The following is a 45,667-nucleotide window of genomic DNA, read 5'->3' on the forward strand; positions in this document are numbered from 1 at the left end:
TGGCAGGTGGCGGCCCGCCGCGAGCAGGAGGGCATTCCGCTCGATCCGGCCACGGTACAGGCCTTCCAGCGCTTTGCAGAACGCCATGGTCTGCCGCTTCCCTTCGATGACTGAGCCGGCTGCGGCGCCAGGCGGCAAAGAAGCAGAAACAAAACATGACTTCCGCATGAAGGAATAAAGCGTTATCGAGAGGGCAAAGCCCTGTGCAGGACCGGCACCCGCTTGCGGTCCTGCCCCATCTCACAAGGATTGCGTCATGGATCAGCCCCCTGCCTACAATGCCGAGATGCCGCGCCAGCGCCCGCAGCTGCCGAGCTGGACGCTGACGGTTGTCGATGCCTTCGACCTCACGCCCGGCCTGCGCCGCGTGCTCTTCTCTACCGACAGGCTGGCCGATTTCGCGTACAAGCCCGGCCAGGACATCGTTTTCTTCCTGCCGCTGGAGAACGGCGAAACCGGCCGTCGCCACTACACGATCCGCAAGCTTGACCGGGCGGCGGGCACGATCGCCGTCGATTTCGTCATGCATGGCAGCACGCCGGGGCCGAACTTTGCCCGCCAGGCACGCGCAGGCGATACGGTGGAGGTGAAGGGGCCGCGCGGGCGCGTAGTCTTCAATCCGGATGCCGACTGGCATCTGCTGACGGGGGACGAGACCTGCATCCCGGGCATTCTGCACATTCTGGAGGAGATGCCGGCCGGTGCACGCGCCTTCGCCTTCATCGAGGTTCAGGATGCCGGCTGGCACCAGCCGGTGGAAACGCGGGCGGACGTGGCAATCGAATGGATTCACCGCGGCAATGGCCCGGCGGGTCCGAGCAGCGTCATGCTCGACCGTCTCAGCACCTTCGCCCTGCCGGAAGGCCGCGGGCAGGCGCTGATCATAGGCGAGACCAGCAATGTGCGCGCCCAGCGCCACCACCTGATCGGCCGCGGTTTCGCACGCGACCAGATCGCCTCGGAAGGCTACTGGCGCCCGGGCCGCAATGGCGGCCACGACCACGTGGACGATTGAGAGACAGGATCAGAACAGCGCCGCATCCAGATCGTCGTCGGAAAGCACCGTCAGCGGTGCTTCCTCCGGCGGTGCCGTGCCAAGCACGCTGGCATGCAGTTCCCGTTCGGATACCATGGTATAGACGCGGTTGATGCGCGGCCCGATCGTGGCGAGCGCCTCGTCGAGACCGTCGAAGGAAACGGCGACCGCCGGATCGAAGGCAATGTCATCGGCGCACTGGGCCAGCAGCGCGCCGAGTTCGGCATGGAAATCCAGCCGGGCAAGCGAGGCATTCATCTGGTTCACCCCGGTCTGGCCATCCGCCGCCATGGCCCTCAGATCGGCCTCCATGCTGTCGCGCACCGCGCGGATGCGTTCCAGCGCCCGCAGCAGCCGCGCATCGAGATCATCGTCCTCGCCGGTCGCTTCGTCGCATCCGGCCAGCAGAAGCCGGGCGGCGCTTTCCAGCGCATGCAGTTCGCCGAGGATCTTTTCCGCCGCCTCGTCCAGATGACCGGCAAAGATGCGCAGTTCCGCCGTCACGACATTGATCGCCTTGCCCTCCTCGCCGATCTTGCCGCAGCGCAGGTTGGTGTTGAGCGCCATGTAGTGGATATCGCCCCGTACCACCTGTACCAGGCCGATGCCGTCGAGCAGGTCGCGCACGGTCGCCACCGTCGTCTCGCTCATCCGGGCGGCGGCCCGGGCGAGATCCTCGATTTCGCTGACGGCCGCCCGCGCCTCGGCCACGCCTTCCTCCAGTTCCCGCAGCGCCGACTGGCCCTCGCCGCCACCGGTCATCGAGGTCTGGATCTCGTTGATATGGGCCAGATCGGACTTGAAGCTGGCGATCGTCGCGACGATCTTGGCGGTGTCGCGCTCGTAATCCATCCGCGTCGCCTCCAGTTGCAGGGCGACGAGACGCTTGATGACCTCCTGCAGCCGCCCGCGCTGTTCGCCGGTCAGGCCGGATGATTCGGGGGAGGCCAGGTATTCATCGAGAATCTGGAAACTCGACTGGCAGTGTTCCACGCGCTGGCGGGTGATGTCGCCCACCTGCAGGGCCGAAAGCGTCGAAGCGAGCTTGTTCTGGACGTCGCGGGCAATCGCCGAGACCTGCGCCGCCTTGTCCATCAGCAGGCGCCGCTGCTCGCCGATCTGGCCGGCGCCCAGCGACAGGCCGGACACGATCTTCGGCACGGTCTGGCGGAAGCGCTCCAGGATGGCATCCCCCTTCAGGATGACCGGCCCGAGGCCCGTTCCCAGTTCCTGAAGCTTGTCGGAGAAGCTGCTGACCTGCTGGGCGCCTTCCTGAATGCGCTGCAGGATTTCCTCGGCAAAGCCGGCGAAATCGGCAATGCCGGCGCCGGTGATCTTTGCGGTCACGGCAAAGGTGCGCAGATAGCGAAGCGTTTCCTGCATGCTCGCCACATGCGGCCTCAGAACGCGCTCGGTCATTGCGATTTCGCGGAAACGGGCCTGGCGTGCCGCTTCCGCTTCCGTCAGCACGGTGATCGCCGCCACCGTGGTGTTGAGCTCATCCACCGTCTGGCGGGCCGTCCCCTCGTCCAGCGATCCGGTGAGATTGTCGAGAGCGGCAATCATCTTGTTGAGGATGTCGAGGATGGACAAAAGCACGGCGCCGCCATCGAGGAAGCGCTGTTCGATGCGCGAGCGGGCATCCTCCATGCGCCGCAACGAGGCGGAAACTCCGTGCACCGCCGTTTCCTGTGCCACCCTCATTGCCAACGCCACGATGCCCGTCTCCATCCTGATTAAGTTCCGCCGCCACAGGCAGGTCATGCCGGAGACAGCAGGGCCGATTGCAACCGCTGGGTAGCGGAAGCGCGGCTTTGTCAGTCCCTTCTGACGGACTGGCGTTAATGGCCGAAAAACCAAGCTTCAGATTTGATTCCTCTGGTTAATTTTCCCTCTCTCCGCTGCCTGCAGAAATACATGGTGATTCTTTCCACCTCAGAACTAGTCCCGCCAAATTAGGCCTTCCTTAAGCGCCGCATCACAGAGTTGTGACGATGAGCGCATTTCTGGGGGTTTAGAGGCCACGATGCTTACCGACACGGCCGACAGTTGCCGCATACGACTTCCCGACACACTGACCATCCGCACCATCGCGCCGGTGCGGGACGATCTGCTTCACGCACTTCAAAACCAGGACAGCGTCATCATCGATATTGCCGATGATGCGGAAGGGGATCTCAGCCTCCTCCAGCTTCTGGAATCGGCCCGCATCTATGCCGGCACCGCAGGCAAGAGCATTACCCTTGCCCGCCCTGCCGGCGGACGGATCGCCGATCTCCTCGCCGCAAGCGGCTTCCGGGACGCCATGTCCGCGAACGACGCCAAGTTCTGGTTTCATCAAGGAGACTTTCAATGACCGCCAGCATCCTGACCGTGGATGATTCCGCCAGCATCCGTCTGACCACCCGCGTGGCCCTCTCCAATGCCGGCTACAAGGTGACCGAGGCCGTCGACGGCCTCGACGGCATTTCCAAGCTGAAGGGCGGCCAGTACGACCTGATCGTCACCGACCTCAACATGCCCGGCATGGACGGCCTGACGATGATCCGCGAGCTGCGCAAGCTGCCGGCGCATATGGGCGTCCCGGTGATCTTCCTCACCACCGAATCCGACGCCGGCATCAAGCAGGAAGCCAAGGCCGCCGGCGCCACCGGCTGGCTGACCAAGCCCTTCGACCCGGAAAGCCTGGTGAAGATCGTCAGAAAGGTGCTCGGCAAATGAGCTTTCCGGATCCGATTGCCGTCTTTCGTACAGAAGCTGCCGAACTGCTGGAACAGATCGAAGCCGGCCTTCTGGATCTGAACCACGACCTGGCCGACAAGGAACAGGTCGACGCCGTCTTTCGCGGGCTGCACACCTTGAAGGGCTCCGGAGCCATGTTCGGCTTCGAGGCCCTTGCTGCGTTCACCCATCATTGCGAAACCGCCTTCGACCAGGTGCGCAAGGGCATCGTGCCGGCCACGCACGATCTCGTCACCGCGGTCCTGAACGCCACCGACCACATGCGCGCCCTGATCGAGACGCCGGACGGCGATCACGGGGCGATGAGCGAGACACTGCTTGGGCGGCTTCGCACTGCGGTGGCCGCCGCCGGCCTTCCGGAGGCCCCCGCCCCGGCCGCCGCCGCCCCGGCAACGGCACAGGACGCACCGGTCGCGGCAAGCGGCCTTACGACCTACCGGATCCACTTTTCCCTTCCCGTCAATGCCATGGCCAATGGCACCAATCCGGTCGGCCTGCTGAACGAGCTGCGCGATCTCGGCGCCTGCACCATCAGGGCCGACCGTTCGCGGGTTCCGGCTCTTGACGATCTCGTTGCGACCGACCTGCATGTGTGCTGGGATATCGAGCTCGCGACCGAAGCGCCGCGCTCCGCCATCGAAGACGTCTTCATCTTTGTGATGGACGAGATGGAGCTTTCGGTCGAGCCGGTCGGCGCGCCCGAAGACGCAAGGGCCGCGCCCGCCGCTGCCGCGCCGCAAGCCCCGGCTCGCGAAGAGGCGATCATGCCTGCGCCGGTGGCAAGTGCCCCACCCGTGGCGGCGACCGCCGCCCCCCGCGCCGCGCCGGCGCCGCTGCCTGAAGCCAGGCAGGCGAAATCGGCCGAAAACGTGCGCGTTCCCGCCGAGCGCCTGGACGAGCTGATGGACCGCGTCGGCGAACTGGTCATTGCCCAGTCGCGCCTCAGCCAGCTTGCCAATGCGAGCGCCGACCTGCAGCTGCGCGCCGTCTCGGAGGACGTGGAACGCCTGTCGGGCGAACTGCGCGACACGATGATGGTGCTGCGCATGGTGCCGGTGGCGCAGCTGTTCAGCCGCTTCCGCCGCCTGGTGCACGATCTGGCCATCGAGACCGGCAAGAAGATCGAGCTGATCACCGAGGGCGAAACGACCGAGGTGGACAAGAGCGTGGTCGAACGCCTGGCCGATCCGCTGGTGCATCTGGTGCGCAATTCCTGCGACCACGGCCTGGAAACGCCGGAGGAGCGCCTGGCCCAGGGCAAGCCGGCCGCCGGCCGCATCTTCCTCTCCGCCCGTCAGCAGGCCGGCGAAGTCATCATCACCATCAAGGATGATGGTCGCGGCATCAGCCGCGACCACGTGCGCGCCAAGGCGGAAAGCTCCGGTCTGATTGCCCCGAATGCGGCGCTGTCCGATCAGGAACTGCTGCAGCTGATCTTCCAGCCGGGCTTCTCCACTGCCCAGCAGGTGACGAACCTCTCCGGCCGCGGCGTCGGCATGGATGTGGTCAAGCGCACAATCGATGCGCTGCGCGGCACGATCAATGTCGTCAGCCACACCGGCGAGGGCTCGGAAATCTCGCTCGCCATTCCGCTGACGCTTGCCATCATCGACGGGCTTCTGGTGCGCGTCGGCTCCGGTCGCTACGTCATACCGCTGTCGGCCGTCGAGGAGTGCCTGGAACTGTCCATCGAGGAAGACATGCGCTCGCGCGGCCGCAGCTTCATTTCGCTGCGCGACAGCCTGGTGCCGTTCATCCGCCTGCGCGATCTCTTCATGACCGGCACGAAGCCGGACCCGTTCCAGAAGGTGGTGGTGATCTCGACCGGCGCCGAACGGGTGGGCCTCGTCGTCGACCAGATCATCGGCGACCACCAGACCGTCATCAAGGGCATGTCCAAGCTGCATCATGACGTGGCGACCTTCTCGGGCGCGACGATCCTCGGCGATGGCGGCGTGGCGCTCATTCTCGATGTCGGCCATCTGGTCACCGCCGGCCAGCAACAGGAGGCGCAATTGCGCGCGGCAGGATGAGCGAAGCAATCAGAAAGATACCGGAAGATCTGTGGAGCGGCCGCGAGGAGCTGGAGGTGCTGACCTTCGACATCGCCGGCGAGATGTTCGCGCTGGAAGCGGTGAAGGTTCAGGAAATCCTCGACCTTCTGCCGGAGACCACGGTGCCGGGCGCCAAGCGCTTCGTCGGCAGCGTCATCAACTTCCGCGGCAAGGTTATTCCGCTGGCCGATATCCGCCTCGCCTTCGGCATGGAGGCAACGAAGACCACCATCGACAGCCGCATCATCGTGATCGAGCTGGAGATCGAGGAGGAGCCGACGCTGGTCGGCATCCGTACCGACAAGGTCAACGAGGTGACGACGCTGATGAAGGCGGCGGGCGAACCGCCGCCCAGCGTCGGCATGCGCTGGCGACCGGACTTCATCGACTGCCTCGTCCGTCGCGACGGAGAGTTCATCATCATTCCGAACCTGCATACGATTTTCTCGGCCCAGCACGAGCGGTCGCATCAACTGACGCAAGCCTGATCCGGCGAAGGGGAAATAGACAATGCGCGCCTCGATCAAACTGAAGCTGGCTTTGGCCTTCGGCTTCATCATCTCGATGCTTCTGGCCACCGCCACACTCGGCATCATGAGCCTGGGCGAGTTGAACACCCGTCTGGAAAACGTCGTGGAAGGGCCGGCGGCCCGCCTGGAACTGGCGCTCGATCTCGACGTCTACACGCTGCAGCAGATCCGCCAGCAGAAGAACATGCTGCTTGCCCCCTCGCCCGAGGCGGCCAAGCCCTACGCAGCCAAGATCGACGAGTATCGCCGCAAGTATGACGAGGCCTTCCAGCAGGTCCTCGGCCTTGCGACCGAGCAGGGCAAGGTGATCTGGAACAAGCTGCAGGTTCTGACCACGCAGTACCGCCAGCAGGACGACCAGATCCGCGCCCTGATGATGGCCGGCGATCAGCCCGGCGCCCTGCGCATATCCACCAACGAGAACCGCACGACCGTCAGCGAAATCGACACTCAGCTCGAGGAAATCGTCGCGCTCGAATCCTCCCGCCTGCAGGCCGCCAAGACCGATGCCCAGGCCGATTACGCACGGACCCGGCTGGTCATGCTGAGCGTTGCCGGCGGCGCCACGCTTGTTGCGCTTCTTGCGGCCATCTGGATCGCGCTCTCCATCAACAAGGGCCTGCGCAGTGCGGTTGGTGCCGTGCAGAACGTCGCCGAAGGTGACCTGACGAAGCTTGCCGCGGTCACCACGCGCGACGAGGTGGGCGATCTTCTCGGCTACGTCAACGCCATGATCGAGCGCCTGCGCGGCGTGGTGGGCGATGCGGTTGCGGCTGGCGAGAACGTCTCTTCCGGCAGCCAGGAACTGTCGGCGAGCGCAGAGCAGCTGTCGCAGGGCGCCACCGAACAGGCCGCCGCTGCCGAACAGGCTTCCGCCTCGATGGAGGAAATGGCCGCCAACATCAAGCAGAATGCCGACAATGCGGCCCAGACGGAAAAGATCGCCCGCCAGTCGTCGCGCGATGCCGAAAGCTCGGGCCAGGCCGTGTCCCGTGCCGTGGTGGCCATGCGCACGATTGCCGAAAAGATCTCCATCGTGCAGGAAATCGCCCGCCAGACCGACCTTCTGGCGCTGAATGCCGCCGTTGAGGCGGCACGCGCCGGCGAGCACGGCAAGGGCTTTGCGGTCGTCGCCTCCGAAGTGCGAAAGCTTGCCGAACGCAGCCAGGCAGCGGCTGCCGAAATCTCGGCGCTGTCCGGCGAGACCGTGCAGGTGGCGACCGAGGCCGGCGAGATGCTGAACCGGCTGGTGCCGGACATCCAGAAGACCGCCGAACTGGTCTCGGAAATCTCGGCCGCCTGCCGCGAGCAGGATATCGGCGCCAGCCAGATCAACGAGGCGATCCAGCAGCTCGACAAGGTGACGCAGCAGAATGCCGGCGCCTCGGAGGAAATGTCGGCGACCTCGGAAGAACTGGCCGCCCAGGCGGAAGAACTGCAGGCTTCCATCGCCTTCTTCAAGGTCGAACGCAGCGGCCAGAAGACCGGCCGCAGCGAAGCCGCGGCACCGTCCAAGACATCGCGCAACGGCAGCCGCGAATCCGCGCGTCAGCCGCAGCGCCAGAACAATTCGGTTGCAGCCCAGCAGGCCCGCGCCCGCGGCTTTGCCCTCGACATGTCGATGGGCGGCCCGGACGATGAGGATCATCATTTCCGTCAGAGCGCCTGAGGCCTCTGGCGCAAGGACACATCATCCAACGCGCAGGCCCCGAAGAGTGGCCGGGGCCCGCGCGCTGATCGTTTCACAAGGGAAACACCCATGCGCATAACCATCAAGACAAAGCTTTCTGCCACCTTCGCCCTGATTCTTGCGTTGATGCTGGCGACGGGGATCTACAGCCTTTATGCCGTCGATGACACCGGAGAGACGCTCCACAACGTGATTACCGGGCCGGTCGCCCGGCAGGCCAACGCGCTTGGCATGAAGATCGACCAGATGAAGATTGCCCGCACCCAACTTGCACTGACCGAGGCGGCAGGCGATGCAGAGATTGCCGGCCTGCTGGCTGAAAGCGACCAGAGCCGCAAGCAGCTGACGGAAGCCGCCGACTGGGCAGCCGGAGCCGCGGAAACCGAGGCCGGCAGGAAGGCCTATGGCGAGATCTCCTCCATGGCGCGGGACATTGCCCGGCTGGATGACCAGATCCGGGCGCTGGTGCGCGCCGGCGACAGGGAGGGCGCACGCCGCCTTGCCAAAGGAGAAAGCGCCGCCCTCATCCGCCAGATCGAAACCATGCTGAACGATCGCCTGGCCACCAACCGCAACCAGATGCAGGAGGCGGAAGCCCATTCCGACAGCACCCGGAAGATGACGAGCATCGTCATCGGTGTCGGTCTGGTCAGCGCGCTGCTCATTGGATCGATCGCCGCCTTCATCATCCTGCGCGGCATTCGCAACGGCCTGCGCCTCGTGCAGCAGGCCGCCGATGCGGTGGCGATCGGAGACCTCGACCAGAAGATCGAGGTGAAGACCAACGACGAGATCAAGGACGTCGTCGAGACCGTCAACGTGATGACCGCCAATCTGAGGCAGACGGCCGGCATTGCCGAAAGGATCGCGCTGGGCGACATAAAGGTGTCGGTCAAGCCGCTCTCGGAGAAGGACACGCTCGGCATCGCGATGCGCGACATGGTGGCCTATCTGCAGGAGACCGCCGGTCTCGCCCAGTCGATCGCCTCCGGCGACCTGACGCGCGATGCCCGCCGCAAGTCGGATGCGGATGCGCTGGGAAGCGCGCTGGAAACGATGATGCAGCGTCTGCGCGGCGTGGTGGGCGATGCGGTTGCGGCATCGGAAAACGTCTCCTCCGGCAGTCAGGAACTGTCGGCCGGCGCCGAGCAGCTATCGCAGGGCGCCACTGAACAGGCCGCCGCTGCCGAACAGGCGTCCGCCTCGATGGAGGAAATGGCCGCCAACATCAAGCAGAATGCCGACAATGCGGCCCAGACGGAAAAGATCGCCCGCCAGTCGTCGCGCGATGCAGAAAGCTCGGGCCAGGCCGTGTCCCGTGCCGTGGTGGCCATGCGCACGATTGCCGAAAAGATCTCCATCGTGCAGGAAATCGCCCGCCAGACCGACCTTCTGGCGCTGAATGCCGCCGTCGAGGCGGCGCGCGCCGGCGAGCACGGCAAGGGCTTTGCGGTCGTCGCCTCCGAAGTGCGCAAGCTCGCCGAACGCAGCCAGGCAGCCGCTGCCGAAATCTCGGCACTCTCCGGCAACACCGTGCAGGTGGCGACCGAGGCCGGCGAGATGCTGAACCGGCTGGTGCCGGACATCCGCAAGACAGCCGATCTGATTGCGGAAATCTCGGCCGCCTGCCGCGAGCAGGATATCGGCGCCAGCCAGATCAACGAGGCGATCCAGCAGCTCGACAAGGTCATCCAGCAGAATGCCGGCGCCTCGGAGGAAATGTCGGCAACCTCGGAAGAACTGGCCGCCCAGGCGGAGGAACTGCAGGCCTCCATCGCCTTCTTCAAGGTGGAAAGCACGAATGCGACGCCCCGCACCCGCGAGGGCCTGGAGCGCAAGGTGTCGCAACGGCAAGGCGGTCAGCCCAGGCAGTCTGTTCGTGCGCAGCAGGCGAGAGCCAAGGGCTTTGCCCTCGATATGTCGAACGGTGGCCCCGACGACGAGGACCAGGATTTTCGCCAGATGGCTTAACGCTTACTTTCGAAGTTCCTGATAAGGCTACAGAACAATATGCAGACCGATGCAGGGGCTGCACCATACCGGTCAACCGGTGCGCACAAGGGTGAATGTCATCGGTCTTGGTGCGGAAAGTTGAAGCGAGTTCTCTCTTTCCCATGGGGCATACAATGCGTTTCACCATCAAGCTAAAGCTGGCCCTGGCCTTCGGGCTGATGATACTCATGCTCATCGCTGTGGCTGTCTATGGCACGACCAGCCTGTCCACGCTCAATGACTCATCTTCGGCCATGATCGATGGGCCAGTCAAACGCCTGGAATATGCATTGAACATTTCGGGCACGATGTCAGAAGCCGTCCGCGCCCAGAAGAACGGCCTTTTGGAAAAGGATGATGCCAAGGCGTCCGAATACTTCAACAACTCTGATAAGCTCATTGCCGAACTTCTGAAGATTGCCGAAGCAGGAAGTCTGATTGCGACGGTCGAAGGAAAGCCCTACTGGGCAGCGGTGGCGGATAATGCCGCCAAATTCCAGAGCACCTCTGCCGCGCTGCCGGCGCTACGAGCAAACGGACAACTCGATCAGGCGATCGATCTCTCGAACGGATCGATCCGGCAGCTCGCCGCCAATGTCAATGATGCGATCATAAAGCTCAAGGACATCCAGAAGCAGGGGTTGGCCAAGGCTGACGCCAACAATGATGAGCTGTACACGACGACGCGGCTGACGCTGGTCTCGGTCGCAGCAGGCGTCACGATCATTGCCCTGATTGCCGCCCTCTGGATCGCGCTCGGCATAAGCTCTGGCCTGCGCAAGATCACGATGGTGGCCGATGCGGTGTCCATCGGTGATCTCGACCAGGATGTCGTGATCAAGTCCAATGACGAAATCCGCGATCTCGTCGAAAAGATCAATGTCATGACCACCAATCTGCGCGAGACGGCACGGCTGGCTGGCGATATTGCCAGCGGCGACCTGACCGTTTCCCCCAAGCCGCTGTCCGACAAGGACACGCTCGGAAAGGCGCTCGAAAACATGGTGCAGCGTCTGCGCGGTGTGGTGGGCGATGCGGTTGCGGCTGGCGACAACGTCTCCTCCGGCAGCCAGGAACTGTCGGCGAGCGCCGAGCAGTTGTCGCAGGGTTCCACCGAACAGGCTTCCGCCGCCGAACAGGCCTCTGCCGCCATGGAAGAGATGGCCGCCAACATCAAGCAGAACGCTGACAATGCGGCCCAGACGGAAAAGATCGCCCGCCAGTCGTCGCGCGATGCCGAAAGCTCGGGCCAGGCCGTGTCCCGCGCCGTCGGCGCCATGCGCACGATTGCCGAAAAGATCTCCATCGTGCAGGAAATCGCCCGCCAGACCGACCTTCTGGCGCTGAATGCCGCCGTTGAGGCGGCACGCGCCGGCGAGCACGGCAAGGGCTTTGCGGTCGTCGCCTCCGAAGTGCGAAAGCTCGCCGAACGCAGCCAGGCAGCGGCCGCCGAAATCTCGGCGCTGTCCGGCGAGACCGTGCAGGTGGCGACCGAGGCCGGCGAGATGCTGAACCGGCTGGTGCCGGATATCCAGAAGACCGCCGAACTGGTGTCGGAAATCTCGGCCGCCTGCCGCGAGCAGGATATTGGTGCCACCCAGATCAACGAGGCGATCCAGCAGCTCGACAAGGTGACGCAGCAGAATTCCAGCGCCTCCGAACAGATGTCGGCGACCTCCGAGGAACTGGCCGCCCAGGCGGAAGAACTGCAGGCCTCCATCGCCTTCTTCAAGGTTGAGCATGCCGCCGGCAACCGCCGTTCGGCCCCGCGCCCTGCCGTCACCTCGCGTCCTGCTGGCCGAGCGGCCTCGGCTGTCAGGCCGAAGCCGGCAGCCAAACCCGTCGCCGCCGCACCGTCGCACCAGGGCGTTGCAGCCCAGCAGGCCCGCGCCCGCGGCTTTGCCCTCGACATGTCGACCGGCGGCCCCGACGCCGACGACGCAGACTTCCGGGAGAGTGCTTGATCATGGCCATATCGTCAGAAGCCCAGTTCGTGACCTTCAGCCTCGGCGAGGAAATCTTCGCCGTGCCGGTCGAGGTGGTCCGGGAAATCCTGGACCACGAGGAAGCCTTCAAGATCCCGCACGGGCCTGACTATCTGCTCGGCCTGCGCGACGTGCGCGGCCAGGGGGTACCGGTGATCGATCTGCGCCTGCGGCTGGGCCTCAGCCGCACGGTCAAGACGCCGCATACCCGCATCCTGGTGCTCGACGTACCGCTCGAACAGCGCATGCTGGCGCTCGGTCTCGTGGCCGATCGCGTCTACGAGGTGGTGCCGTTCCAGCAAAGCCAGATCGAACCGGCGCCGGACATCGGCATCCGCTGGAAAAGCGATTACATCGCCGGCGTGGTGCGCCGGGATGGCGGCTTCGTGGTGATCGTCGATCTGGCGCGCCTGTTCTCCGATTCCGGCACTGCACTGGCAGGCGTCGTTGCCTCCCAGCGCGTCGCCTGACAGGAGCATCGATTTGTCCGCAGCACCGATTCAGAGGCAGCCGATCGATGACCGGCTGAGCCCGCGCAACTTCGACCGGTTGTCCAAGTACATTTATGATTACAGCGGCATCAAGATGCCGATCACCAAGATCACCATGCTGGAGGGCCGTCTGCGCCGGCGCCTGCGGGTGACGGGGATTGCGAGCTTCGACGACTATTGCGACTATCTGTTCAAGCAGGACGGCATGGCAAGCGAGCAGGTCTACCTGATCGACGCGGTGACCACCAACAAGACGGATTTCTTCCGCGAACCGAAGCATTTCGAATACATGGCCCAGAAGGCCGTGCCGGAACTGCTGGCGGATGGCGTCTCCAGCCTGAGGGTCTGGAGCGCTGCCTGCTCGACCGGCGCCGAGCCCTACACGATCGCCATGGTGCTCTCCGAATGCCTCGCCGATCGCCGCAATGCCGATTACCGGGTGATTGCGACCGATCTTTCGACCGAGGTTCTGCAGGTGGCCCGCAAGGCGATCTATCCGGCCGAGATGGTTTCGCCCGTGCCGGCCGACCTGCAGCGACGCTACGTGATGCAGGCACGCGACCCCGCCCGCGGCGAGGTGCGCATCGCGCCGTCGCTTCGCCAGAAGGTGGGGTTCGGGCGGCTGAACCTGATGGACGAGAGCTATGCCGTCTCCGAGCTGCAGCACATCATCTTCTGCCGCAACGTGCTGATCTATTTCGACAAGCCGACGCAGCTGCATGTGCTTGGCCGATTGTGCGACTGCCTGGCGCCCGGCGGCTATCTGTTCATCGGCCATTCGGAAACGGCAACGGGATTCAACCTGCCCATCCGGCAGGTTGCCAACACGGTCTTCAAACGGGTGTAGCCATGGGCACTAAGACGCGCGTTCTCATCGTCGACGATTCCGCCAGCATCCGCCAGGCGCTGACCATGCTTCTTTCGGCGGATCCGGAGATCGAGGTGATCGGCGTCGCACCGGACCCCTTCGTGGCGGCGCGCAAGATCCGCGAGGAGATTCCGGACGTCATCACGCTCGACGTGGAAATGCCGCAGATGGACGGCATCACCTTCCTGCGCAAGGTGATGTCGCAGCACCCGATCCCCGTGGTGATGTGTTCATCGCTGACGGAGGAAGGGTCCGAAACGCTGATGCAGGCGCTGGAAGCAGGCGCCGTCGACATCATCCAGAAACCGAAGATCGGCGCCGCCGATCATCTGGCCGAGAGTGCCGAGCGCGTGCGCAGCGTGGTCAAGGCCGCCGCCAAGGCCCGGCTCGGCAAGATGCGACGCTTCCGCCCGAAGGATTCGCCGCCCGCCAAGCTGACCGCCGATGCGGTTCTGCCGCCGCCCAAGGTGGGTGCCATGGCCAAGACGACGGAAATGGTCGTCTGCATCGGCGCCTCGACCGGCGGCACGGAGGCGCTGCGCGAGCTTCTCGAAACCCTGCCGGCCAATGCGCCGGGCATCGTCATCGTCCAGCACATGCCGGAAAAGTTCACCGCAGCCTTTGCCAAGCGGCTGAACGGCCTGTGCGAGGTGGAGGTGAAGGAAGCGGAGGACGGCGACCCCGTGCTGCGCGGCCACGTGCTGATCGCCCCCGGCGACCGGCACATGCTGCTGGAGCGGCGCGGCGCGCGCTATCACGTCTCGGTGCGCAGCGGGCCGCTGGTCAGCCGCCACCGCCCCTCGGTCGACGTGCTGTTCCGCTCGGCCGCCCGTTCGGCCGGCTCCAACGCCATGGGCGTGATCATGACCGGCATGGGCGATGACGGCGCGCGCGGCATGCTGGAAATGCACGAGGCCGGCGCCTTCACCGTGGCGCAGGACGAGGCCAGTTCCGTCGTCTTCGGCATGCCGAAGGAAGCGATCGCCCGCGGCGGCGTCGACCGCATCGTCTCGCTCGACCACATCGCCCTCGAGATCATGGGCGCCGACCGCCGTCGCTGACGGCCGGCGAGTTTCCACCCCTTGCGGTTGGCGCTTTGTTAACCATGTTTGGCGACACTGGCTGGGCACGATGACTGTGCCTCGACGAGCAATTCCGGCTCACGGAACCTTCTCCCCAGGATCGACGATGCCCGTCATTACCTTCGCCAACACCAAGGGCGGGGCCGGCAAGACCACGGCCGTGCTGCTGCTTGCCAGCGAACTCGCCCATATGGGTCACCGCGTCACCGTTCTCGACAGCGATCCGCAGCACTGGATGTCCCGCTGGTTCGACCTGTCGCCGCCCATGCCGGGCCTCACCGTCACGCCCTATGTGACGCAGGCCTCCCTCGACCGCCATGTGGAAGAGGCGCGCGTCGGCGCCGATTACGTGCTGATCGACCTGCCCGGCGTGCGCAGCCCCCTGCTCGCCAAGGCCATAGGCATGTCCGACCACGTGCTGATCCCGATCCAGGGTTGCGCCATGGATGCGCAGGGCGGCGCGCATGTGCTGGAACTGCTGCAGTATCTGGAAACCAAGCTCGGCCTGCGCGTGCCGCATTCGGTGGTGCTGACGCGCGTCAACTCCATGGTGACGACCCGCGCGCTGCTTGCCGTGAAGGGTCTGCTGGCGCAGCGCAATGTCGACGTGCTGAACACGCCGATCATCGAACGCTCCGCCTTCCGCGATGTCTTCGATTGCGGCGGCACGCTGCACATGCTCGATCCTGCCCGCATCAGCAATCTCGACAAGGCGCTGGACAATGTCCGGCTCTATGCCGAGGAGATCCTGCGCCGGGTACCGGCCACGCCATCGGCAGCGGGCCGCAGCGCAGCCTGAGCCTCACCCCGCCCGTCATGCACAACGCCCCGGCCGTCAGGCGCGGGGCGTTTCGTCGTCATCGAGAACGCGCCAGGCGGCACCGTCCAGATCCTCGTACTGCCCGTTGCGCAGCGACCAGAGGAAGGCGCCAAGCCCCAGCCCGCCAAGCAACAGCGCAACCGGAATGAGATAGATCAGCATGTTCATGCGAGCCGGGCCTCCCGTGTCACGGGACCGGTCGGCGCCTGCCCTTCGCGGCCGCTTGTCGCCGCCGGACGACGAAACCGGTTGAGACGCAGCGCATTGGCAATCACGATCAGCGAGGAGGTCGACATGGCGACCGAGGCCATCAGCGGCGTTGCATAGCCTGCGATGGCAAAGGGGACCGCGATCATGTTGTAGCCGATGGCAAGGCCGAAATTCTCGCGGATCAACCGGCCGGCGCGGCGCGAAATGGCCAGCGCCGTCGGCACCGCATCAAGCCCGTCATGCAGGAAGACGATGTCGGCGGCCTGCCGGCCGATATCGGCCGCCGTGGCCGGCGCCATCGAGACATGGGCTGCACTGAGCGCCGGAGCATCATTGATGCCGTCGCCGACCATCAGCGCGCGGTGGCCGGCGGCGGCAAGCCCGTTGCAGGCCTCGACCTTGCCCTGCGGCGAAAGCTCAGCCTGCCAGCCATCGAGATCAAGCTGCTCGGCCATGGCGGCAACCGTCGTCTGGCGATCGCCGGACAGCATCAGCGTGCCGAGACCTTCCGCCTTCAGCGCCGCGATCGCCTCCTCCGCGCCGGGACGCGGGGTATCCTCCAGCAGGAAGCGCGCCAATTCCTCGCCGTTCAGGGAAAGAACCACCTCGGAGGCGCCGCTATCGGCCTGTGCCGCCGTTTGCGGGCAGGCAAAGGCGCGGCTGCCAAGGCGATAGATCCCCTCCGGCATTTCGGCGAGAAGCCCCTGCCCCGGCAGTTCGCGCACCGTTTCGACCAGCGGCACCGGGCCGGCATGGGCGGCATGGATGGCGCGCGACAGCGGGTGGCGCGAATGGGCGGCGAGGGCAGCGGCCATGGCCCGTGACAGCGGTTTTCCGCGCGCTTCGATCAGGCGCGGACGACCGAGCGTCAGCGTGCCGGTCTTGTCGAAGATCACCGTGTCGATTTCGGCAAGCCGTTCCATGGCCGAGCCGTCGCGCACCATGATGCCGTGCTGGAACAGTCGCCCGGCGGCGACCACCTGCACCACCGGCACGGCAAGTCCGAGCGCGCAGGGGCAGGTGATGATGAGGACGGCGATCGCGATCAGCAGCGCCTGCTTCCAGTCGCCGCCGAAAAGACCCCAGCCAAGGAAGGTGAGGATGGCCAGCAGATGGACGGCTGGCGCATAAATGGAGGCAGCGCGATCGGCGATGCGGCGATACTGCGCCCGGCCGCCTTCGGCGGCTTCCATCAACGCGATGATTTCGGCAAGGAAGGACTGGCGTGCGGTGGCCGTCGCCGTGACGATGAGCGAGCCGGTGAGGCTGACGGTGCCGGCCTGAACCGCCACGCCCGGGCGCACCGCGACCGGCACGCTTTCGCCGGTGGCGATCGAGACATCGAGATCGCTTTCGCCGGACGACACGATGCCATCGACGGGGATGCGGTCGCCGGCGGCAATGGCGATGCGGTCGCCCGGCACCACCTCGGAAACCGGCCGATAGTCGCGGCTGCCATCCGGCTGCACCACCAGCGCGCCGCGCGGCGCAAGCCGGGCAAGGCCGGTGATGGCGGAACGGGCGCGGTCGCGCATCACGTGATCCAGCGTGCGGCCGATCAGCAGGAAAAACAGCAGTGAGGCCGTGGCGTCGAACCAGGCATGCGCGCCATGATGCAGGGTTTCCCACAGGGAGACGGCGTAGGAAAGCGTGATCGCCAGCGCGATCGGCACATCCATGTTGGTGCGCCCGCGCTTCAGCACCGACCAGGCGGAGCGGTAGAAGAAGCGTCCGCCATAGACCAGCGCCGGCGCGGCGATCATCGCCGAGATCCAGTGAAACAGGTCGCGCGTGGAGGCGTCCGCGCCCGACCAGACCGAGACGGACAGAAGCATGATGTTGGCAGCGGCAAAGCCGGTAACGGCCACGCCGCGGATGAGATCCGCGCGCAGCCGGTCGCTCGCCTCGATATCCTCGCCGAACAGGTGGGATTCGTAGCCCGTGGCCCGCCGGATGACCTCGGCGAAGCGCACCGGATCGGCACCGCGCCCGTCGCCTTCGGCGCGCCAGACGATCGAGACGCGCTTCGTCGACAGGTTGACGCGCGCCTTTTCAACGCCTTCGACGCCCCGCAGCGCCCGCTCGACGGCGGTGATGCAGGCGCCGCAATGGACACCCGGCACGCTCAGATCCGTCTGCCGCCGGCCATCACCCAGGTCGCGCGCCGACAGCAGCAGCTCCTCGCGGGAGGGAAGCGCATGCACCGCGCCATCGAGTTCCAGCGCGCCTTCCGTTCCGGGAGCGCAGCAGCTCATTGCACCTCTCCCAGCACCGCGATGCGACGCGCATGATGCAGGATGCGCCTGCCATCCCTGAAGGCGCTGACATCGGCGATCCAGTGGCCCGGCGCCACCGCATGGACCGCCTCGTAGCTCCCCTTGCCCGCATCGTTCAGCATCACCTCGAAATCCTGGTGATCGCCCACCGGCCGCTTGAAGCTGGCCGTGACCTTGTCGGCGAAGACCGGCTGCCCGGCCTCGTCAACGATCACGTAGCGGATCAGGCCATCGGTTGCAGTCAGCGTGCCGGAAATGCCGCTGGCATTCAGTGCCTTGGCCTCGGCGACCTTGCCGTTGAACTGCTGGCTGGCGACATAGGTGTTTTCCACCACAAGCCCGCTCCAGCTGTGCACCGCCTGATAGGCCATGTAGAAGTTGACGGAAATGATCGTGCCGAAGAACAGGCAGATCACACCCAGCATGTGCCAGCCGGTGAAGACGAATTCCTTGGCCTGACGGGTGTTCATCACTTGTCTCCCGGCGAGTTGAAGGTGGCGTTGTAGACATCGCGCTCATGGCTGGCACGGTCCTCGGCAATGAAGCGGAAGCCTTCGCGGGCATCGGCGACGGCATGCTTCGGCAGGGTGACGAAGACCTTCAGCGTGGTGGCCTTGTCCGGCTCGACCGGCACGGCGAAGACGCGGTCGGAATAGTCGCTGGACAGTTGCGGGATCTTCATTTCCGCCGCCGTCAGCCCCTGCATCGACAGAAGCACGGTGCGCCGCTCCGGAACCATGTTGAGCAGGCGGATCGTATAGCCATTGCGGATCGAGCCGTCCGATTCCAGCACATATTGCGGATTGCGGTCATGCAGGACATTGACCTCCAGGCGATCGCGACTGAGCAGCGCCACCAGAAGACCGATGCCGACGGCGCTCCAGACGCCCATATAGACGAGCGTGCGCGGCCGGAAGATGATCCGCCAGTTGAAGTGGCGCACCTGATCGGCGAAGGTCCCGTCCGGCTTGCGGACCCGGCCCGGATCGATGGCCGTGCGGCCATTGTCGGTGGCAAGCGCCATGTTGGATTCGTATTCGTTGAGCGTTGCATAGGCAATCAGCCCGCGTTCTCGGCCGAGCTTGTCCATCACCCCGTCACAGGCATCGATGCACAGCGCGCAGGTGATGCAGGCCAGCTGCTGCCCGTCGCGAATGTCGATGCCCATGGGACAGACGGCAACGCAGGCATTGCAGTCCACGCAGTCGCCGATCACCTGGTTGGCCGCGGCCGCCTTCTTGGCATGCTTGCCGCGCGGCTCGCCGCGCCAGTCGTTATAGGTCACGACGAGCGACTGCTCGTCCAGCATCGCCCCCTGGATGCGCGGCCAGGGACACATGTAGATGCAGACCTGCTCGCGCATCAGCCCGCCCAGCACATAGGTGGTGGCCGTCAGAATGGCGACCGTGGAATAGGCCACGTAATTCGCCTGGCCCGTGACGAAGTCGAAGGCAAGCGAGGGGGCATCGGCAAAGTAGAAGATCCAGGCACCGCCGGTCGCCACCGCGATCACCAGCCAGATTGCGTGCTTGGCCGTGCGCTTCCAGAGCTTTGATACGCTCCAGGGGGCCGAATCAAGCTTCATGCGGGCATTGCGGTCGCCCTCGATGAAGCGCTCCACCACCAGGAAAAGGTCCACCCAGACCGTCTGGGGACAGGTATAGCCGCACCAGGCGCGCCCCACGGCGGAGGTGATCAGGAACAATCCGAAGCCGGCCATGACCAGGAGCCCCGCCACGAAGAAGAATTCCTGCGGCCAGATCTCGATGAAGAAGAAATAGAAGCGCCGGCCTGCCAGATCGATCAGCACCGCCTGGTCCGGCGCGTAGGGACCGCGGTCCCAGCGGATCCAGGGCGTCAGGTAGTAGATGCCGAGCGTGACCAGCATCACCAGCCACTTGAAGCGCCGGAAGCGCCCTTCCGCCCGCTTCGGAAAGATCTTCTGCCGCGCGGCGTAAAGCGGTTCCGGCGCCGGCTGGCCGGAGCCGGTCGGTCCAGCCTCCTGGCGTCGAGTGGCCGGCTTGCCCGCCGGATGATCAGGTTGTGCGGTTTGAAAAGACATGGGCCCCATCCTTTGTCCGCAAGACCCTGCCGGCAAAGCGGCCCTCGTTCCTTGACCGAAATCAATATGCGGGGTGCGACCTTTGCGCCCAATGTGGCGAAGATCAGCAATTTTGCGTATACTCGGCAAAACAGGAGTTGGCCGATGGGCAAGCACAGACTGGAAATCGAACTGACGGATGACCTTCTGTCTCGCATCGACAGCGTCTCGGCCCGCACCAGCCATTCCCGGATGGATGTGGTGGTCGAAACACTGCGGGAGCACCTGCCGCAGGATCATGGCGTGGCAGATGTCGCTCCGGAGACCCTGCAGGCCTTGCGCGTTCTCGATGAGGCTTATCAGGAGGGATTGCGCCTCAAGATTAACCGATCGGATCGCGATATTCTGGAGAGCATCCGGACCTTTCGTGGCGACGAGTGATCGATGCCGCGCAGGGTCTACCTGGATGCAAACATCCTGATCTACCTCTTGGAAGGCAACAACGCGCGCCAGGATGAGGTGCGCACGATGCTGGCGGCGCACCTAGCGGATCGGGATGAGCTTCATTCCAGTGAATTTGTCGTGGGAGAGTGTCTTCGCGGCGCATGGCGCCAGGGGCCTGCTCTGGTGACGGCCTATCGCCGGATGTTTTCCAACCGCGCGTTCATCACGCTTGCCCCTGTCACGCTTCCTCTGATCGAACGCGCCGCCGAGCTTGGCGCTTCCCTCAACATGAAGCTTGTCGATTCTCTTCATGTCGCCACCGCCGAGGCCTGCGGCTGCCAACTCTTCATCACAAACGACCGGGGCATTCGCGCCCCGGCCGGTCTTGCCTTGCAGTCTCTGTCGGAAGCGTGACTTATTCGCCGCCGCCGAGAGAATGGATGTAGACGGCCAGTTCCTTGACGGTGGTATCGCCAAGACGCGCCTGCCAGCCGGGCATCACGCCATGCTTCGGCTGCCGGATCTGCTGGGCGATCTCCACCTCTCCATTGACCTTCAGCCAGATGGCATCGGCGAGATTGGGCGCGCCGAACTCCCGGTTGCCCTTGGCGTCCTCGCCATGGCAGGAGGCACAGTTGTCGGCAAACAGCTGCTTGCCCGGCTCGACCATGGCCGCATCGCGCGGCGTGCCGGTGAGGCTGACCACATAGGCGGCCACCTGCCGGATTTCCTCGGGCTTCAGGATGTCTGCAAAGGCCGGCATTTCGGAGATCCGGGTGTCGGCATCATCGGCATAGCGAATGCCATGCGCAATCGTCTGGTGAATGGCCTCGGCGCTGCCGCCCCACAGCCAGTCGTCGTCGTTGAGGTTGGGATAGCCGGCACCGCCGGCGGCGCCCGAACCATGGCACTGCACACAATTGACCTTGAACGCCGCAGCACCGGCCGCCGTGGCGAACTGGGTCATCTGCGGGTCGGCCAGGATCTCGTCCAGCGAAGCGGCGGCGATCTTCTCGCTGATCCCGCTTTGCGCGGCCTTGGCGCTGGCGATTTCCTGCGCCAGTTCGCCACGGCTGGAATAGCCGAGAACGCCCTTGGTCGCATCCGTCAGCAGCGGCCAGGCCGGATAGACGACGGTATAGGCGATGGCCCAGACGATGGTTGCGTAGAAGGTCCAGAGCCACCAGCGCGGCAGCGGATTGTTCAGTTCGCGGATGCCGTCCCACTCATGGCCGGTGGTTTCGACGCCGCTGATGTCATCAATATGTTTGTCCGCCATGATCAATCCTCCTTCAGAGGGATTTTTGCGGCCTCGCTGGCCGAGGCCTTCGCGCCGGGACGCAGGGTGGAGATCACCACGCCGACGAAGAAGAGAGCCATCACCAGGAGGCCCCAGCTATCGGCGAAGTGGCGCATTGCGGTATAGACTTCCATGGCCGCTCCTCCTCAGCGATAGCCGGTGGCATCGTCATAGGTCGAGAAATCGACCAGCGTGCCGAGCATCTGCAGATAGGCCACCAACGCGTCCATCTCGGTGAGCCTGGTCGGATCGCCGTCGAAATCGCCGACCTTGGCCTTCGGATAGCGCGCGAGCAGGCCGGACGTGTCGGCATTCGGATCCGCCTGGGCGACGAGATCGGCGCGGGCGCTGTCCAGCATGTCCGGCGAATAGGGCACGCCCACCAGCTGGTTTGCCTTGAGATCCATGGTGACGTCCGTCACCTTCAGCGGCGTTTCCTTCAGGAAGGCATAGCTCGGCATGATCGATTCCGGCACCACGTCGCGCGGACGCACGAGATGCTGCACGTGCCACTCGTTCGAGTAGCGGTCGCCGACACGGGCCAGATCCGGTCCGGTGCGCTTCGAGCCCCACTGGAAGGGGTGGTCATACATGCTTTCCGCCGCCAGGCTGTAATGGCCGTAGCGCTCCACTTCGTCGCGGAACGGACGGATCATCTGGCTGTGGCAGACATAGCAGCCTTCGCGGATGTAGATGTTGCGGCCGGCCAGTTCCAGCGGCGAATAAGGACGCATCCCCTCCACCTTCTCGATGGTGTTTTCGAGATAGAAGAGCGGGGCGATCTCGACGATGCCGCCGATCGAAACCACGAGCAGCGAGCCGACCAGAAGCAGCGTCGCGTTGCGCTCGATGAACTGGTGTTTCTCAATAAGGGACATGGGTTCCGCTCCTTATTCGGCAGGCTGGAGACCGGCAGGAACGGCGCCCGGAAGCGTTTCCTGTCTCTCGTGGCCGAGGATGGTCATGGTGATGTTGAAGGCCATGATGAGCGCACCCGCCAGGTACATGGCACCGCCCACGGCGCGCAGCACGTAATAGGGGAACATGGCGGCGACGGCTTCGGCGAAGGAATAGACCAGGAAGCCCTGATCGTCATATTCGCGCCACATCAGGCCCTGCTGGACACCGGCGACCCACATGACGGCGGCGTAGACGACGATGCCGAGGGTTGCCAGCCAGAAGTGCCAGTTGACCATGGCGAGGCTGTAGAGGCGGTTGCGGTTCCACAGCTTCGGAACGAGGAAGTAGACCGCGCCGAACGAGATCATGCCGACCCAGCCGAGCGCGCCCGAATGCACGTGGCCGATCGTCCAGTCCGTATAGTGGCTGAGCGAGTTGACCGCCTTGACCGACATCATCGGGCCCTCGAAGGTCGACATGCCGTAGAAGGCAATCGCAATCACCATCATGCGGATGATCGGGTCGGTGCGGATCTTGTCCCAGGCGCCCGACAGCGTCATCAGGCCGTTGATCATGCCGCCCCAGGAGGGCATCCAGAGCATGATGGAGAACACCATGCCGAGCGTCTGCGCCCAGTCCGGCAGGGCCGTATAGTGCAGGTGGTGCGGGCCGGCCCAGATATACATGAAGATCAGCGCCCAGAAGTGGATGATCGACAGGCGGTAGGAATAGACCGGGCGGCCGGCTTGCTTGGGCACGAAATAATACATCATGCCGAGGAAACCGGCGGTCAGGAAGAAGCCGACGGCGTTATGGCCATACCACCACTGCGTCAATGCGTCCTGCACGCCGGAAAAGGCCGAATAGCTCTTCACGCCGAGGAAGGAGACCGGAATCGCCAGGTTGTTGACCACATGCAGCATGGCGATCGTGACGATGAAGGCCAGGTAGAACCAGTTGGCCACATAGATATGCGGCTCCTTGCGCATCAGGATCGTGCCGAGGAAGGCGATCAGGTAGGCGACCCAGACGACGGTGAGCCACAGGTCGACATACCATTCGGGTTCGGCGTATTCGCGTCCCTGGGTAATGCCGAGCAGATAGCCGGTGGCGGCCATGACGATGAACAGCTGATAGCCCCAGAACACGAACCAGCCGAGCCCTTCTCCCCCGAACAGGCGCACGCGACAGGTGCGCTGCACCACATAGAACGAGGTGCAGATCAGCGCGTTGCCACCGAAGGCAAAGATGACGGCAGAGGTGTGCAGGGGACGCATGCGCCCGAAATTAAACCACGGCCCGAAATTCAGGTCCGGAAAGGCCAGTTGCAGGGCCACGACCACGCCGACGAGAAAGCCCACCACGCCCCAGAAGGTGGTGGCGATGGTGCCATACTTGACGACCTCGTCGAAATAGCCGGAACGATCCGCCCGGATGGCGGCCTGACCGGCAGGCGCAAACCTGACACGGCGCAGCATGACGATGATGCTGGCGGCGAGCGTGAAGAAGAGCACCCACATATGGGCGGCAAACAGATCATCATGGGCGAAACCGGCACCGAGAAGCGCCAGGAACGCCCCCGCGGTCAGCGCCACGATTGGTACGGTATTGTTCATCTTGAACATCCCCCAAAGGCGAACAACGAAAGGGGGGCGATCGCTCGACCGATCAGACACCCCGCCTGATGGGCACAACTCTCATTTTCGTGAACGGGGGGCCTTGATCTGAATCAACAGCCCGCTCCGCACGGCTCCGGGGCGAATGGACAGCGCGCGGCGATTGGATTAGGACGTATTTAAGCAATTGATCAAATGATCATCCGGCGGTTGTGCGCAGCGGGACACAGCCGGGGCATTGGGGCGAGGTAGCGCGGTTTCTTCGATGGCGATTTTCAATCACAGGGCGGTCTGGCAGGCATGCGTGCTGGCGCTGATCGGCATCGTTCTCATCTCCGTCGGCATCGAATTTGATGCGGCCGAAGCGATCGGCGACTGGATCCGGAGGCACGAGGCGCATGAGGTCGACGAGGTCATGTTCGCGCTCGACATCGTCGGCATTCTCAGCATCATCTATGGGGCGCTGCGGATCTTCGATCTCAAGCAGGAGCGCAAGCGGCGCGAACAGGCCGAGCGCCGGGCCGACTGGATGGCCGTGCATGACAGTCTGACAGGCCTGCACAACCGCCACAGCCTGGAAGAAAAGCTGAACCAGATGGGCAAACGGCATGGCGGCCGCTTCGCCATGCTGATCATCGACCTCGACGGCTTCAAGCGGATCAACGATCTGGTCGGCCATCAGGCGGGCGATGCGGTGCTGCAGGCGGTGGCGGACCGGCTGCGCGAGCACGTGGCGGCCGATTCGGTCTTCCGCCTCGGCGGCGACGAATTCGTCGTCTTCGTCGACCGCATTGCCGCGGCGCCGCAGCTGGCGCGCACCCTGCTTCAGGCCCTCAACCGTCCGGTGATCTTCCGCGATACCTCGCTCGATGTGGGGGCAAGCATCGGCATGGCAAGCTGCCCGGACAATGCGGCGGATGCACGCGAATGCCTGAGATGCGCCGATGCGGCGATGTATGTCGCCAAATCCACCGGCCGGGGCTCGCTCCGCGCCTTCGACAACAGCATGCGCGAGCAGATGCTGCTGCGCGACCGGGATGAGCGGGACCTGCGCGCGGCGATCCGTGCAGGGCGGATCAAGCCCTATTACCAGCCGATCATCGATCTCTCCGACAACCGGATCTGCGGTTTCGAGGCCCTGGCCCGCTGGGAGCGGGAGGATGGGGTGCTGGTTTCGCCCGGCGACTTCATTCCGCTGGCCGAGGAGACGGGCCTGATCCTCGACCTGACGGAAAGCCTGCTCGCCACCGCCTGCCGCGATGCCATGACATGGCCCTCCGACATCCTTCTGTCCTTCAACATCTCGCCGATCCAGTTGCAAGACCAGCTTCTGGGCATGCGCATTCTGAGAATCCTCTCGACGGCCGGCCTGCCGCCGAGCCGTCTGGAGATCGAGATCACCGAGACGGCGCTGATCCAGGACGTGCGCACCGCCGCCGCAATTCTCAGCGATCTGCGCACCGCCGGCATTTCGATCGCGCTCGATGATTTCGGCACCGGCTATTCAAGCCTTGCCCATCTCTCCAATCTCAGCTTCGACAAGATCAAGATCGATCGCAGCTTCGTGTCCTCCTTCCAGGATCAGGAGCGTCAGGAGAAGATCGTCAAGGCGATCGTCGGCCTCGGCATCGGGCTCGACGTGCCCACGACGGCGGAAGGCATCGAAACCGCCAACCAGCTTGCAAGCCTCACCGGCATGGGCTGCACCTACGGCCAGGGCTACCTGTTCGGCCGTGCCATGCCGGCGGCAGAGGCCGCACGCATGCTCTCCACCCCGCGCGGGCAGGAGGCCTCGGCCTAGCCCGAGGCAATAGCATCGATCCGGACAACCGCAACGGATGGCCGCATATCGGTGTTTTTCGAGGAAAAACGCTTTTCGGGAGAAGCTGAACTGGTCGGAGTGGAGTGATTCGAACACTCGACCCCCACGTCCCGAACGTGGTGCGCTACCAGACTGCGCTACACTCCGTGACCAGTGGCGCCTCTATAGACGAGGAGATTTTATTGCACAAGCACCCTTTTTCATTTTTTTGTCGCATGGCTTTCACGGCGCCGCAAACCGGCGCGACGACCGCGGCACGGGCGGAACGGATTTTTCTGCATTGCAAAAACTGAATACTTTTCATCTGCATGATAAGGAAATAAGCTTTGATCTCAAATGACGGTGGCATCATGCCATGCCAATTTCTGCCCCTATCGCAGCAACGGTCCTGCGCCGGTTGGGGCACGAACCATAACATTTCGAATGACGAGAACGATGATGCCCGAAAAGCTTGCCCAGGCCGCGAAAGAACTCTCCCGCTGGCTGCATGACGACGCCCTTCACCTGTGGCGTAGAGCAGGTTTTCATGGCAGCGCGGGCGGCTTTTGCGAAACCATCGGTCTTGACGGGGTGCCGACGGCGGTTCCCCGTCGTTCGCGCGTGCAGCCGCGGCAGGTCTATTGCTTCGCTGAAGCCGGTGCGCGCGGCTGGCAGGGCGACTGGCAGGCACCGGTCGGTGAGGGCCTTGCCTTTTTCGACCGCGTCTACCGGCTGGAGACCGGCTTTTATGGCGCGCTGGCCGATGCGCAGGGCAGCCTGCTCGACGCCAGCTTCGACCTCTACAATCAGGCTTTTGCCATTCTTTCCTTCGTCTACACGGCAAAGGTCTTTCCGGAGCGCCGGGCAGAGATGGCGCAGCGCGCTTCTGCCATGCTCTCGGCGCTGAAGGCCGGCTATGCGCATCCCGTGGCCGGCTTCGAGGAAGCCAACCCCTCGCGCCTGCCGCTCTGCTCCAACCCGCACATGCATCTCTTCGAGGCAAGCCTTGCCTGCGAGGCCGAGGACGGCTTCGACACCGCCGCCTGGACGGCGCTCTCCGACGAGATCGCGCAATTGTGCATGCGCTGCTTCATCGGCGGCGAGAATGGCGGCCTCCGCGAGTTCTTCAACCATGACTGGAGCCCCTTCGATGGCGCCAGGGGCCGCATCATGGAGCCGGGCCACCAGTTCGAATGGGCCTGGCTGCTGGCCCGCTGGAGCGAACGCCGCGGCAATGCGGAGGCGCTCGCCAAGGCCCGCCGCCTGTTCCGGATCGGCGAGGAGCACGGGATCTGCGCAACGCGCGGCGTGGCCGTGATGACCCTGCTCGACGATTTCTCGGTGGCCGATCCGCTGGCCCGACTCTGGCCGCAGACGGAATGGATCAAGAGCGCGGCGCGTCTGGCCGTGCTGTCGGATGGTGCCGAGCGGGCGCATTATCTCGAATCGGCCCTTGCCGCCTGTGCCGCCCTGTCGCTGTTTCTCGACACGCCGGTGGCCGGCCTGTGGCGGGACAAGATGACGGCGGACGGCAGCTTCGTGGACGAGGCGGCGCCGGCCAGTTCCTTCTATCACATCCTCTGCGCGATCTACGAGCTTGAGGACTGCCTTGCGGCGCTGGACGGCGCCTCCAGCGTGGCCGCCTGACCGGCCGGCCGCACTTCGACATCAACCCGCCTCACGATCCAAGGATGCATCCATGAAATTCGGCACCAGCGGCCTGCGCGGCCTTGTCACGGAACTCGAAGGCCACATGTCGGCGCTGTATGCGACCGCCTTCGCGCGCTACCTGCTGTCGAGCGGCAAGGCGAAGCCGGGCGACCGGATCTACGTGGCCGGAGACTTCCGCCCCTCCAGCCCCGATATCGCCGCCACCTGCATCGGGGCGCTGTCGCGCGCCGGTCTCATCCCCGTCGATTGCGGCGCCATCCCGACGCCGGCGCTCGCCCTTTACGCCATGGCGAGAGGGGCCGCCTCGCTGATGATCACCGGCTCGCACATTCCGGCCGACCGCAACGGTATCAAGTTCTACCGTCCCGACGGAGAGATCGACAAGCAGGACGAACTGGCGATCACTGCGCTGGCAGAAGAAATAGCCGACAGCCTTCTCGACCTGACGCCCGGTTCGGCACCGCGCGAGGAGAACGAGGCAGCCGCATTCTTTGCCGCACGCAATGCGGCCATCCTGCCGGAAAATGCGCTGGCCGGCCTGAAGATCGGCGTCTATCAGCACAGCACCGTGGCGCGCGATGCGCTGGTGGACGTGCTGTCCGGCTATGGCGCGGATGTCCTGCCGCTCGGCCGGTCGCAGACCTTCATTCCGGTCGATACCGAAGCGGTCTCCGAGCACTCGATCAGCCTTTTCCGCACCTGGACGCAGGAGCACGGTCTCGACGCGGCGGTCTCGGCGGATGGCGATGGCGACCGTCCGCTGGTGACGGACGAGACCGGCACGCCCCTGCGCGGCGACCTGCTTGGCCTCATCGTGGCGAATTTCCTCGGCGCACGGGTCGCCGTGACGCCGGTGACCTCCAATTCCGGGATCGAAGCCTCCGGAGATTTCCGCGTCGTGCGCACCAGGGTCGGTTCGCCCTTCGTGATCGAGGGGATGCTGGCGGCGCTGGCGGCCGGCGAAACGGCCGTGATGGGCTTCGAGGCGAATGGCGGCCTGCTGACCGCCTCGGATTTCACGCTGAACGGCAGAACGCTCACGGCCCTGCCGACCCGTGACAGTTTCCTGCCGGTGCTTGCCGCCCTGCATCTGGCCCGGCGGGAGGGCAAGGCGCTCTCGGCCATGGCGGCAGGTTTCCGCCTGCCGGTGGCCGCCGCCGACCGCCTGGAGAACTTTCCCGTTGCCACCAGTTCGGCGCTGATGGCGCATCTGCGCGCCGCGCCCGACAATCTGGCGTCCTTCCTGGCGCCGCTCGGCCCGGTCCGGTCCTCGACCGATGTCGACGGCCTGCGCACGACGCTTCAGGATGGCCGTATCATTCACCTGCGCCCGTCCGGCAATGCGCCGGAAATGCGCTGCTATGTGGAAGCAGCGACGGAAGAGGAAGCAGCCGCCCTCCTGCAGCAGGGTCTCGGCCTCATTCGCGACTGGGCCGAGCGTCACTGAACCGCAGGGCGACATGCCGGATCCGGACCGGATTCGGGCCGCGCGCCCGTTTCCGGCGGCATCGCGACAGGACGCGCATTTGCCGCAGCGGCGCGCAACCCCATTGACCTGCACGGTTTCCGCGAAAGATACTGCAGCTGAGACATCTTCCGATGCATCCCTGACGGGGTGGGGACGTGCCGGAGGAAACGAATGAGGGGCGGAACGGGACATGGGTCCACGGTCCCGGGGGCGGAACCAGGTGATTCATGGCAGCTGATGGCATGGCGGGCAGCGGACTTTCCTTTCCGACCGGTGGTGGTCAGCTGGGCGAGTTGATCCGCGCCTTCGACTGGGCCTCGACCAGTCTCGGGCCGATCGAACAATGGCCGCAGAGCCTGAAATCCGTCACCGGCATGCTGCTTCTCTCCCCGGTGCCGATCGTCCTGCTATGGGGCGAAGACGGGGTGATGATCTATAACGACGCCTATTCGGTGTTTGCCGGCAACCGGCATCCGCAGCTCCTCGGCTCCAAGGTGCGCGAGGGCTGGGCGGAGGTCGCCGATTTCAACGACAATGTCATGCGGGTCGGGCTGTCGGGCGGCACGCTCGCCTATCGCGATCAGGAACTGACGCTGATCCGCAACGGCCGGCCGGAACCGGTGTGGATGAATCTCGACTATTCCCCGGTGCTCGACGAGAACGGCAAGCCCGCCGGCGTCATCGCCATTGTCGTGGAGACCACGCAGAACGTGATTGCCGAGCGGCGGCTGCGCGAAAGCGAAAACCGCTTCCGGGCGTTGACGCTTGCCACCTCCGATGCGGTCTACCGGCTGAGCGCCGACTGGGTGGAGATGCGCCAGCTGGACGGGCGCGGTTTCCTCGCCAACCTCTATCGCCCCAGCGCCCGCTGGACCGAGGAATATCTGCTGCCGGAAGATCGGCCGGAGATCGGCGCGGCGATTGCCCGCGCCATTCGCACGCGCCGCCCGTTCCAGATGGAGCACCGCATCCGCAAGGCCGACGGCTCGGTCGGCTGGGTGCTGTCGCGCGCCGTGCCGGTGGCCGATGGCAATGGCGAGATCGTCGAATGGTTCGGCGCCGCCAGCGACGTGACGGAACGCCGGCGCGCCGATGCCCGGCGCGAGGCGCTGATCCGCCTGACACGCGAGATCCAGTCGCTGTGGGATGCCGAGGAAATCGCGCTGGCGGCCGCGCGCATCATCGGCGAAACGCTGGAGGCCAGCCGGGCGGGCTACGGAACGGTCGATGAAGCGCTGGCATCCTTCACCATCGTCAAGGCCTGGAATGCCGCGGGCATTACCGATGTGCGGGAAAAGCTGAACCTGCGCCTTTTGCCGGGATTAGTGCAGGATGTGCTGAACGACCGGATCGCCGTCGTCAACGACGTGCTGGAGGACCCGCGCGTTCAGCCGGCCATCGAGCATCTGCTGAGCCGCAGTGCGCGGGCGCTGGTCAATGTCGGCATCGTCGAGAAGGGCCGCATCGTCGCCGTCTTCTTCGTCAATTCGGCCACCGTGCGCCATTGGTCAGGCGAAGACACCGATTTCATCCGCGAAGTGGCCTCGCGCGCCCACACCGCCATCGAGCGCGTGCGGGCGGAACATGCGTTGCAGACGCTGGCAAGCTCGCTGGAAGCCGAGGTGGAGCAGCGCACGCGCGAACGCGACCGCATCTGGCGCAATACGCAGGATCTCAGCGTCGTTCTGGACCGGCAGGGCACCTTCCATTCGGTCAATCCCGCCGTGAAGACCTTGCTCGGCTGGTCGCAGGACGAGGTAATCGGCCGTCACATCTTCGATTTCATCATTCCCGAGGACCACGAAGCCACCCGCAAGACCTTCGCAGTCAATCTGACGGGACATTTCCCGCCCTTCGAGAACCGCTATCGGCACAAGGACGGCAGCCATCGCTGGATTTCGTGGGTCGCGGGGGCGGAAGGCGATCTGATCTATGGCAGCGGCCGCGACGTGACGGCGGAAAAGGAGGCGGCCACGGCCCTGGCGGCCTCGGAGGAGGCGCTTCGCCAGGCGCAGAAGATGGAAGCCGTCGGCCAGCTGACCGGCGGGCTGGCGCATGATTTCAACAATATTCTCGCCGGCATCAGCGGCAGCCTGGAACTGATCCTCCTGCGGCTGACACAGGGGCGCATCTCGGATGCGGAGAAATATGTGGGCGCCGCGCAGGGGGCGACCAAGCGTGCCGCCGCCCTCACGCACCGGCTGCTTGCCTTTTCCCGCCGCCAGACGCTCGACCCGCGCCCGACCGACCCCAATGCGCTGGTCAGCAGCATGGAGGAGCTGATCCGCCGCTCCGTCGGGCCGGAAATCTCCGTGGAAACGAGGCTGCAGGCGGATCTGTGGCACACGCTGGTCGATCCGGGACAGCTGGAAAACGCGCTGCTGAATCTCAGCATCAATGCGCGCGATGCGATGGTGGGCGGAGGCAGGCTGGTGATCCGCACCGCCAATCAGCAGCTTTCCGGACAGGCGGCCGCCGAGCGGAACCTGAAACCCGGTGACTATGTGGTCCTGTCGGTCAGCGACAACGGCACCGGCATGACCCCGGATGTAGCGAGCCGTGCCTTCGATCCCTTCTTCACCACCAAGCCGATCGGCCAGGGCACCGGGCTCGGCCTGTCGATGATCTACGGCTTTGCCCGCCAGTCGGGTGGCCATGCGCTGATCGTCACCCAGCCCGGTCAGGGCACCGAGGTCTTCATCTACCTGCCCCGCCACGGAACCAGCGCCCCTGCCGCGGATGCGCCGGCAGCCCCGGAAAAGGTTTCCTTCGCCAAGGGCGCCGGGGAAACCGTGCTGGTGGTGGATGACGAACCGCTGGTGCGCGTCCTCATCACGGAAGTGCTCGAGGAACTCGGCTACCGGGCGCTGGAGGCCGGCGAGGCCGCCGAGGCGCTGCCGCATCTGGAATCGGAGAAGCGCATCGACCTGATGGTGACGGATGTCGGCCTGCCGAACGGAATCAACGGCCGGCAGCTGGCCGATGCCGCCCGCACGCTGCGCCCCGGCCTGAAGATCCTGTTCATCACCGGCTATGCCGAAAACGCGATGCTCAACCAGAACAATCTGGAGCCCGGCATGCATGTGATGACCAAGCCCTTTGCGATGGATGCACTGGCCAACCGGATCCGCCAGCTGATCGGCGACTAACAGCCTGCACCGACGCTCGCCAGTCGGGCACGTCCCGGTCGTATACGGGTTCCTTGCCCTGTCCCTTATGCCTCGTCGCGCTCGGCAAAGGCGCCGCGCACGATGCCGTGGCGCTGCAGCTTGTCGTAAAAGGTCTTGCGGGGAATGCCGAGCGCCTCGATGCTGCGGCGCACATCGCCGCCATGTTCCCTCAGCGTCTGGCGGATGATTTCCGCCTCCAGCCTTGCCAGCCGATCCGGCAGGGTTCCGGCCTGCGGCATGGACGGAGCGGAGGGCAAGGGCGCTTCATCCTCATGAGCCGGCTCAAGACCCAGCACGAAGCGTTCGGCGAAATGGCCGAGTTCGCGCACATTGCCCGGCCAGTCATGCGTGGCCAGATGCCGGTTGACTGCGGCCGTCAGTTCGGGGACGGCGCGGCCGAAGCGACTGGCGGCGCGCTGGGCGAAATAGCGGAACAGGAGCGGCACATCCTCGCGCCGCTCGCGCAGCGGCGGAATGAACAGCGAGACGACATTCAGGCGATAGTAAAGGTCCTCGCGAAAATCCCGCCGCTCGGCCGGATCGCCGAGATCGACCTTGGCGGCAGCGACGACGCGAATGTCCACCGGACGCACCTCGTTGGTGCCGAGCGGCGTCACCTCACGCATTTCCAGCACGCGCAGCATCTGAACCTGCGTGCCGGACGGCATGCTTTCGATCTCATCGAGAAACAGCGTGCCGCCGCTCGAATGCTCGATGCGGCCGATGCGCCGCTTCTGTGCACCGGTGAAGGCGCCCTGCTCATGGCCGAACAGTTCGCTTTCCATGATCTGTTCCGGCAGCGCGCCGCAGTTCAACGCCACGAAATGGCCCCTGGCGCGGCGGCTCCAGCGATGCAGCAGGCTTGCCACCACCTCCTTGCCGGTACCGGTCTCGCCGGTCAGCAGCACGTCGACATCGGTATCGGCGATCTGGCGCAGCGTATGGCGCAGCCGCTGCATCACCGGCGCCTGGCCGATCAGTGGCAGGCCTTCCTCCTCGCTCGACTGCGCCTCGCGCAGCCGGCGATTATCGAGAACGAGGTTGCGTTTCTCGCCGGCGCGCGCCACGCACTGCACCAGCCTGTCGGCGGCGAAGGGCTTTGCGATGAAATCATAGGCCCCGTCCTGAATGGCGCCGACCGCCATCGGGATATCGCCATGGCCGGTGACGAGAATGACCGGCAGATCCGCATCGATGGCGCGGATTCGTGCCAGAAGCTCCAGCCCATCCAGCCGCGGCATGCGGATATCGGACACCACGACGCCCGGAAAATTCCGGTCGATGGTCTGCAGGGCCTCCAGCGGCGCGGCAAAGGGGCGAACGGCAAAGCCCGCCAGATCCAGCGTCTGCGCGGTCGCCTTCAGAAGGTCCCGGTCGTCGTCGATGAGGATGACGGGCACGGATGAGGTCATGGCCGGGCTCTCTTCAGTTCCACGGTAAAACGGGTGGCGCCGGGCACGCTGTCAACGCTGATCTGGCCGGCATAATCGCTGACAATGTCCCTGGCGATGACGAGGCCGAGGCCGAGGCCCGCCTCCTTGGAGCTGTTGAAGGGGGAGAACAGCTGATCGAGGATCTCCGGCGGAATGCCCGGACCATTGTCCTCCACGGTGATGCGCACCGTCTCCTCATCGGCGTTGGCAGCGACGCGCACCTGCCCGTCCGGCTGTTCGTCGATTGCCTCCAGTGCGTTCTGCAGCAGGTTGATCATCACCTGTTCCAGCCTTAGCCGGCTTCCCATCACCGCGATCTCCGGCGATGGCAGGGTGATTGCCAGCGCCTCCATCCGGCCGGCGAAACGGCTCTTCAGAAGCATCACGGCACCGCTGATCACCTCCTGCAGGGCAACCGGCGCCGCAGCGGCCCTGCCGCGCCGCGCCAGGGCCTTCAGATTGTCGGTGATCGCGCCGATCCGCTCGGTCAGCCCGGCAATCTCGCGCAGATTGTCCTCGGCGGCCCCGGTCTGGCTGCGGGCGAGAAAGATGCGGGCATTGTCGGCATAGGCGCGGATGGTGGCGACCGGCTGGTTGATCTCGTGCGCCACGCCGGCCGCCACCTGGCCGAGGATTGCCAGCCGGTTGGCCTGCACCAGTTGCTGCTGCACGCCCTGCAGGCGGGCTTCCGTCGTCTTGTGATCGGCGATTTCCGCCTGCAGCCGGTCGCGGGCCTGGGTGAGATCGAGCGTGCGCTCTGCCACCCGCCGCTCCAGTTCAAGCCGTGCTGACTGCTCTGCCGCGATGCGGGCCAGGGTGGTCTCACGGCGCCAGATCCACAGCGCGACCAGACCCAGAAGCGGAATGAAGGCAAGAAGCGCGGCAAATTCCGCCTGACGCAGGCCCGCCGCGAGCGCCGGCTCGACGGGCAGCAGATAATGCAGCTGCCAGTCGGTCGAGGGGACCGGAAGATCCATCTCGATGTAGCGGCCCTGCCCCTGTCCAGGCAGAATGGCATCCAGCAGGCGGGCGTCAGCTGCCAGTGTGCGTGCCATCGTGGTCGGCAGCGGCAGAAGCGGCGCCTCGCCAAACTGCAGGCTGGCGCGGATGCGATCGCGCAGCGGCAGCTGGAGCGGGCCGAGCGTCATGAACCGCCAGGAGGGGATGCTGGTGATCAGCACCACCTCGTTGCGATCGGTCACGAAGGTCGGCCTGCCGGCGCCCAGCCAGTCGCTTTCCAGCTGGTCGAATTCCGCCTTGACCACCACCACGCCGAGCGGATTGCCGGCCGGCCCGACGCGGTGGGAAATGTAAAGACCAGGCCGACGGCTGACATTGCCGAGCGCGAAATGTTCCGCCCGGCCTTCGGCCACCGCACGGGAGAAATAGGCGCGAAACCCGTAATCGCTGCCGACGAAACTGGTCGGATCGCGCCAGTTGCTGGAAGCGATGGCCACACCGGTGCGATCCAGCACGTAGAGAACGGAGGCATTGGTGCCGACCACCAGATCCTCCAGCTTGCGATTGAGCGCATCCAGGCGACCGGGCTCGGGATCACGCAGCGCTTCCGTCACGTCGCGGTCGCGCGCCAGGATCAGCGGAAGCGACCGGGGCCGCTCCATCACGGCACGCAGCAGCGCCACCTTCAGGCCGGCATCCACGCGCCCCTGCTGCGTCAGGTCTGCCAGAACGCTGCGGGTCGCATAGGCGCGCGCCACCACCAGCGACAGGCCGAGCAGCAGGCAGGCTCCCACGGCGAAGGCCAGCCAGGGGCTGCGCAGCCATCGGGCGGATCCCGAGCCCCGCCTCATCGTTTCCAGTGCGCTGTTCATGCCAAACCATGTGCGGATTTTCGCCCTGAATGCAACAAGGATCTGTGCGATAATTCGCACATTTTCATCGCACGAGGATGGGCGCACACAAAAAAAGTGTGACTTTTCAATCCTCCGAACCGCGTCCGGCGACTGGCACGCACCTTGCTAGATGCAGCCCATCGTCAAAAACCGCCCCGGGAGAGCCGTATGGTTGGGGCGCGATGGAGGATCCGTAGCATGGACATTCATATGGATGCCGCGACGCCGCGCGGCAAGATTCCCCTTTATCGGCAGCTTTACGTGCAGGTTCTTGTGGCGATTGCCGCCGGCATCCTGCTCGGTCACTTCTATCCGGACGTCGGCGCCTCGCTGAAGCCGCTCGGTGACGCCTTCATTCGCCTCGTCAAGATGATCATCGCCCCGGTGATCTTCCTGACGGTGGCCACCGGCATTGCCGGGATGTCGGACCTGAAGAAGGTCGGCCGCGTCGCCGGCAAGGCGATGATCTACTTCCTGACCTTCTCGACGCTGGCGCTGGCCGTCGGCATGCTGGTCGCCAATGTGGTGCAGCCGGGCTCCGGCATGCATATCGATCCGGCCTCGCTCGATGCCAAGGCCGTTTCGACCTATGCCACCAAGGCGCATGAGAGTTCGATCACCGGCTTCCTGATGAACATCATCCCGACGACCATCGTCGGCGCCTTCGCGGAAGGCGACATCCTGCAGGTGCTGTTCTTCTCGGTACTGTTCGGCATTTCGCTCGCCATGGTCGGCGATCGCGGCAAGCCGGTCACCGATTTCCTGAACGCCGTCACCGCCCCGATCTTCAAGCTGGTCGCCATCCTGATGAAGGCCGCTCCGATCGGCGCCTTCGGTGCCATGGCCTTTACCATCGGCAAATACGGCATCGGCTCGATCGCCAACCTCGCGATGCTGATCGGCACCTTCTACATCACCTCGCTGCTCTTCGTCTTCGTGGTGCTGGGAGCTGTCGCCCGCTACAACGGCTTCTCGATCATGGCGCTGATCCGCTACATCAAGGAGGAACTGCTGCTGGTTCTCGGCACCTCCTCCTCGGAAGCGGCCCTGCCCGGCCTGATGCAGAAAATGGAACGGGCCGGCTGCAAGCGCTCGGTCGTCGGCCTCGTCATTCCGACCGGCTATTCCTTCAATCTGGATGGCACCAACATCTACATGACGCTGGCCGCCCTGTTCATCGCCCAGGCAACCGACATCCAGCTGTCGCTCGGCGACCAGATCCTGCTGCTGCTGGTGGCCATGCTGAGTTCCAAGGGTGCCGCCGGCATCACCGGCGCGGGCTTCATCACGCTGGCTGCCACGCTTTCGGTCGTTCCCTCGGTTCCGGTTGCCGGCATGGCGCTGATCCTCGGCATCGACCGCTTCATGTCGGAGTGCCGCGCGCTGACCAATTTCGTCGGCAATGCAGTTGCCACTGTCGTCGTTGCCCGCTGGGAGAACGAACTGGACCAGGCAAAGCTTGCCGAAGCACTGGCCGGCCGCCTGCCGGCGGAACCCGCCGTCGCAGGCTCGCTGCAGCCGGCAGAATAGGTTTCCTCCCAGGGAAAGAGGCCGCGAGGTCTCATTCGAAAGGCCCGTCATCAGCCGATGGCGGGCCTTTCGCTTGCTTGCGGGACGTGCTGGTTTCCCGGATCGTCAGGGACCGTTGACCAGCGCCAGGATCAGCTGGTGCACATTGCCGCCGGGGCTGAGCTCCACCCGGTCGAATTCGACATTCTTCGCCCGCTCTGCCTTCGAAAGCGCGCCGAGCCTTGCCGTCAGCTGCTGGCGGATCTTCTGGCAGGCCGGATCGTTCTCCACCCGCAGACCAAGGCTGGCATCCTGGATCTGCTGGACAAGCTCCTTGATGAAACCGCCATGCACCCGCTCATGCGCCTCGACGCCGGCAATGAAACGCGACCAGCTGGCGGCGACCGCCGGCGAAAGCCGGTTGTCCGGCCGTGGCAGCGTATAGGTGATGATGACCTTGGGCCGCGCGACGGTAATGACGCAGGCACTGCCCTGAACCTCGTAGGTGCGCGTCCAGGTCAGCTTGAAGCCGGTATGGGCAATGGCAAGCCCACCGCCCGCCTTCGGCGCCCGCGCCCCGATCGATTCGTAAAGCTGGGCGCCGGTCTGGCCACTGATGGCATAGGTCTTCACCTGTTCCACCGGCTGCCAGTCTGCTGAAAACGACACTGCCGGATGCGCCAGGAACAGGACCGGTGCCAGAAACCCCGACCCGCGACGACATAGCCCTGCGACCAAACTAAAGCCTCCCCGATCCCGCCGACCCCGGTGGTCGGCGGCGCGCATCATAGGAAAGCAGGGCCGGCTGGCAAGGGCGCAGCCCGGCATCCCGATCGGGTCCTGACCCTCAGGGTTCAACCGATCGCCATCAGGCTGGCATTGCCACCGGCAGCCGCAGTGTTGATCGAGGTGGACACTTCCTCAAGCAGCCAGTGCAGGCAATAGGCATCCGGCCGGCCCATCGCCCCGGTGTCGGCAGCCTGGGCAAGCACCAGCGGCCCCGGCAGGGCGGCGATTCGCGCCATCGCCTGCCGCACCTGCCGGGCCTCTCCCTCGATCAAGGCTCCGGCAAAGGGCGCATCCGCGGCCCAGTCGGCGGTCAGGCTGATGCGCGCGGCGACGGCTGCGGGAAGCGAGGAAAGGTCCGCAAGGCCGCTGCCCGCCGCATCGATGACCGCGGCATTGCCGGTGGCGAGCACGCAGGCCAGCTGCGTCATCAGCCCCGCCTCGCTCTGCGGCACCAGCAGAATGCGACCGCGCGCGTGCAGGGCATAAAGGTTCTTCTCGCCGACCGGACCCGGCAGGACCCGTTCGAGGCCAAGCGCCGAGTGGCCGCCGATGGTGCGGGCAAGCTCGGCCTGCGACGTCTGCTGGCGATCCTCAAGCCAGCGGGCCAGGGCGGAAAGGGCCGGATCAAGATGCACCGAACTCGTCTGCGGCGGCTCCGGTGCCACCTCCACCAGCCGACCGAGATAAAGCGGCCCGCCCGCCTTCGGTCCGGTGCCCGACAGCCCGCGTCCGCCAAAGGGCTGGACCCCGACCACGGCGCCGATGACATTGCGGTTCACGTAGCGGTTGCCGGCTCTTACCCGGCTCATGACATGCACAATCGTTTCGTCGAGACGCGTGTGCAGGCCGAAGGTGAGGCCATAGCCGGTGGCGTTGATCTCCTCGATCAGCCGGTCGAGACCTGCACGACGATAGCGAATGACGTGCAGCACGGGGCCGAAGACCTCGCGCTGCAGCGCCTGCAGCGAGTCGATCTCGATGATGGTCGGGGCGACGAAGGTGCCGGCATCCGTCTCCCCGGAAAGCGCGGTGCGATGCACCGGATAGCCGAGCTGGCGCATCCGCGCGACATGCGCCTCAATGATATTCCTGGCTTCCGCGGTGATGACCGGGCCGATATCCGTGCTCAACCGGTCGGTGCGGCCGATCGACAGTTCCTGCAGCGCACCCTTCAGCATGGTCAGCACCCGGTCCGCCACCTCTTCCTGCAGGCAGAGAATGCGCAAGGCCGAGCAGCGCTGGCCCGCGCTGTCGAAGGCAGAGGCGATCACATCGCCGACCACCTGTTCGGCGAGCGCCGAGGAATCGACGATCATGGCGTTCTGGCCGCCCGTTTCGGCAATCAGCGGTACGGGCTTGCCCGATGGCAGCAGCCGTTCGGCAAGTCTGGCCTGAATGAGTCGGGCAACCTCGGTCGAACCGGTGAACATCACGGCGGAGGTCTGCGGTGCCGAAACCAGCGCCGCGCCGATCCGTCCGTCGCCGGGCAGCAGCTGGAGCGCAGCAACCGGCACGCCCGCCGCATGCAGGATGCGCACCGCCTCGGCGGCAATCAGCGGCGTCTCTTCGGCGGGCTTGGCCAGCACCGGATTGCCGGCGACAAGGGCAGCAGCCACCTGGCCGGTGAAGATCGCCAGCGGAAAATTCCACGGGCTGATGCAGGTGACGGGGCCGAGCGGCCGGTGCACCGGACCCAGCGTGCGGCGCGCCTGTTCGGCATAATAGCGCAGGAAATCGACCGCCTCGCGCACCTCGGCCACCGCATTGGCTGCGGATTTTCCCGCCTCGCGCATGATAAGCCCGAGAAGATGCGACATCCGGCCTTCCAGAAGATCCGCCGCCCGTTCGAGGCAGGCAGCACGCTCGGCAGGCGCCACGCCTCCCCAGGCCATGCCCTGCAAGGCGGCAGCCTGAACGGCCTGATGTGCCATCTCCTCGGTGGCCGGCGTCACGATGCCGACGCGATCGCCATGGTCAGCCGGATTGAGCACCGGCTGGCTGTCGCCAGCCGGACCGCCGGCGACCACCAGCGGAACCGCCTGCCAGTCAGTCGCAGCACTCGCCACCAGCGCCCTTGAGAGATCCGCAAGCACGGATTCGCTGGCAAGATCGAGGCCGGCCGAATTGCGACGTGCTGCACCAAACAGGTTCCTCGGAAGTTCGATGCGATCATGCGGCGCGCCGGGAAAGGCCATGGCCTCCACCACATCGACGGGATCGGCCACGAGATCCTCGACCGGAACGGTGGCATCGCCGATGCGGTTGACGAAGGAGGAATTCGCCCCGTTTTCCAGCAGGCGACGCACCAGATAGGCAAGCAGCGTCTCGTGCGTCCCGACCGGCGCATAGATTCGGCAGGGACGATTCAGTTTCGCACGCCCCACCACCTCTTCATAGAGCGGCTCTCCCATGCCGTGCAGGCACTGGAATTCGTAGGAGCCGAGTGTGAAATCCGGACCGGCCAGATAGTGAATGGTGGCCAGCGTCTGCGCATTGTGGGTGGCAAATTGCGGGAAGATCACATCGCGGGCGGCCAGCAGCTTGCGGGCACAGGCGATGTAGGACACATCCGTATGGACCTTGCGGGTGAAGACCGGAAAATCCTCGAGCCCTTCAAGCTGGGCCCGCTTGATTTCCGCATCCCAATAGGCCCCCTTCACAAGGCGCACCATCAGCCGATGGCCGGAGCGGCGGGCCAGATCGATGATGAAGTCGAGCACGAAGGGGCAGCGCTTGCCATAGGCCTGCACCACGAAGCCGATGCCGTTCCAGCCCGACAGCTGCGGATCAAGCGCGAGATGTTCGAGCAGATCGAGCGACAGTTCCAGCCGGTCGGCCTCTTCCGCATCGATGTTCAGGCCGATGTCATAGGATTTGGCGAGCAGCGCCAGCGCCGTGACGCGCGGCAGGAGTTCCGTCATCACCCGCGCTGCCTGCGCGCGGCTGTAACGCGGGTGAAGCGCCGAAAGCTTGATGGAAATGCCCGGCCCCGCATAGACGCCGCGACCGGCGGCGGCGCGGCCGATCGCATGGATCGCGGTTTCGTAATCACGGTGATAGCGTTCGGCATCCGCCATGGTGGTGGCTGCCTCACCCAGCATATCGTAGGAATAGCCAAAGCCCTTGTCCTCCATCGGCCGGGCCCGGCTCAGCGCCTCCTCGATGGTTTCGCCGGTCACGAACTGCTCGCCCATCATGCGCATCGCCATATCGACGCCACGGCGGATCACCGGCTCGCCGCAGCGGGCAATCAGCCGTGTCAGCGCCGTGGCGAGGCTGCGGTCATTGACGGTGGCCGTGAGGTGCCCGGTGACGACCAGCCCCCAGGTCGCCGCATTGACGAACAGCGAGCGACCGCCGCCAAGATGCGACTTCCAGTCGCCGGCGGCAATCTTGTCGCGGATCAGCGCATCGCGGGTCGCGGTATCGGGAATGCGCAGCAGCGCCTCGGCCAGGCACATCAGCGCGACACCTTCCTGGCTGGAGAGCGCATATTCATGCACCAGACCCTCGACACCACCGCCGCGCGGCTTCTGGCGAAGCGCCGTGACCAGCCGGCGCGCCGTTTCCCGCACCGCCGCCTTGTCGCCGTCCGCCAGTCGCGCCGCCGACAGCAGCGGTTGAAGGCATTGCGGCTCCGGCCGGCGGCAGGCGGCGGTGATGGCAGCACGCAACTGCGTGGCCGCGCCGACCGGCGGGGCAAAGCGCTCGAAGGGTGCCGATGCGGCGGGCGGAGCAACGGGGGACGGGGCGCTTGGCAGGGTCATCGCAGGGATCTCGTTCACGACGCGGGGAATGAGCGGATCATACGACAGAAGTCCGATTTCCCGTGTTCCAAATGCATGGCCAATATTGGGAAAATTCTCTATTATGAGACAGCAAGTACGGAGAAATGAACCATGGAATTCGATAGATTGGGGGATCTGGACGCCTTCGACCTGAAGATCCTCGATGCGGTGGCCGACAATGGCCGCATCTCGGTGACCGAGCTTGCCAGCCGGATCGGTCTGTCGAAGACACCCTGCAATGCGCGGCTGCGGCGGCTGATCGATGACGGCTACATCCTGGGCTTCCGGGCAGTCATCAACCCGCGCAAGCTCGGGCTGGATCACGTCGCCTTTGCCGAGGTGAAGCTGTCGGATACGCGCGAGCAGGCGCTGAGCGAGTTCAATGCCGCCGTGCGCAAGATCAAGGAGGTGGAGGAGTGCCACATGATCGCCGGGCGCTTCGACTATCTGCTGAAGGTGCGCACCCAGAACATCCGACGCTATCGGGAAGTGCTGGGAGAGAGGATTTCCAGCCTCCCGCACGTTGCCAGCACCTCAACCTCGGTCGCCATGCAATCGGTAAAGGAGCGATAGCCGCAGCGGCTCGACCTTGACATTCGTCAGCTGCAAGCAGAATCCGCGTCGCTTTGGACAAGATTATTGTCCTTTTTCCGACAGATCGTACCGTTTCCCGCCAAACTGCCCTCGCCGATTGCGCGCAAGTCTGGCTGAATACACAGGCTCGCTCCGGGAGGAGTCGAGTTTTCCCCCAGATTGCCCTGCCTCCGGCGGGGCTTTTTTGTTTCGGTAGCCGGATTGCGGAGAGACGGCCTCTGCCGGCCCGCGCCCGTTCGCGTCATCCGGCCGCGAGACGGGGAACCCGCAGCTCTCCCGGCGTGAAGCCCGGCCAGTTCCCCTGTCAGAGCACCACGCTGCCCGCCATGAAGGCCAGGACGAGGAAGATGAGAAAGACGACGATAGCGATGAAGAAGAGAACCCGCGCCACGGTCGCCGTCGCGGCAGAGACCCCGGAAAAGCCGAGGAAGCCGGAGATAAGCGAGATGACGAAAAAGATAAGAGCCCATTTCAGCATGATCTGTTCCTGATCGTTTCGGGATGATGCGTTCAACGTGGGCAGAAGGGGCAAGGTTCCATGCCGGCGGCCACAGGCGGTCGAAACCTGCTGGAGCTGCGACACACGCCTTGCCTCACCCACACTGCGGGACGGAAGCGGAAGCGCGGGGCGCGCGTGCATCGGCTCTAGCCGCGGGTCGATTTTCCATGCTAGTCAGGCCGCGGGCGCGCCGCATGCCTGCCGGCGATGGAACCGGCTGCCGCGCCCGCCCGTCCCTTCACCTGTCCCGTCCGCCCCGGCAGAGGAGCAAGGGGCCGACCAGATCCGGAGACCGCCATGACCTTGCGCATTGGCCCGCCTGCGGGCATCCGTGGACTGCTGCTCAGCGGCCCTGGCCTCATGCTGCTCGGCATGCTGATGTTTGCCCTGAACGATGCCATGGGCAAATGGCTGGTCGCCAGCTACGGCCTTGGCCAGGTGATCCTGCTGCGCAGCGTGGCGGCAGTGGTCATTCTTGTCCCGTTTCTCTGGAAGGACGGCTGGACCACGCTTCGCACGGTGGAGCGACCGCGGCTGCAGGCCGCACGCGTGTTCTTCTCGACGCTCGAAATCTTCTGCTTCTATTATGCCGTGATGTCCATGCCACTCGCGGACGTGATGACCTACTGGCTGGCAGCACCGATCTATGTCGCGGCACTGTCGCCGCTGCTGCTCGGCGAGAAGGTCGGCTGGCGGCGGTGGAGCGCCATTGCCGTCGGCTTCGTCGGTGTCGTCATCACACTCGAGCCCTCCAGCGCCATGTTCACCGCACCCGCCCTGATCTCGATCCTGGGCACCGGCGCCTTTGCCTTCATGCTGCTCTCCGGCCGAAGCCTGCGTAACACGCCGGACAAGGTGCTGGTCTTCTTCCAGATTTCCGGCGCAGGCCTGGTCGGCCTGGCGATGGCACCCTTCGACTGGGCTCCGCTTGGCAGTCCTGGCGCACTGGTGATGCTCTGCCTGCTCGGCATCGTCGCGATGGGCGCGCATATCCTCGTCAACCGCGCGCTGAAGACCTCGGACGCCGCGACCGTCGCGCCGTTGCAATATACGCTGCTGATCTGGGCTGTGGTGTTCGGCTTCCTGCTGTTCGACGAGGTGCCGCGCCTGACCATGGTGATCGGCGCGACACTGATTGTCGGCTCCGGCCTGTTCATCTTCTTCCGCGAGCAGCAGCTGAAGCGACGCGATCGCGTGCTGCCAGCCGTGCCGGAATAGGCCTCATCCGGCGAGAAGGCCGCGCCGCGCGAGATTCCGGATCAGGGCACCGGTGCCGAACTGCCATTCAGGGCAGGCATCGCTGCGGTCCACCCAGTTGATGAGGCGCCCGAGCGTCGGTGTGGCGATCTCCACCCGATCGCCCAGTTCATGGGTAAAGCCCTGGCCCGGGCCGCGCCGATCCTTGACCGGGGCGAACATGGTGCCGAGAAACAGCATGGCACCATCGGGATACTGGTGGTTCCTGTTGAGAAGCTGGCGGGCAAGGTCGGACGGCGAGCGGCTGATCGCCGCCATCGCGCTTTCGCCGGTCATCACGAAGCCATCGCGCCCCTCGACACGCAAGGAAACCGTCGCTGCCTCGAGGTCTGCCAGCCTGAATGTGGCATCGAACAGACGAATGAAAGGGCCGATGGCGGAGGAGGCATTGTTGTCCTTGGCCTTGCCGAGCAGCAGGGCCGAGCGCCCCTCGACATCACGCAGATTGACGTCATTGCCAAGTGCCGCGCCCACGATGGCGCCGTCGGAACGGATGGCCAGCACCACTTCCGGCTCCGGATTGTTCCACTCCGACATCGGATGGATGCCGACCCGCGCGCCGCAGCCGACCGATGACATCGGCTGTGCCTTGGTAAAGATCTCCGCATCGGGACCGATCCCCACTTCGAGATATTGCGACCAGAGGCCCATATCCTGCAGCAGCGCCTTCACCCTGGCAGCCTGCTCGGACCCGGCAACGACGCCGCGCAGGCTGTCGCCGATCACAGGAGCAAGCTTCGCGCGCACCGCCTCGGCCCGCGAGGCATCGCCGCGTGCCTGCTCCTCGATGACCCGCTCGAGCATGCTGTCGGCAAAGGTCACGCCCGCAGCCTTCACGGCCTGCAGGTCGCACGGCGCCAGAAGTTCGCCGGCCGAACCGTCGAGATAGGCTTCGAGCGGCCCGAGGTCGGCAAAGTCGGTCGACTGCAGCCGCCGGGCGAGATCCGGCAATTCCAGAAGCATCGAAACGGTCGGGGCGAGCACGCTCAGGTCCAGCAGTTGCCCCTTGCGCACAAGAACCACGCAAGGCCCATCCGCCTGCCGCGACCACACACGCCCGACCAGCAGGGCCTCCTCATCCGCCGGCAGAATATCCGACGCCCGCACGCGCATTTCCATGTACAACAAGACCTCCCCTGGGCACAATCTCACGCCCTCCACGGCGCAAGCCCTTCGGATCTAGGACAGATCGGCTCTGATTTCCATCGCGAAGTGCGCAGGAAGCGGCGGGATGCCCCACCCCGCGCCCACCTTCGGCCTTGAAGCGCATGTCGTGCCTTTCTTCCCGGGCGGCCAGCTTCGGCAAAAGATCGAGCGCGACGCGACGCGTCCGCAGATTGTTCGAACGGAGCCGGGTGTCGGCTATCGGCTGTGGGTGGATGGATGAGGTGCCGGGCAGGTTTCGCGGGCGTCCGGTGCGTCAGGATGAGCCTGCGTTTCTCTCCGGTCGAGATCAGGCTTAATGTTTTGGGAGGCAGGTGTCTGGTGGTGAGGGGATTGCCTTGCCCGACAGACCTGCCGTTGCGCACCGGAGGGCCGGCATGTGTTGCGCTGTGTTCGTGCATTATGAACACAAATACCCCGCGGCATTTCTGCGTGGCGGGTGCTTGCCGAGCGACTTATGTTTGAATTGGTTGCGGGGGCAGGATTTGAACCTGCGGCCTTCAGGTTATGAGCCTGACGAGCTACCGGGCTGCTCCACCCCGCGTTATTTTCGACCGGGTTAGTGCCCGGGAGCGATGTCAGGCGTAGCCTGAT

The 45,667-nt window shown here is 65.0% G+C and carries 37 protein-coding genes, 2 tRNA genes and 1 pseudogene (1 of these 40 cut by a window edge); 23 read left to right on the forward strand and 17 right to left on the reverse strand.

What is annotated here, in order from left to right:
* Together KLP42_RS16920 and KLP42_RS16925 are read left to right on the forward strand one after the other, a co-directional pair.
* On the forward strand, positions 1-114 hold the final stretch of the coding sequence (locus KLP42_RS16920; RefSeq protein ID WP_215568124.1) for an Ldh family oxidoreductase. It extends 969 nt beyond the left edge of the window; 114 of the gene's 1,083 nt are visible here — the last part of the coding sequence; the start codon falls outside the window, past its left edge; its stop codon occupies positions 112-114.
* A gap of 142 nt (positions 115-256) precedes the next feature.
* A complete protein-coding gene (locus KLP42_RS16925; protein ID WP_215568125.1) occupies positions 257-1,015 on the forward strand; it encodes a siderophore-interacting protein in 759 nt (252 codons plus the stop codon).
* Between the two features lie 9 nt (positions 1,016-1,024).
* Here KLP42_RS16925 and KLP42_RS16930 read toward each other — a convergent pair whose 3' ends face one another.
* Positions 1,025-2,716 (reverse strand): chemotaxis protein, encoded by a 1,692-nt coding sequence (locus KLP42_RS16930; protein ID WP_215568126.1) that lies wholly within the window; start codon positions 2,714-2,716, stop codon positions 1,025-1,027.
* Between the two features lie 346 nt (positions 2,717-3,062).
* On the opposite strand from KLP42_RS16930, the gene KLP42_RS16935 reads away from it, so the two are divergent.
* The 11 genes from KLP42_RS16935 (at position 3,063) to KLP42_RS16985 (ending at position 15,269) form a co-directional block, all read left to right on the forward strand.
* A complete protein-coding gene (locus tag KLP42_RS16935) occupies positions 3,063-3,392 on the forward strand; it encodes an STAS domain-containing protein (protein ID WP_215568127.1) in 330 nt (109 codons plus the stop codon).
* Complete coding sequence (locus tag KLP42_RS16940; RefSeq protein ID WP_215568128.1) at positions 3,389-3,757, forward strand: response regulator; 369 nt, start codon at positions 3,389-3,391, stop codon at positions 3,755-3,757. Before KLP42_RS16935 ends, KLP42_RS16940 begins: the two co-directional genes overlap by 4 nt.
* Positions 3,754-5,811: a chemotaxis protein CheA gene (locus KLP42_RS16945; RefSeq protein WP_215568129.1), complete on the forward strand. Its 2,058-nt coding sequence runs from the start codon at positions 3,754-3,756 to the stop codon at positions 5,809-5,811. The genes KLP42_RS16940 and KLP42_RS16945 overlap by 4 nt, the downstream gene beginning before the upstream one ends.
* Positions 5,808-6,320, forward strand: a complete 513-nt coding sequence (locus tag KLP42_RS16950; protein ID WP_215568130.1) for a chemotaxis protein CheW — start codon at positions 5,808-5,810, stop codon at positions 6,318-6,320. The genes KLP42_RS16945 and KLP42_RS16950 overlap by 4 nt, the downstream gene beginning before the upstream one ends.
* Positions 6,321-6,342: 22 nt before the next feature.
* A complete protein-coding gene (locus KLP42_RS16955; protein WP_215568131.1) occupies positions 6,343-8,031 on the forward strand; it encodes a methyl-accepting chemotaxis protein in 1,689 nt (562 codons plus the stop codon).
* A 90-nt stretch (positions 8,032-8,121) separates the two neighbouring features.
* The gene (locus KLP42_RS16960; protein ID WP_215568132.1) at positions 8,122-10,023 is read left to right on the forward strand and encodes a methyl-accepting chemotaxis protein; all 1,902 of its coding nucleotides are present in this window, start codon (positions 8,122-8,124) and stop codon (positions 10,021-10,023) included.
* Positions 10,024-10,178: 155 nt separating this feature from the next.
* Complete coding sequence (locus tag KLP42_RS16965) at positions 10,179-12,008, forward strand: methyl-accepting chemotaxis protein (RefSeq protein ID WP_215568133.1); 1,830 nt, start codon at positions 10,179-10,181, stop codon at positions 12,006-12,008.
* Positions 12,005-12,499 carry a chemotaxis protein CheW gene (locus tag KLP42_RS16970; RefSeq protein ID WP_502941308.1) on the forward strand — a complete coding sequence of 165 codons (495 nt, stop codon included), beginning with the start codon at positions 12,005-12,007 and terminating at the stop codon, positions 12,497-12,499. The genes KLP42_RS16965 and KLP42_RS16970 overlap by 4 nt, the downstream gene beginning before the upstream one ends.
* Positions 12,500-12,512: 13 nt before the next feature.
* Complete coding sequence (locus KLP42_RS16975; RefSeq protein WP_215568135.1) at positions 12,513-13,367, forward strand: CheR family methyltransferase; 855 nt, start codon at positions 12,513-12,515, stop codon at positions 13,365-13,367.
* Positions 13,368-13,369: 2 nt separating this feature from the next.
* Positions 13,370-14,449, forward strand: coding sequence for a protein-glutamate methylesterase/protein-glutamine glutaminase (locus tag KLP42_RS16980; protein WP_215568136.1), 1,080 nt, complete (start codon positions 13,370-13,372; stop codon positions 14,447-14,449).
* Between the two features lie 127 nt (positions 14,450-14,576).
* A complete protein-coding gene (locus tag KLP42_RS16985; RefSeq protein ID WP_215568137.1) occupies positions 14,577-15,269 on the forward strand; it encodes a ParA family protein in 693 nt (230 codons plus the stop codon).
* A gap of 36 nt (positions 15,270-15,305) precedes the next feature.
* Here KLP42_RS16985 and ccoS read toward each other — a convergent pair whose 3' ends face one another.
* From ccoS to ccoG, 4 genes are read right to left on the reverse strand one after another with little or no spacing between them, the layout of a single operon-like run.
* The gene (gene ccoS / locus KLP42_RS16990; protein WP_143125160.1) at positions 15,306-15,458 is read right to left on the reverse strand and encodes a cbb3-type cytochrome oxidase assembly protein CcoS; all 153 of its coding nucleotides are present in this window, start codon (positions 15,456-15,458) and stop codon (positions 15,306-15,308) included.
* Positions 15,455-17,755: a cation-translocating P-type ATPase gene (locus tag KLP42_RS16995; RefSeq protein ID WP_215568138.1), complete on the reverse strand. Its 2,301-nt coding sequence runs from the start codon at positions 17,753-17,755 to the stop codon at positions 15,455-15,457. The genes ccoS and KLP42_RS16995 overlap by 4 nt, the downstream gene beginning before the upstream one ends.
* Positions 17,752-18,246: a FixH family protein gene (locus KLP42_RS17000; RefSeq protein WP_215568139.1), complete on the reverse strand. Its 495-nt coding sequence runs from the start codon at positions 18,244-18,246 to the stop codon at positions 17,752-17,754. Before KLP42_RS17000 ends, KLP42_RS16995 begins: the two co-directional genes overlap by 4 nt.
* Positions 18,246-19,838: a cytochrome c oxidase accessory protein CcoG gene (gene ccoG / locus KLP42_RS17005; protein WP_215568140.1), complete on the reverse strand. Its 1,593-nt coding sequence runs from the start codon at positions 19,836-19,838 to the stop codon at positions 18,246-18,248. Before ccoG ends, KLP42_RS17000 begins: the two co-directional genes overlap by 1 nt.
* Positions 19,839-19,982: 144 nt before the next feature.
* Here ccoG and KLP42_RS17010 point away from each other — a divergent pair, with 144 nt between their 5' ends.
* Both KLP42_RS17010 and KLP42_RS17015 read left to right on the forward strand, forming a co-directional pair.
* Positions 19,983-20,258 carry a hypothetical protein gene (locus KLP42_RS17010; RefSeq protein ID WP_215568141.1) on the forward strand — a complete coding sequence of 92 codons (276 nt, stop codon included), beginning with the start codon at positions 19,983-19,985 and terminating at the stop codon, positions 20,256-20,258.
* A gap of 3 nt (positions 20,259-20,261) precedes the next feature.
* Complete coding sequence (locus tag KLP42_RS17015) at positions 20,262-20,675, forward strand: type II toxin-antitoxin system VapC family toxin (protein WP_215568142.1); 414 nt, start codon at positions 20,262-20,264, stop codon at positions 20,673-20,675.
* A gap of 1 nt (position 20,676) precedes the next feature.
* Here the strand turns inward: KLP42_RS17015 and ccoP are convergent, their stop codons facing one another.
* From ccoP to ccoN, 4 genes are read right to left on the reverse strand one after another with little or no spacing between them, the layout of a single operon-like run.
* Positions 20,677-21,540: a cytochrome-c oxidase, cbb3-type subunit III gene (ccoP, locus tag KLP42_RS17020; RefSeq protein WP_215568143.1), complete on the reverse strand. Its 864-nt coding sequence runs from the start codon at positions 21,538-21,540 to the stop codon at positions 20,677-20,679.
* A gap of 2 nt (positions 21,541-21,542) precedes the next feature.
* On the reverse strand, positions 21,543-21,695 hold the full coding sequence (locus tag KLP42_RS17025) for a cbb3-type cytochrome c oxidase subunit 3 (RefSeq protein ID WP_215568144.1): 153 nt from the start codon (positions 21,693-21,695) through the stop codon (positions 21,543-21,545).
* Positions 21,696-21,707: 12 nt separating this feature from the next.
* Complete coding sequence (ccoO, locus tag KLP42_RS17030; RefSeq protein ID WP_215568145.1) at positions 21,708-22,439, reverse strand: cytochrome-c oxidase, cbb3-type subunit II; 732 nt, start codon at positions 22,437-22,439, stop codon at positions 21,708-21,710.
* A gap of 12 nt (positions 22,440-22,451) precedes the next feature.
* Complete coding sequence (gene ccoN, locus KLP42_RS17035; RefSeq protein ID WP_215568146.1) at positions 22,452-24,077, reverse strand: cytochrome-c oxidase, cbb3-type subunit I; 1,626 nt, start codon at positions 24,075-24,077, stop codon at positions 22,452-22,454.
* 265 nt (positions 24,078-24,342) lie between these two features.
* Between ccoN and KLP42_RS17040 the strand changes: the two genes are divergently transcribed.
* The gene (locus tag KLP42_RS17040; protein ID WP_215568147.1) at positions 24,343-25,878 is read left to right on the forward strand and encodes a putative bifunctional diguanylate cyclase/phosphodiesterase; all 1,536 of its coding nucleotides are present in this window, start codon (positions 24,343-24,345) and stop codon (positions 25,876-25,878) included.
* 91 nt (positions 25,879-25,969) lie between these two features.
* Here the strand turns inward: KLP42_RS17040 and KLP42_RS17045 are convergent.
* A tRNA-Pro gene (locus KLP42_RS17045) sits at positions 25,970-26,046 on the reverse strand.
* Positions 26,047-26,322: 276 nt separating this feature from the next.
* On the opposite strand from KLP42_RS17045, the gene KLP42_RS17050 reads away from it, so the two are divergent.
* From KLP42_RS17050 to KLP42_RS17060, 3 genes are all read left to right on the forward strand, one after another.
* A complete protein-coding gene (locus tag KLP42_RS17050; RefSeq protein ID WP_286675481.1) occupies positions 26,323-27,525 on the forward strand; it encodes an AGE family epimerase/isomerase in 1,203 nt (400 codons plus the stop codon).
* Positions 27,526-27,577: 52 nt separating this feature from the next.
* Positions 27,578-28,996: a phosphomannomutase gene (locus tag KLP42_RS17055; protein WP_215568148.1), complete on the forward strand. Its 1,419-nt coding sequence runs from the start codon at positions 27,578-27,580 to the stop codon at positions 28,994-28,996.
* 248 nt (positions 28,997-29,244) lie between these two features.
* Positions 29,245-32,166, forward strand: a complete 2,922-nt coding sequence (locus KLP42_RS17060; RefSeq protein WP_215568149.1) for a PAS domain S-box protein — start codon at positions 29,245-29,247, stop codon at positions 32,164-32,166.
* Positions 32,167-32,231: 65 nt separating this feature from the next.
* Here the strand turns inward: KLP42_RS17060 and KLP42_RS17065 are convergent, their stop codons facing one another.
* Complete coding sequence (locus tag KLP42_RS17065) at positions 32,232-33,599, reverse strand: sigma-54-dependent transcriptional regulator (RefSeq protein WP_215568150.1); 1,368 nt, start codon at positions 33,597-33,599, stop codon at positions 32,232-32,234.
* The gene (locus KLP42_RS17070) at positions 33,596-35,452 is read right to left on the reverse strand and encodes a sensor histidine kinase (RefSeq protein ID WP_215568151.1); all 1,857 of its coding nucleotides are present in this window, start codon (positions 35,450-35,452) and stop codon (positions 33,596-33,598) included. The genes KLP42_RS17065 and KLP42_RS17070 overlap by 4 nt, the downstream gene beginning before the upstream one ends.
* 219 nt (positions 35,453-35,671) lie before the next feature.
* On the opposite strand from KLP42_RS17070, the gene KLP42_RS17075 reads away from it, so the two are divergent.
* A complete protein-coding gene (locus KLP42_RS17075) occupies positions 35,672-37,003 on the forward strand; it encodes a dicarboxylate/amino acid:cation symporter (protein WP_215568152.1) in 1,332 nt (443 codons plus the stop codon).
* 105 nt (positions 37,004-37,108) lie between these two features.
* Here KLP42_RS17075 and KLP42_RS17080 read toward each other — a convergent pair whose 3' ends face one another.
* Entirely contained in the window at positions 37,109-37,651 is a 543-nt protein-coding gene (locus KLP42_RS17080) for a DUF922 domain-containing Zn-dependent protease (protein WP_353844887.1), read from the reverse strand.
* A 185-nt stretch (positions 37,652-37,836) separates the two neighbouring features.
* Positions 37,837-41,538, reverse strand: coding sequence for a trifunctional transcriptional regulator/proline dehydrogenase/L-glutamate gamma-semialdehyde dehydrogenase (gene putA, locus KLP42_RS17085; protein WP_215568153.1), 3,702 nt, complete (start codon positions 41,536-41,538; stop codon positions 37,837-37,839).
* A gap of 132 nt (positions 41,539-41,670) precedes the next feature.
* Between putA and KLP42_RS17090 the strand changes: the two genes are divergently transcribed.
* Positions 41,671-42,132, forward strand: a complete 462-nt coding sequence (locus tag KLP42_RS17090; protein WP_215568154.1) for an Lrp/AsnC family transcriptional regulator — start codon at positions 41,671-41,673, stop codon at positions 42,130-42,132.
* A gap of 325 nt (positions 42,133-42,457) precedes the next feature.
* Here KLP42_RS17090 and KLP42_RS17095 read toward each other — a convergent pair whose 3' ends face one another.
* Positions 42,458-42,631 (reverse strand): DUF1328 domain-containing protein, encoded by a 174-nt coding sequence (locus KLP42_RS17095; protein WP_215568155.1) that lies wholly within the window; start codon positions 42,629-42,631, stop codon positions 42,458-42,460.
* A gap of 318 nt (positions 42,632-42,949) precedes the next feature.
* Between KLP42_RS17095 and KLP42_RS17100 the strand changes: the two genes are divergently transcribed.
* Positions 42,950-43,870, forward strand: a complete 921-nt coding sequence (locus KLP42_RS17100) for a DMT family transporter (RefSeq protein WP_252193055.1) — start codon at positions 42,950-42,952, stop codon at positions 43,868-43,870.
* Between the two features lie 3 nt (positions 43,871-43,873).
* On the opposite strand, the gene KLP42_RS17105 is transcribed toward KLP42_RS17100, so the two are convergent.
* Positions 43,874-45,028, reverse strand: a complete 1,155-nt coding sequence (locus KLP42_RS17105; RefSeq protein ID WP_252193066.1) for a fumarylacetoacetate hydrolase family protein — start codon at positions 45,026-45,028, stop codon at positions 43,874-43,876.
* Positions 45,029-45,200: 172 nt separating this feature from the next.
* Between KLP42_RS17105 and KLP42_RS27280 the strand changes: the two are divergent.
* Positions 45,201-45,296, forward strand: a pseudogene (locus KLP42_RS27280) (DNA-binding response regulator); the annotation flags it as partial.
* Positions 45,297-45,540: 244 nt separating this feature from the next.
* Here the strand turns inward: KLP42_RS27280 and KLP42_RS17115 are convergent.
* A tRNA-Met gene (locus KLP42_RS17115) sits at positions 45,541-45,617 on the reverse strand.
* Between the last annotated feature and the right edge of the window lie 50 nt (positions 45,618-45,667).

The sequence above is a fragment of the Rhizobium sp. CSW-27 genome (assembly GCF_018760785.1).
Taxonomy (GTDB): Bacteria; Pseudomonadota; Alphaproteobacteria; order Rhizobiales; family Rhizobiaceae; genus Neorhizobium.

What these genes read in the sequence shown, in the direction of transcription:
- KLP42_RS16925 (WP_215568125.1), top strand. Translation starts at nt 257, where the DNA reads ATGGATCAGCCCCCTGCCTACAATGCCGAGATGCCGCGCCAGCGCCCG.
- KLP42_RS16935 (WP_215568127.1), top strand. Translation starts at nt 3,063, where the DNA reads ATGCTTACCGACACGGCCGACAGTTGCCGCATACGACTTCCCGACACA.
- KLP42_RS16940 (WP_215568128.1), top strand. Translation starts at nt 3,389, where the DNA reads ATGACCGCCAGCATCCTGACCGTGGATGATTCCGCCAGCATCCGTCTG.
- KLP42_RS16945 (WP_215568129.1), top strand. Translation starts at nt 3,754, where the DNA reads ATGAGCTTTCCGGATCCGATTGCCGTCTTTCGTACAGAAGCTGCCGAA.
- KLP42_RS16950 (WP_215568130.1), top strand. Translation starts at nt 5,808, where the DNA reads ATGAGCGAAGCAATCAGAAAGATACCGGAAGATCTGTGGAGCGGCCGC.
- KLP42_RS16955 (WP_215568131.1), top strand. Translation starts at nt 6,343, where the DNA reads ATGCGCGCCTCGATCAAACTGAAGCTGGCTTTGGCCTTCGGCTTCATC.
- KLP42_RS16960 (WP_215568132.1), top strand. Translation starts at nt 8,122, where the DNA reads ATGCGCATAACCATCAAGACAAAGCTTTCTGCCACCTTCGCCCTGATT.
- KLP42_RS16965 (WP_215568133.1), top strand. Translation starts at nt 10,179, where the DNA reads ATGCGTTTCACCATCAAGCTAAAGCTGGCCCTGGCCTTCGGGCTGATG.
- KLP42_RS16980 (WP_215568136.1), top strand. Translation starts at nt 13,370, where the DNA reads ATGGGCACTAAGACGCGCGTTCTCATCGTCGACGATTCCGCCAGCATC.
- KLP42_RS16985 (WP_215568137.1), top strand. Translation starts at nt 14,577, where the DNA reads ATGCCCGTCATTACCTTCGCCAACACCAAGGGCGGGGCCGGCAAGACC.
- ccoS (WP_143125160.1), bottom strand. Translation starts at nt 15,458, where the DNA reads ATGAACATGCTGATCTATCTCATTCCGGTTGCGCTGTTGCTTGGCGGG.
- KLP42_RS16995 (WP_215568138.1), bottom strand. Translation starts at nt 17,755, where the DNA reads ATGAGCTGCTGCGCTCCCGGAACGGAAGGCGCGCTGGAACTCGATGGC.
- KLP42_RS17000 (WP_215568139.1), bottom strand. Translation starts at nt 18,246, where the DNA reads ATGAACACCCGTCAGGCCAAGGAATTCGTCTTCACCGGCTGGCACATG.
- ccoG (WP_215568140.1), bottom strand. Translation starts at nt 19,838, where the DNA reads ATGTCTTTTCAAACCGCACAACCTGATCATCCGGCGGGCAAGCCGGCC.
- KLP42_RS17010 (WP_215568141.1), top strand. Translation starts at nt 19,983, where the DNA reads ATGGGCAAGCACAGACTGGAAATCGAACTGACGGATGACCTTCTGTCT.
- KLP42_RS17015 (WP_215568142.1), top strand. Translation starts at nt 20,262, where the DNA reads ATGCCGCGCAGGGTCTACCTGGATGCAAACATCCTGATCTACCTCTTG.
- ccoP (WP_215568143.1), bottom strand. Translation starts at nt 21,540, where the DNA reads ATGGCGGACAAACATATTGATGACATCAGCGGCGTCGAAACCACCGGC.
- KLP42_RS17025 (WP_215568144.1), bottom strand. Translation starts at nt 21,695, where the DNA reads ATGGAAGTCTATACCGCAATGCGCCACTTCGCCGATAGCTGGGGCCTC.
- ccoO (WP_215568145.1), bottom strand. Translation starts at nt 22,439, where the DNA reads ATGTCCCTTATTGAGAAACACCAGTTCATCGAGCGCAACGCGACGCTG.
- ccoN (WP_215568146.1), bottom strand. Translation starts at nt 24,077, where the DNA reads ATGAACAATACCGTACCAATCGTGGCGCTGACCGCGGGGGCGTTCCTG.
- KLP42_RS17040 (WP_215568147.1), top strand. Translation starts at nt 24,343, where the DNA reads ATGGCGATTTTCAATCACAGGGCGGTCTGGCAGGCATGCGTGCTGGCG.
- KLP42_RS17050 (WP_286675481.1), top strand. Translation starts at nt 26,323, where the DNA reads ATGACGAGAACGATGATGCCCGAAAAGCTTGCCCAGGCCGCGAAAGAA.
- KLP42_RS17055 (WP_215568148.1), top strand. Translation starts at nt 27,578, where the DNA reads ATGAAATTCGGCACCAGCGGCCTGCGCGGCCTTGTCACGGAACTCGAA.
- KLP42_RS17060 (WP_215568149.1), top strand. Translation starts at nt 29,245, where the DNA reads ATGGCAGCTGATGGCATGGCGGGCAGCGGACTTTCCTTTCCGACCGGT.
- KLP42_RS17065 (WP_215568150.1), bottom strand. Translation starts at nt 33,599, where the DNA reads ATGACCTCATCCGTGCCCGTCATCCTCATCGACGACGACCGGGACCTT.
- KLP42_RS17070 (WP_215568151.1), bottom strand. Translation starts at nt 35,452, where the DNA reads ATGAACAGCGCACTGGAAACGATGAGGCGGGGCTCGGGATCCGCCCGA.
- KLP42_RS17075 (WP_215568152.1), top strand. Translation starts at nt 35,672, where the DNA reads ATGGACATTCATATGGATGCCGCGACGCCGCGCGGCAAGATTCCCCTT.
- putA (WP_215568153.1), bottom strand. Translation starts at nt 41,538, where the DNA reads ATGACCCTGCCAAGCGCCCCGTCCCCCGTTGCTCCGCCCGCCGCATCG.
- KLP42_RS17090 (WP_215568154.1), top strand. Translation starts at nt 41,671, where the DNA reads ATGGAATTCGATAGATTGGGGGATCTGGACGCCTTCGACCTGAAGATC.
- KLP42_RS17095 (WP_215568155.1), bottom strand. Translation starts at nt 42,631, where the DNA reads ATGCTGAAATGGGCTCTTATCTTTTTCGTCATCTCGCTTATCTCCGGC.
- KLP42_RS17100 (WP_252193055.1), top strand. Translation starts at nt 42,950, where the DNA reads ATGACCTTGCGCATTGGCCCGCCTGCGGGCATCCGTGGACTGCTGCTC.
- KLP42_RS17105 (WP_252193066.1), bottom strand. Translation starts at nt 45,028, where the DNA reads ATGGAAATGCGCGTGCGGGCGTCGGATATTCTGCCGGCGGATGAGGAG.